56 protein-coding genes, 3 tRNA genes and 1 pseudogene (2 of these 60 running past the window's edge) are annotated in these 56,496 nt (G+C 57.2%); 18 read left to right on the top strand and 42 right to left on the bottom strand.

The features are described from left to right. From deoA to NHG65_RS02845, 13 genes are all read right to left on the bottom strand, one after another. A protein-coding gene (deoA, locus tag NHG65_RS02905) for a thymidine phosphorylase (RefSeq protein ID WP_099063152.1) crosses the window boundary here: on the bottom strand, positions 1-1,113 show its 5' portion. The gene continues 210 nt to the left of window position 1, outside the view; only the first 1,113 of its 1,323 coding nucleotides appear in the window; the start codon lies at positions 1,111-1,113; its stop codon lies off the left edge, out of view. 69 nt (positions 1,114-1,182) lie between these two features. Further along, positions 1,183-1,962, bottom strand: a complete 780-nt coding sequence (gene deoC / locus NHG65_RS02900) for a deoxyribose-phosphate aldolase (protein WP_099063153.1) — start codon at positions 1,960-1,962, stop codon at positions 1,183-1,185. A 373-nt stretch (positions 1,963-2,335) separates the two neighbouring features. Then, positions 2,336-3,613 carry a NupC/NupG family nucleoside CNT transporter gene (locus NHG65_RS02895; RefSeq protein ID WP_099063154.1) on the bottom strand — a complete coding sequence of 426 codons (1,278 nt, stop codon included), beginning with the start codon at positions 3,611-3,613 and terminating at the stop codon, positions 2,336-2,338. 190 nt (positions 3,614-3,803) lie between these two features. Further along, positions 3,804-4,586 carry a TatD family hydrolase gene (locus tag NHG65_RS02890; RefSeq protein WP_198404425.1) on the bottom strand — a complete coding sequence of 261 codons (783 nt, stop codon included), beginning with the start codon at positions 4,584-4,586 and terminating at the stop codon, positions 3,804-3,806. After that, positions 4,583-5,704, bottom strand: a complete 1,122-nt coding sequence (locus NHG65_RS02885; RefSeq protein WP_099063156.1) for a patatin-like phospholipase family protein — start codon at positions 5,702-5,704, stop codon at positions 4,583-4,585. The genes NHG65_RS02890 and NHG65_RS02885 overlap by 4 nt, the downstream gene beginning before the upstream one ends. Positions 5,705-5,714: 10 nt before the next feature. Then, positions 5,715-5,900, bottom strand: a complete 186-nt coding sequence (locus NHG65_RS02880) for a CsbD family protein (protein WP_499182929.1) — start codon at positions 5,898-5,900, stop codon at positions 5,715-5,717. A gap of 58 nt (positions 5,901-5,958) precedes the next feature. Beyond that, a complete protein-coding gene (locus NHG65_RS02875; protein WP_004955572.1) occupies positions 5,959-6,120 on the bottom strand; it encodes a DUF1328 domain-containing protein in 162 nt (53 codons plus the stop codon). A 157-nt stretch (positions 6,121-6,277) separates the two neighbouring features. After that, entirely contained in the window at positions 6,278-6,892 is a 615-nt protein-coding gene (gene osmY / locus NHG65_RS02870; RefSeq protein WP_099063158.1) for a molecular chaperone OsmY, read from the bottom strand. A 529-nt stretch (positions 6,893-7,421) separates the two neighbouring features. Next, positions 7,422-9,011, bottom strand: coding sequence for a peptide chain release factor 3 (prfC, locus tag NHG65_RS02865; RefSeq protein ID WP_099063159.1), 1,590 nt, complete (start codon positions 9,009-9,011; stop codon positions 7,422-7,424). Positions 9,012-9,168: 157 nt separating this feature from the next. Further along, entirely contained in the window at positions 9,169-10,434 is a 1,266-nt protein-coding gene (locus NHG65_RS02860; RefSeq protein WP_499182928.1) for a type II toxin-antitoxin system HipA family toxin, read from the bottom strand. 3 nt (positions 10,435-10,437) lie between these two features. Further along, positions 10,438-10,743: a helix-turn-helix domain-containing protein gene (locus NHG65_RS02855; RefSeq protein ID WP_261427631.1), complete on the bottom strand. Its 306-nt coding sequence runs from the start codon at positions 10,741-10,743 to the stop codon at positions 10,438-10,440. A 160-nt stretch (positions 10,744-10,903) separates the two neighbouring features. Further along, a complete protein-coding gene (gene rimI / locus NHG65_RS02850) occupies positions 10,904-11,347 on the bottom strand; it encodes a ribosomal protein S18-alanine N-acetyltransferase (protein WP_099063162.1) in 444 nt (147 codons plus the stop codon). Further along, positions 11,292-11,729, bottom strand: coding sequence for a DNA polymerase III subunit psi (locus NHG65_RS02845; RefSeq protein ID WP_085119608.1), 438 nt, complete (start codon positions 11,727-11,729; stop codon positions 11,292-11,294). The genes rimI and NHG65_RS02845 overlap by 56 nt, the downstream gene beginning before the upstream one ends. A gap of 156 nt (positions 11,730-11,885) precedes the next feature. Between NHG65_RS02845 and rsmC the strand changes: the two genes are divergently transcribed. Next, the gene (rsmC, locus tag NHG65_RS02840) at positions 11,886-12,929 is read left to right on the top strand and encodes a 16S rRNA (guanine(1207)-N(2))-methyltransferase RsmC (RefSeq protein ID WP_099063163.1); all 1,044 of its coding nucleotides are present in this window, start codon (positions 11,886-11,888) and stop codon (positions 12,927-12,929) included. Between the two features lie 62 nt (positions 12,930-12,991). Here rsmC and NHG65_RS02835 read toward each other — a convergent pair whose 3' ends face one another. After that, on the bottom strand, positions 12,992-13,984 hold the full coding sequence (locus NHG65_RS02835; RefSeq protein WP_499182927.1) for an aldo/keto reductase: 993 nt from the start codon (positions 13,982-13,984) through the stop codon (positions 12,992-12,994). A 130-nt stretch (positions 13,985-14,114) separates the two neighbouring features. On the opposite strand from NHG65_RS02835, the gene NHG65_RS02830 reads away from it, so the two are divergent. The 4 genes from NHG65_RS02830 to NHG65_RS02815 all read left to right on the top strand — a co-directional run bounded on the left by NHG65_RS02830 (position 14,115) and on the right by NHG65_RS02815 (position 15,470). Continuing rightward, positions 14,115-15,059, top strand: a complete 945-nt coding sequence (locus NHG65_RS02830) for a LysR family transcriptional regulator (RefSeq protein ID WP_499182926.1) — start codon at positions 14,115-14,117, stop codon at positions 15,057-15,059. A gap of 73 nt (positions 15,060-15,132) precedes the next feature. After that, positions 15,133-15,219 (top strand) — tRNA-Leu (locus tag NHG65_RS02825). A 34-nt stretch (positions 15,220-15,253) separates the two neighbouring features. Beyond that, positions 15,254-15,340 (top strand) — tRNA-Leu (locus NHG65_RS02820). Between the two features lie 43 nt (positions 15,341-15,383). Beyond that, positions 15,384-15,470: transfer RNA gene (locus NHG65_RS02815), tRNA-Leu, on the top strand. Between the two features lie 83 nt (positions 15,471-15,553). Here the strand turns inward: NHG65_RS02815 and NHG65_RS02810 are convergent. Beyond that, positions 15,554-15,838 (bottom strand): DUF1435 domain-containing protein, encoded by a 285-nt coding sequence (locus tag NHG65_RS02810; protein ID WP_037424165.1) that lies wholly within the window; start codon positions 15,836-15,838, stop codon positions 15,554-15,556. A 263-nt stretch (positions 15,839-16,101) separates the two neighbouring features. Here NHG65_RS02810 and NHG65_RS02805 point away from each other — a divergent pair, with 263 nt between their 5' ends. Beyond that, positions 16,102-17,175, top strand: coding sequence for a GGDEF domain-containing protein (locus tag NHG65_RS02805; protein ID WP_099063166.1), 1,074 nt, complete (start codon positions 16,102-16,104; stop codon positions 17,173-17,175). A gap of 17 nt (positions 17,176-17,192) precedes the next feature. Here the strand turns inward: NHG65_RS02805 and fucP are convergent, their stop codons facing one another. From fucP to NHG65_RS02770, 7 genes are read right to left on the bottom strand one after another with little or no spacing between them, the layout of a single operon-like run. Further along, positions 17,193-18,422 carry an L-fucose:H+ symporter permease gene (gene fucP / locus NHG65_RS02800; RefSeq protein WP_219015371.1) on the bottom strand — a complete coding sequence of 410 codons (1,230 nt, stop codon included), beginning with the start codon at positions 18,420-18,422 and terminating at the stop codon, positions 17,193-17,195. 33 nt (positions 18,423-18,455) lie between these two features. After that, positions 18,456-18,815 (bottom strand): L-rhamnose mutarotase, encoded by a 360-nt coding sequence (locus tag NHG65_RS02795; protein ID WP_099063168.1) that lies wholly within the window; start codon positions 18,813-18,815, stop codon positions 18,456-18,458. Continuing rightward, positions 18,812-19,588, bottom strand: a complete 777-nt coding sequence (locus NHG65_RS02790; RefSeq protein WP_099063169.1) for an L-fucose dehydrogenase — start codon at positions 19,586-19,588, stop codon at positions 18,812-18,814. The genes NHG65_RS02795 and NHG65_RS02790 overlap by 4 nt, the downstream gene beginning before the upstream one ends. Beyond that, positions 19,566-20,429 (bottom strand): amidohydrolase family protein, encoded by an 864-nt coding sequence (locus NHG65_RS02785; RefSeq protein WP_099063247.1) that lies wholly within the window; start codon positions 20,427-20,429, stop codon positions 19,566-19,568. Before NHG65_RS02785 ends, NHG65_RS02790 begins: the two co-directional genes overlap by 23 nt. A gap of 14 nt (positions 20,430-20,443) precedes the next feature. Next, a complete protein-coding gene (locus NHG65_RS02780; protein WP_099063170.1) occupies positions 20,444-21,721 on the bottom strand; it encodes an L-fuconate dehydratase in 1,278 nt (425 codons plus the stop codon). 14 nt (positions 21,722-21,735) lie between these two features. Beyond that, positions 21,736-22,581 (bottom strand): fumarylacetoacetate hydrolase family protein, encoded by an 846-nt coding sequence (locus NHG65_RS02775; RefSeq protein WP_207977931.1) that lies wholly within the window; start codon positions 22,579-22,581, stop codon positions 21,736-21,738. A 54-nt stretch (positions 22,582-22,635) separates the two neighbouring features. Then, entirely contained in the window at positions 22,636-23,376 is a 741-nt protein-coding gene (locus NHG65_RS02770; RefSeq protein ID WP_207977933.1) for an SDR family oxidoreductase, read from the bottom strand. 235 nt (positions 23,377-23,611) lie between these two features. Here NHG65_RS02770 and NHG65_RS02765 point away from each other — a divergent pair, with 235 nt between their 5' ends. After that, positions 23,612-24,370 (top strand): FadR/GntR family transcriptional regulator, encoded by a 759-nt coding sequence (locus tag NHG65_RS02765; protein WP_499182925.1) that lies wholly within the window; start codon positions 23,612-23,614, stop codon positions 24,368-24,370. Between the two features lie 161 nt (positions 24,371-24,531). Next, entirely contained in the window at positions 24,532-25,674 is a 1,143-nt protein-coding gene (gene ampH, locus NHG65_RS02760; RefSeq protein ID WP_207977935.1) for a D-alanyl-D-alanine-carboxypeptidase/endopeptidase AmpH, read from the top strand. A gap of 38 nt (positions 25,675-25,712) precedes the next feature. On the opposite strand, the gene hpaC is transcribed toward ampH, so the two are convergent. The 11 genes from hpaC to NHG65_RS02705 all read right to left on the bottom strand — a co-directional run bounded on the left by hpaC (position 25,713) and on the right by NHG65_RS02705 (position 36,143). Then, positions 25,713-26,228: a 4-hydroxyphenylacetate 3-monooxygenase, reductase component gene (hpaC, locus tag NHG65_RS02755; protein ID WP_085119599.1), complete on the bottom strand. Its 516-nt coding sequence runs from the start codon at positions 26,226-26,228 to the stop codon at positions 25,713-25,715. A 17-nt stretch (positions 26,229-26,245) separates the two neighbouring features. After that, complete coding sequence (gene hpaB / locus NHG65_RS02750) at positions 26,246-27,808, bottom strand: 4-hydroxyphenylacetate 3-monooxygenase, oxygenase component (protein WP_085119598.1); 1,563 nt, start codon at positions 27,806-27,808, stop codon at positions 26,246-26,248. Positions 27,809-27,987: 179 nt separating this feature from the next. Next, a complete protein-coding gene (hpaA, locus tag NHG65_RS02745; RefSeq protein WP_099063175.1) occupies positions 27,988-28,884 on the bottom strand; it encodes a 4-hydroxyphenylacetate catabolism regulatory protein HpaA in 897 nt (298 codons plus the stop codon). Positions 28,885-28,943: 59 nt separating this feature from the next. Further along, positions 28,944-30,314 (bottom strand): 4-hydroxyphenylacetate permease, encoded by a 1,371-nt coding sequence (gene hpaX / locus NHG65_RS02740; protein ID WP_099063176.1) that lies wholly within the window; start codon positions 30,312-30,314, stop codon positions 28,944-28,946. Between the two features lie 30 nt (positions 30,315-30,344). Continuing rightward, positions 30,345-31,139, bottom strand: coding sequence for a 4-hydroxy-2-oxoheptanedioate aldolase (hpaI, locus tag NHG65_RS02735; protein ID WP_275881019.1), 795 nt, complete (start codon positions 31,137-31,139; stop codon positions 30,345-30,347). A gap of 39 nt (positions 31,140-31,178) precedes the next feature. Continuing rightward, entirely contained in the window at positions 31,179-31,982 is an 804-nt protein-coding gene (gene hpaH / locus NHG65_RS02730; protein ID WP_085119594.1) for a 2-oxo-hept-4-ene-1,7-dioate hydratase, read from the bottom strand. Positions 31,983-31,992: 10 nt separating this feature from the next. Then, positions 31,993-32,379 carry a 5-carboxymethyl-2-hydroxymuconate Delta-isomerase gene (locus tag NHG65_RS02725; protein ID WP_129934160.1) on the bottom strand — a complete coding sequence of 129 codons (387 nt, stop codon included), beginning with the start codon at positions 32,377-32,379 and terminating at the stop codon, positions 31,993-31,995. A gap of 9 nt (positions 32,380-32,388) precedes the next feature. Then, positions 32,389-33,246 carry a 3,4-dihydroxyphenylacetate 2,3-dioxygenase gene (gene hpaD / locus NHG65_RS02720; protein WP_099063179.1) on the bottom strand — a complete coding sequence of 286 codons (858 nt, stop codon included), beginning with the start codon at positions 33,244-33,246 and terminating at the stop codon, positions 32,389-32,391. 52 nt (positions 33,247-33,298) lie between these two features. Continuing rightward, the gene (hpaE, locus tag NHG65_RS02715) at positions 33,299-34,753 is read right to left on the bottom strand and encodes a 5-carboxymethyl-2-hydroxymuconate semialdehyde dehydrogenase (RefSeq protein WP_207977939.1); all 1,455 of its coding nucleotides are present in this window, start codon (positions 34,751-34,753) and stop codon (positions 33,299-33,301) included. Continuing rightward, positions 34,750-35,514 (bottom strand): fumarylacetoacetate hydrolase family protein, encoded by a 765-nt coding sequence (locus tag NHG65_RS02710; RefSeq protein ID WP_099063181.1) that lies wholly within the window; start codon positions 35,512-35,514, stop codon positions 34,750-34,752. The genes hpaE and NHG65_RS02710 overlap by 4 nt, the downstream gene beginning before the upstream one ends. Next, a complete protein-coding gene (locus NHG65_RS02705; protein WP_099063182.1) occupies positions 35,511-36,143 on the bottom strand; it encodes a fumarylacetoacetate hydrolase family protein in 633 nt (210 codons plus the stop codon). The genes NHG65_RS02710 and NHG65_RS02705 overlap by 4 nt, the downstream gene beginning before the upstream one ends. Before the next feature lie 324 nt (positions 36,144-36,467). On the opposite strand from NHG65_RS02705, the gene hpaR reads away from it, so the two are divergent. Continuing rightward, entirely contained in the window at positions 36,468-36,920 is a 453-nt protein-coding gene (gene hpaR, locus NHG65_RS02700) for a homoprotocatechuate degradation operon regulator HpaR (RefSeq protein ID WP_207977943.1), read from the top strand. Between the two features lie 122 nt (positions 36,921-37,042). On the opposite strand, the gene NHG65_RS02695 is transcribed toward hpaR, so the two are convergent. From NHG65_RS02695 to NHG65_RS02675, 5 genes are read right to left on the bottom strand one after another with little or no spacing between them, the layout of a single operon-like run. Further along, positions 37,043-37,834: an SDR family oxidoreductase gene (locus tag NHG65_RS02695; RefSeq protein ID WP_261427637.1), complete on the bottom strand. Its 792-nt coding sequence runs from the start codon at positions 37,832-37,834 to the stop codon at positions 37,043-37,045. A gap of 4 nt (positions 37,835-37,838) precedes the next feature. Further along, positions 37,839-38,636, bottom strand: a complete 798-nt coding sequence (locus tag NHG65_RS02690; protein WP_499182924.1) for a molybdenum cofactor biosynthesis F family protein — start codon at positions 38,634-38,636, stop codon at positions 37,839-37,841. Between the two features lie 10 nt (positions 38,637-38,646). Then, complete coding sequence (locus tag NHG65_RS02685; protein WP_261427639.1) at positions 38,647-39,429, bottom strand: SDR family NAD(P)-dependent oxidoreductase; 783 nt, start codon at positions 39,427-39,429, stop codon at positions 38,647-38,649. Next, positions 39,422-40,009, bottom strand: a complete 588-nt coding sequence (locus NHG65_RS02680; protein ID WP_261416094.1) for a DUF3156 family protein — start codon at positions 40,007-40,009, stop codon at positions 39,422-39,424. The genes NHG65_RS02685 and NHG65_RS02680 overlap by 8 nt, the downstream gene beginning before the upstream one ends. Continuing rightward, on the bottom strand, positions 39,984-41,477 hold the full coding sequence (locus NHG65_RS02675) for an APC family permease (RefSeq protein WP_499182923.1): 1,494 nt from the start codon (positions 41,475-41,477) through the stop codon (positions 39,984-39,986). Before NHG65_RS02675 ends, NHG65_RS02680 begins: the two co-directional genes overlap by 26 nt. Before the next feature lie 700 nt (positions 41,478-42,177). Here NHG65_RS02675 and NHG65_RS02670 point away from each other — a divergent pair. The 4 genes from NHG65_RS02670 to NHG65_RS02655 all read left to right on the top strand — a co-directional run bounded on the left by NHG65_RS02670 (position 42,178) and on the right by NHG65_RS02655 (position 46,171). After that, complete coding sequence (locus NHG65_RS02670; RefSeq protein ID WP_112349064.1) at positions 42,178-42,828, top strand: helix-turn-helix transcriptional regulator; 651 nt, start codon at positions 42,178-42,180, stop codon at positions 42,826-42,828. Between the two features lie 140 nt (positions 42,829-42,968). Next, entirely contained in the window at positions 42,969-44,141 is a 1,173-nt protein-coding gene (locus NHG65_RS02665) for an MFS transporter (RefSeq protein ID WP_499182922.1), read from the top strand. A 13-nt stretch (positions 44,142-44,154) separates the two neighbouring features. Beyond that, positions 44,155-45,267, top strand: coding sequence for a class II histone deacetylase (locus NHG65_RS02660; protein ID WP_499182921.1), 1,113 nt, complete (start codon positions 44,155-44,157; stop codon positions 45,265-45,267). Between the two features lie 97 nt (positions 45,268-45,364). Beyond that, entirely contained in the window at positions 45,365-46,171 is an 807-nt protein-coding gene (locus NHG65_RS02655; protein WP_499182920.1) for an alpha/beta hydrolase, read from the top strand. A 41-nt stretch (positions 46,172-46,212) separates the two neighbouring features. Here NHG65_RS02655 and NHG65_RS02650 read toward each other — a convergent pair whose 3' ends face one another. The 3 genes from NHG65_RS02650 to NHG65_RS02640 all read right to left on the bottom strand — a co-directional run bounded on the left by NHG65_RS02650 (position 46,213) and on the right by NHG65_RS02640 (position 48,761). Then, positions 46,213-46,578, bottom strand: a complete 366-nt coding sequence (locus tag NHG65_RS02650) for a cupin domain-containing protein (RefSeq protein ID WP_099063191.1) — start codon at positions 46,576-46,578, stop codon at positions 46,213-46,215. A 21-nt stretch (positions 46,579-46,599) separates the two neighbouring features. Beyond that, positions 46,600-47,901 carry an NAD(P)/FAD-dependent oxidoreductase gene (locus NHG65_RS02645; RefSeq protein ID WP_207977957.1) on the bottom strand — a complete coding sequence of 434 codons (1,302 nt, stop codon included), beginning with the start codon at positions 47,899-47,901 and terminating at the stop codon, positions 46,600-46,602. Positions 47,902-48,002: 101 nt separating this feature from the next. Continuing rightward, on the bottom strand, positions 48,003-48,761 hold the full coding sequence (locus NHG65_RS02640; RefSeq protein WP_207977959.1) for a helix-turn-helix transcriptional regulator: 759 nt from the start codon (positions 48,759-48,761) through the stop codon (positions 48,003-48,005). A gap of 265 nt (positions 48,762-49,026) precedes the next feature. Here NHG65_RS02640 and NHG65_RS02635 point away from each other — a divergent pair, with 265 nt between their 5' ends. Further along, positions 49,027-50,154, top strand: coding sequence for an iron-containing alcohol dehydrogenase (locus NHG65_RS02635; protein WP_207977961.1), 1,128 nt, complete (start codon positions 49,027-49,029; stop codon positions 50,152-50,154). A gap of 134 nt (positions 50,155-50,288) precedes the next feature. Here NHG65_RS02635 and NHG65_RS02630 read toward each other — a convergent pair whose 3' ends face one another. Beyond that, the gene (locus tag NHG65_RS02630; RefSeq protein WP_099063195.1) at positions 50,289-51,218 is read right to left on the bottom strand and encodes a LysR family transcriptional regulator; all 930 of its coding nucleotides are present in this window, start codon (positions 51,216-51,218) and stop codon (positions 50,289-50,291) included. A gap of 260 nt (positions 51,219-51,478) precedes the next feature. On the opposite strand from NHG65_RS02630, the gene aptA reads away from it, so the two are divergent. From aptA to NHG65_RS02610, 4 genes and pseudogenes are all read left to right on the top strand, one after another. Beyond that, the gene (gene aptA / locus NHG65_RS02625) at positions 51,479-52,819 is read left to right on the top strand and encodes an omega-aminotransferase AptA (protein ID WP_207977964.1); all 1,341 of its coding nucleotides are present in this window, start codon (positions 51,479-51,481) and stop codon (positions 52,817-52,819) included. A gap of 14 nt (positions 52,820-52,833) precedes the next feature. Continuing rightward, positions 52,834-54,341, top strand: a pseudogene (locus tag NHG65_RS02620) (CoA-acylating methylmalonate-semialdehyde dehydrogenase). 3 nt (positions 54,342-54,344) lie between these two features. Further along, a complete protein-coding gene (locus NHG65_RS02615) occupies positions 54,345-55,709 on the top strand; it encodes an APC family permease (RefSeq protein ID WP_219015351.1) in 1,365 nt (454 codons plus the stop codon). 2 nt (positions 55,710-55,711) lie between these two features. Beyond that, positions 55,712-56,496 carry the 5' portion of a DmpA family aminopeptidase gene (locus tag NHG65_RS02610; RefSeq protein ID WP_499182919.1) on the top strand. Its footprint extends 325 nt past the window's final position, so the window shows 785 of its 1,110 coding nt (coding positions 1-785); the start codon lies at positions 55,712-55,714; the stop codon falls past the right edge of the window.

The following is a 56,496-nucleotide window of genomic DNA, read 5'->3' as shown; positions in this document are numbered from 1 at the left end:
GCGACGACCGCCGCCCAACGATACCACCGCCATGCCCAGCGCACGGGTATCCATGGCGCTGATGATACCCTGTTTTTCGGCGTAAACCGGTTTGCTCAGGGTTGCGGCAGGCAGGTAGCTGTCATAGCGCTCGACGAAATCGGTCGGGCCCTGTTGCGCCGCCACCATACGACCAAACACTTCCGCCGCTTTACCATTGTCCAGCACCGCCTGCAGTTTGGCACGCGCATCGGCGTCATCTTTCGCCAGGCCGCCGGAAAGCAGCATTTCCACGCACAGTGCCATCGTTACTTCCAACAGGCGCGGGTTACGGTATTCGCCAGTCAGGAAACGTACCGCTTCGCGAACTTCGACCGCGTTACCGGCGCTGGAAGCCAGCACCTGGTTCATGTCCGTCAGCAGCGCGGTGGTTTTGCAGCCTGCGCCGTTCGCCACACCAACAATCGCCTGCGCCAGATCGGCCGACAACGCGTAGGTTGGCATAAAGGCACCGGAACCGACTTTAACGTCCATCACCAAGGCATCCAGCCCTTCTGCCAGCTTCTTCGCCAGAATAGAGGCGGTGATCAGCGGGATAGAATCCACGGTGGCGGTGATATCGCGGGTAGCGTAGAAACGCTTGTCAGCCGGGGCCAGCGAACTGGTCTGGCCGATAATCGCCACGCCCACGTCCTGAATAATCTTACGGAAGGCATTGTCGTCCGGGAAAATATTAAAGCCCGGGATCGCCTCCAGCTTGTCCAGCGTACCGCCGGTATGCCCCAGGCCACGGCCGGAAATCATCGGCACATAGCCACCGCAAGCCGCCACCATCGGGCCGAGCATCAGCGAAGTCACATCGCCCACGCCGCCGGTAGAATGTTTGTCGACCAACGGTCCGTTCAGTGACAGGCTTTTCCAGTCCAGCACGGTACCGGAATCACGCATCGCCATGGTGAGCGCCACGCGCTCCGGCATGGTCATATCGTGGAAATAAATGGTCATCGCTAATGCCGCGATCTGACCTTCGGAAACCACATTGTCACGGATCCCATTGATGAAAAAGCGGATTTCCGCTTCACTCAACGGCTGACCGTCACGTTTTTTACGAATAATTTCTTGTGCCAGGAACAAGGCATCCCCCTGTTTTAGCTAATGTAGAGTACGGGCAGGCACCATTTCGCGCCTTACCGACGGAATAGATCAGTAACCGTTGCCGGACGTCTCGGCACTGTGGCCCAGCGTCGCCAACAGGCTGGCTAACAGACTGGAAGCCCCGAAGCGGAAATGACGTGCATCGGCCCAGCCCTCACCCAGAATACGATCGGCAAGTTGCAGGTAATGCAGTGCATCTTCTGCCGTACGCACACCGCCGGCCGGCTTAAAGCCCACCGTTTTGGCGACGCCCAGATCGCGGATCACCGACATCATCAACTCGGCGCTTTCCAGCGTCGCGTTGACCGGCACTTTACCGGTTGAGGTCTTGATAAAGTCTGCGCCGGCCTTGATGGCAATTTCCGACGCCTTGCGGATCAGATTGGCCTGCTTCAGCTCACCGCTTTCGATGATCACTTTCAGCAGCACGTTGGCGGCCAGACAGGCCTGCTTGCACTGTTTTACCAGTTCAAAACCGACCTGCTCATTACCGGCGATCAGCGCGCGGTAAGGGAATACCACGTCCACTTCATCGGCACCGTAAGCGATAGCTGCACGTGTTTCCGCCAGCGCAATCTCAATATCATCGTTGCCATGCGGGAAGTTGGTGACGGTCGCAATGCGGATGTCTGGCGTCCCCTGCTCACGCAGGGCCTTGCGCGCCGCCGGGATAAAGCGCGGATAAATGCAGATGGCCGCGGTATGTCCGGCCGGGCTGTTCGCCTGACGACACAGCGCGATCACTTTCTCATCGGTGTCATCATCGTTCAGCGTGGTTAAATCCATTAGGGTCAGCGCACGTTGCGCTGCTGCGGTTAATTCGGTCATAAAACTCTCCAACTGAGTACCTGGGTGTTGGCGAGCGGACTTGGTTCCTTGAAGATAGCGCTGGGGAACGGGTTCCCTCATCGGCAACTGAGATCCTTCTCACCGCACATGACGCTGCGCCTCGCGCAGGGTCAGTAATAGCTATTTGAACACGATCGCCTGAGGCAATTCGCGCTCGCAGTCACACTATATGAAATAACACTGTAACAGACCGGAATTATATGTGAAGAGCATCACAAAATAACGCGATATCGTTCACAAATTCGCTAAAGAAACGGGCAAAGACAGCGGGCACAGCATTCTGTGCCCGTGTTAGAAGTATAGGCGGTGTCCTGCAATAGAGCCTGTTGCCCTCTGCAGGACAGCCCCGGGCTTACAGCGCCAGGAAGAACCCGGCGATGGTCGCGCTCATCAGGTTGGAGAGCGTGCCCGCCGCTACGGCTTTCAGACCGAAACGTGCGATGTCGTGACGACGGTTCGGCGCCATGCTGCCCAGGCCGCCGAGCAGGATCGCCACCGATGACAGGTTGGCAAAGCCGCACAGGGCAAAGGAGATGATCGCCTTGGTATGCGCCGACAACACCTGCAACCCGTCTGCCGCAACCACGTCATCCGGACGCAGATAGGCACCGAAGTTCATGTAGGCAACAAATTCATTCACGATAATTTTCTGGCCGATAAACGAACCGGCGGTCATCGCTTCATGCCAAGGCACCCCGATCAGGAAGGCAATCGGTGAGAATACCCAGCCGAGTATCAATTCCAGTGACAGTTGCGGGAAGTCGAACCAGCCGCCGATACCCCCGAGGATACCGTTCAACAGGGCGATCAATGCGATAAACGCCAGCAACATCGCGCCCACGTTCAACGCCAACTGCATACCGGAAGCCGCGCCTGAAGCCGCCGCATCGATCACGTTAGCCGGGCGATCTTCTTCCGCGATCAGCTTCGTCGCATCGTCTTTATCGTGGGTTTTTTCAGTTTCCGGCACCATCAGCTTGGCAAACAGCAAGCCACCCGGCGCAGCCATGAATGAAGCGGCAATCAGGTATTCCAGCGGTACGCCCATCTGGGCATAGCCCGCCAGCACCGATCCGGCCACCGAGGCCAGGCCGCCACACATAACGGTGAACAGTTCAGACTGGGTCATGGTAGCGATATACGGACGCACCACCAGTGGGGCTTCGGTCTGGCCCACGAAGATATTGGCGGTAGCCGACAGGGATTCAGTACGCGAGGTGCCCAACAGCTTTTGCACACCGCCGCCCAGCACGCGGATCACCAGTTGCATGATGCCGAGGTAATAAAGCACGGCAATCAATGAGGAGAAGAACACGATCACCGGCAGGACGCGCAGCGCAAAAACGAAGCCGCCGCCGCCGAAAACTTCAAACATCTTGTCGGATACCAGACCGCCGAAGATAAATGAAATCCCCTGATTACCGTAGGCGATCACGTTCGCCACACCGGCCGACATGCCACCGAGAATGCTGCGGCCAACCGGGACATACAGCACCAGCGCGCCGATGGCTACCTGAAGAACGAATGCCCAGCCAACGGTGCGAAACCTGATCGCACGGCGGTTGCTGGAAAGCAGCACGGCAATGGCGATCAGCGCCGCCATGCCGACCAGGCTCATGATGAGTTGCATGCAAAGTATCCCTGTTGCGAAAAAGAAATGCAGCCCTATCCGGTTGTGCCGCGAGGGTTGCTTATGAGTGATTTCGGAGTGCGATTATACGGAGCGGGGCAGCACCCGCACCGATTTATGTCACAAATATATACAACAGGAAGCAAATGAAAATCTTATAACGTGACGCAAGTCACACTTATTGCGACATTTAACCTTCGAGGGTAAACAAGGCGTGAGTGTTGTGTTGCAGATGGGCGGCAATATCATCCGGGGATTCAGAGCGCAGTTGGCACAGCGTATGGAACACTTCAACGGCACGCTCGGGGCGGTTGGCTTGCCCCTGATAACCTGCCAGCGGCATGTCAGGCGCATCGGTTTCCAGTAGCAACGAAGTCAGTGGTAACTGGGCCATCACATTACGGGTTTTCTGCGCCCGCTCATAGCTGATGGTGCCACCGACGCCGATGTAATACCCCAGGCGAATAAACGCCTGCGCCTGGGAAAGGCTACCGGCAAAGCCGTGCACCACGCCACGGCGCGGCACCTCGGCACGGCGCAGCATCGCCGCCAACTGATCGTGGCTGCGACGGGAATGCAAAATCACCGGCAGGTCGTATTGTTTGGCCAGCTTCAGCTGGGCGTTTAACACCCGCTGCTGCCGCTCAAACTGCGGGTTTTCCATATACAGATCAAGGCCGATCTCCCCGACCGCTACCAGCTTCGGCGGTCGGCTGGCAAGAAACGCCGCCAACTGCTCCAGCTCAGGTTCATGGTGCCCGGCAATATACAGCGGGTGCAGCCCCAGAGCGGCAAACAGTGGCGGATATTCGCGCGCCAGCTTCAACACCCGCACAAAGCGATCGGCGGTCACCGTCGGCACGATAATCCGTCGCACACCCGCCTGTTCGGCCAACGCCAGACTTTCGCTCTCATGTCCGCTAAACGGTGGGAAATCAAAATGGCAGTGGGTGTCGGTGAAATCGTGCATCACAGCAGGCCACCCTCACCCGGCGGTATATCACCCGGCAAGATAATCTCCATCGCAGCCAGTTTGGCTTCCGTCTGGGTGGCAAGATCGCGCGGGTGACTGATATCGGTAATGATCGGTGAAGGCATGATGACGTTTTCCGGCTGGATCAAACGCCGTGATAGCGCCTTCTTCACCTTCATGCCGTCCAGTTTGTCCTGCTCTACCAGCCAGTGGCCGACGGTCGCCAGAAAGTAACGCCCACACTTACGGCCCAGGTGATAGTCCTGATTGAGCGACGTGACGCGACTCCCCAGAGCATTACTGGCCAACGGCTTCGGTGGGAAAATCTCGAAGATGCGCAGCTTGCCGGGCGGTTTCTCAATAAACTGCTGAATACGGTGATAGCTTTGCTCATGGTGTTGCAGGATGCGTACCATCTGCTGCAGGCTGCTTTCACTCAGCCAATGCTCCATACGCTTCATCCACTGCGGCGTGTAGTACATCTGCGACGGCACGGTACGGATCACCACTATGGTGTCCGCGCCACGGCGATAGGCCTCTTCAACCGGGATCGCATCGCTGATGCCGCCATCCTGATAACTGACACCGTCCAGTTCTACGCCCATACGGTAAAAACCGGGGATGGCACTGGAAGCCTTGAGAGCCGGCAACCAGCTTGCACGTTGCGCCGGCAGGTAGGTTGGTTCGAAGTCATCACTGCGGCAGGCACACATCAGGAATTCACGCCCATCAATCAGCTGTTTTTCCGCCACATCCATCGCCAACGGGACCTGTTGCGAAGTGGTATCAAGCAGCCAGTCGAGATCAATCAGATGCCCACCGCGCACAAAGCGCAACGGGTTAAAGAATTCAGCGGAGGTGGTGTAACGGGTGATCACCCGCCGCGCGTAGCCCATCTGGCCACAAATAAAAGCCGAGAGGTTCTGTGCGCCGGCAGAAGTGCCGATCATCAGATCAAAAGGGTTAAAGCGGGCACGCTGAAACTCGTCCAGCACGCCGGCGGTAAAAATGCCGCGCTGCCCGCCCCCTTCACATACCAGCGCCATTTTACCGGGCCGATAAGGTTTATACGCCAGCGGTTCGATATTGCCGAGCGTGATGGGTATTCTGTATCCCAACCCTGCATCCTCAGTGAGACGTTTTACCCGAGGATACCTTGTCTTGCTCTCTTCCGTAATCCTCTTGCAGTACACCAGAGAGGCAGTCATTACTTCCCATCAGCCAGATGCAGTCGCTGTCGGACCAGTCCGCCAATGCCTGACACACCCGGCCCTTCAGCTGTTTCCAGCGTCCGAAGATGATGTCGCTATTCATGACTGACCTCCCTGCTAAGAGAAAAGGAATTAAGCTTTGTTACACTTTGAGAGAAAAGCTAAGGGCGTCGGCGGCCGGTAAACAGGCTGACCAGGAACAGAATGATACCCACGACGAAGACGATTTTTGCTGCCCAGGCGGCGGTACCCGCCAGCGTCCCAAAACCTAACGCCGCAGCAATCAATGCGATGACTAAAAAGATAATGCCCCAACGAAACATAAGCTTCTCCTTACCATAGTGAAAAAACGCATCGCAATCCGTGCCCTTCTCGGGCGCTGCAAGATTGCAGGTCAGTTTCTTTTTTTGATGGTGCATCCCGGGTTAACCTTTCTGCTAACCCGGGATTTGGTGCTTGTTGTCACGCGTACTAAAAAATTTATGGCTTAACGACCAGGTCGTTCTTGACGCTTTTCACGCCATCGATAGCCTTGGCGATGCTCTCTGCACGCTCTGCCTGTGCCTGAGTTTTCACTTCACCGGAAAGCTGTACCACACCGTCGGTGGTTTCTACTTTCACGTTGCGTGAAGGCACGATGTCATCGGCCAGCAGTTTGGCTTTCAGCTCGCTGGTGGTTGCGGTATCACCGGCATAAGCCTTCACTGACTGTTTGCTTTCGTCTTTCACATGCAGCTTGTCGCTGACGGATTTGACGCCTTCTACTTTGCCGGCCACTTCAACCGCGTGCTCGGCCTGCGCCTGGCTACCGACAAAACCACTCAGGGTAACGGTGCCTTTTTCGGTTTTCACCGAGATATCGGTGCTGGAGATGGTTTTGTCATCGACCAGCGCACTTTTAACTTTAGCCGTTGTTGCGCTGTCATCCATGTAGCCGTCAACTTTTTTCATGGAGCTATCGATTTTGGCACCCGCGCTATCAGCGGCACTTGACGCTTTATTGAGCATAGTCTCTTCAGCCAGCGCGCTGCCACTAACCAGAACGGAACCCAAAACAACAGCCATCAGTGATTGTGCAAATTTAGTATTTTTCATCGATCTCTTCCTTTGGTTGTGGATCCAAAATGACTGCGGATCCTTCAGCCGCCATAACGCGGCCCACTCAGTAATACTTCACGATTTCTATACGTTCAAACAGTCACGTTAAACGATTGTTGTCACAGCAGGAGTATTGCAACGGCTGTGCCAATTTTAAAACACCCTTTAAAATCAATAACAAAACAAAAACAGCTTACTTTTCAGGCTAAAAACTGTCGCCTATTGACGACAATACCAATCAGTAAAATCAATGTTATCGCTATGTTATTGATTTACATGGCATCACACTGTCTCTGATTGGCAACAGTGCCGAATAACTCGCTACCGTTATGACAAAATGCAGTGAATTACGCTTACCGGATCGGTTATGCCCTGTTAAATATAGACCATGTGGCAGAAAACGCAGGTATAGCTGAGCAAATCCTGGCGGATGCAGAGGGGCTGAAAAGATGAAGGAGACTTATTAATTAGCAGAATGGGGGAAACAATATGACCGCAGGGCACCCTAAGGCGCCCTGCTGTTCTGTTAGTGCTCGCGTGTTTTGCGGAACACCACTTCAGGGTAGCGTTCCTGGGTGATGTTCAGGTTAACCATGGTTGGCGCGATGTAAGACAGGTTGTCACCGCCGTCCAACGCCAGGTTAAGCTCACACTTGCGCTTGAACTCTTCAAACTTCTTCACGTCGCTGCATTCAACCCAACGGGCAGTCGAAACGTTGACCGACTCGTACAAGGCTTCCACGTTGTATTCGCTTTTCAGACGCGCAACCACCACTTCGAACTGCAGCACACCGACCGCGCCGACGATCAAATCGTTGCTGGCGATCGGACGGAATACCTGCACCGCCCCTTCTTCGGACAGTTGCACCAGGCCTTTCAGCAGCTGTTTTTGCTTCAGCGGATCGCGCAGGCGAATACGACGGAACAGCTCCGGCGCGAAGTTCGGAATACCGGTGAACTTCATGTCTTCACCCTGGGTGAAGGTATCGCCGATCTGAATGGTGCCGTGGTTGTGCAGACCAATAATATCGCCCGGGTAAGCTTCTTCCACGTGCGAACGGTCACCCGCCATAAAGGTCAGGGCGTCGGAGATCACCACGTCTTTGCCGGTGCGAACCTGGCGCAGCTTCATGCCTTTCTCATAGCGGCCGGAGACCACACGCATAAAGGCCACGCGGTCACGGTGTTTAGGATCCATGTTGGCCTGGATCTTGAACACAAAGCCGGTGAACTTCTCTTCCGCCGCCACCACTTCACGGGTGCTGCTTTTACGCGGCATCGGTGCCGGTGCCCAGGCCACCAGGCCGTCGAGCATATGGTCCACACCGAAGTTACCCAAAGCGGTACCGAAGAATACCGGCGTCAAATCACCGCTCAGGAAAGCTTCATGATCGAACTCATGAGAGGCGCCCTGCACCAGCTCCAACTCTTCACGCAGCTGCGCGGCCAGATCTTCACCCACGGCGACGTCCAGCTCCGGGTTGTCCAACCCTTTGACAATACGCACTTCCTGAATGGTGTGGCCTTTACCGGTCTGATAAAGGTAGGTTTCATCCTTGTACAGATGATAAACCCCTTTAAACAGCTTGCCGCAGCCGATAGGCCAGGTGATCGGTGAGCAGGCGATTTTCAGCTCACGCTCAACTTCATCCATCACTTCCATCGGATCGCGAATATCGCGGTCCAGTTTGTTCATAAAGGTCAGGATCGGCGTATCGCGCAGACGGGTTACTTCCATCAGCTTGCGGGTACGATCCTCAACCCCTTTCGCGGCGTCGATCACCATCAAACAGCAGTCAACCGCGGTCAGGGTACGGTAAGTATCTTCGGAGAAGTCTTCGTGCCCCGGGGTGTCCAGCAGGTTAACCAGACATTCGCGATACGGGAACTGCATCACCGAGGTGGTGATCGAGATCCCACGCTGCTTTTCCATCTCCATCCAGTCGGATTTGGCATGCTGGTTTGAGCCACGGCCCTTTACCGTACCGGCGGTCTGGATAGCCTGTCCGAATAACAGCACCTTTTCGGTAATGGTCGTTTTACCGGCATCGGGGTGCGAGATGATGGCGAAAGTTCTTCTTTTCGAGACTTCGCGGGCAAATTCACTAGGAGACATGTTTTTCAGATTCTACAGTTAGTCCGCCCTGCGAAAGCATCAGAACGCGCCGCGCACGGCGCCAGGCAAAGCGGTAAATAAAAGATAATAGCCGGGCATTTTCGCTGATTTACCCACCGGTGACAATCAATGGATCTTGCGAAGCAAGATTAAACCGTCAATGCAGTCGGAAATCTGGAGACAACGCAGCCCAATGCTGACGCAATACCGTTTTATGCTCTTCCGCCATCGGTAAGTTTTCCAATAACGGTGGCCATAAGGTGCGTGCCTTGTCGATGGCATCCAGTAAATGCACCCGTATAGCCAGCCAAGGAATGCCGACACGCTCTGCCCAATGTTCGAAAGTTTGCATTGAAATCATTGACCAACGCTTCTCCCTTGCCATATTCAGCGCCACTTCTGACTCACGCGGAATATAAGCCAAAGTGGTTACGATGTCATAGGCAGGTGAGAGCCGAATATCGGTTTGGTTGGGATAAATCATTGACCAGTTTTTGACATGGGCATCGCCATTGGCCAGCAGAATATTGGCCAATAAGCGGCGAGCCATCTGTTGCACATCAACCAGGGGTTCACTGCCCCAGTCATAAAGATAAGCCGCTATTTGCTCATAGTTTTTGCCACGATATTTATCATGCGCATAGAGTTCAAACACTTGGGCAAAATCTTCCGTGTGTACTCGCCCGCGTTCGCTACGATCAAAACGCCGGATGGCGTAAGCATAAGCCTCATCTGCCAGGCGCATATCAGGTAAATTATCTAACTGATCCAACGCAACTAACTCAATATCAGGGATTTCCACACCGATGGCCTGCGCTAATCGCATAGCCGTATACTCATTTTCAGGCACGCTGCGATGAACTGTTGAAGGCGTTTTGATAATCCAACTATCAGAACCCACCTGAGAGGAAATATTGAAACGGCCGTCCTGACGTAAAGAGGAAAACTTCATCTGCACACCTGCCAGAGAAAATTTTTGAGCATCCAGCCCCACCTCGATTTGCACGGCCTCCAGTTTACCACGCGACGTTAACGCCCAAGCAGGGATCTCACTCGCCGCAAGCGCCCGTGCCTCAAGTGCACCCGGCAGGTTGGCCCCTGTCCATGCCATCAAAGGAAACTCTTCAGAAGCATGCGCTTTCAAAGCTTGAGCTAACCAGCTACGCAACGCCCCTTCAGGCAGCAAATTGGATAACACGGGGGGAAGGCGCTGTGATGACATCAAAACCTGATCCAGATACCCCGGGTGCGCCCGCTGCCTTAGGGTGAACACCGGGCGAGTGGACTCTGGCATAGCAAGATATTGCGGATCAAACGTCAGGATATTCTTGCCACCGCTATAATGCGCCAGCACACCAATACGCACATTGTGTAATAACAATGCTAATGCCTGTACCGATTCAACCTGCCGTTGTCCATCCATCAGCTAGTCCTCGAGGTCTTTCAGTTTTTTGTCGAAACTCTGCAATCCAACCGCTTCTGAAACTTTGTCCACATCCTTTTGTAGTAACAACTCCACGTCACACACATTTTTTTTCGGCACGATAAGGTATTCCAAATCCATCGCCGCCAGTATGCGTAGCAGCGTACTCATCCTCATATCACTCCCGGATTCGATACGCTGATATTGCTGCTGGGTCATGCCAATCTTCATCAAAAAGTCTTTTTGATTCCAGCCCAGTTCGGCGCGTTTTTCTTTCAAAAACTTTGATATTTCTGATGATTTACGCATCAGTCACCTCAAAACAACCTATTGATTGTCATCACATCGATAAACAATAAATTAGTTGTTAATCAGCATAAAAACAATCAATTTGTTGTATATACATATAAAAACAACCCTTTTGTTGTAAATTAACGCAGAAACAATAAAAGAGTTGTTTTCCCTGGGTTCAAGCCAGCGGCAGCGCCATGACTATCGCGTCTTCACGCCCATGGGCAGCAGGGTAGTAGTTACGACGGATGGTCACTTCATTAAAGCCGAGATCTTCGTACAGCGCGATGGCGGCACGGTTGGAGGCACGCACTTCCAGCCACAGCGTAAACACGCCACGGGGTTCCAGTTGTGCAATCAGCGCTTCCAGCAATTGACGGCCGAATCCCCGGCGTTGCCAGTCGGGATGAATGGCGATGTTGAACAGCGTGGCTTCATCCAGCACGATTTGGGTGATGGCAAAACCCGCCATCTGCCCGTCGGCTTCCAGTTTCAGGTTAAGGTAGCGATCGCCCTGATTACTGGTAAGGGTGGCTTGCGTCCAGGGAAAGGCGTGGCTGGCTTGCTCAATCTTGAAGGCTGTGGCCAGGTCGGCCGCGGTCAGGGTAGAAATAGTGTTCATGATGACAAATCTGCTGCCAGAGTGCGCGTTTGGCACTCGCATCGAGAGAAAGCTCGGCCAGTGCCGGGCTGTGTAGCTGCGCGCCGGCCACCGCAAGCGGCTCCGCAACGCCCAACCGCCAACTGTTGCATTCGGTATCCTCAGGCAACATCGCCACCTGGTCCGGCGTCAGGGCATAGGTTTGTGCCGGGGTCAGCCCCAGGCTGCGCAGCACGTCGCAAAACAGTGGATCGTTAGGTTCAGGCAACGCCTGCGCCACGATCAGCAAACGCACCTCGGGTGGCAGACTGACCGCCACTTCGCCCTGCAACACGCCCGGGCGGCGCAATGTCCACTGCGTAATACCCAGTTGTTGTAACAGCCAGTCGCGTTTTGATGCCATGCCGATTCCTGTCAGGATCTACCCGTTGTGGTGCGCCATGCCTGCCATGCGCCGCGCTATGCTAACAAACCCGCGCGGCCTGCGCCAACAAACCCGTCGAACATATCGCCACAAAGCTCTATAATCCCCGGTCTAATTTCTAGGAGCCAAAACCTGATGTCTGCATTAACCCCCGCCAGTGAAGTCATGCTGCGCCACAGTGATGAGTTTATCGAACGCCGCGTTCTGTTCGCCGGTGACCTGCAGGACGCCCTGCCGGCCCAATTTGAGGCCGCGGATGTGCGTGTCCATACCCAGCAATACCATCACTGGCAGTTACTGAACCGGGCGATGGGTGACAACGTGCAGTACGGCCTGACCGTAGATGCCGCGTTCGTCGCCGAGTGCGATACGCTGATCTACTACTGGCCGAAGAGCAAACAGGAAGCGCAATTCCAGCTGTGCAACATTCTGGCATTGCTGCCGGTAGGCACTGACGTGTTCGTGGTCGGTGAGAACCGCAGCGGCGTGCGCAGCGCAGATCAGATGGTGGAAGACTACGCCACACTGGTTAAAATCGACAGCGCCCGCCGCTGTGGCCTGTATCACGGTCGTCTGGATACCCAGACTGAATTCAACCTGGAAGACTGGTGGGAAAGCTATCAGTTGCACGATCTGGAAGTGAAAACCCTGCCGGGCGTGTTCAGCCGCGACGGGCTGGATGTTGGCAGCTCACTGCTGCTGTCGACCCTGGATAAACACATGAAAGGCAAAGTGCTGGACGTGGGTTGTGGTGCCGGCGTAATGGCCTCGGTGCTGTCCAAAATGTCACCAAAAATGAAGCTGACCCTCAGCGACGTCAACGCCGCAGCCATTGAATCCAGCCGCGCGACGCTGGCCGCCAACGGCATTGAAGGTGAAGTGATCGTCAGTAACGTCTATTCCGACATTACCGGCCGTTTCGATCTGATCATCTCCAACCCACCGTTCCATGATGGGCTGCAAACCAGCCTGACCGCAGCGGAAACCCTGATCCGCGGTGCGTTAAAACACCTGCCTATCGGCGGTCGTCTGCGCATCGTGGCTAACGCCTTCCTGCCGTACCCGGACATTCTGGATGCCACCTTCGGCAGCCATGAAGTGCTGGCACAAAACGGCCGCTTCAAGGTGTACCAGTCAACCGTTGCCCGTGCGCCACGCGATGGCAAAAAGAAGAAATAAGTTCCCCCCGACACGCGAGTATCGGGTATCCGGGCGCAGCGTTCACACGCCGCGCCTTTTTTTTAACCGTTGATATAGGTCATCGACTCTGCGCCGTAGCGTGCGCCTGCCGCCGCCTGCAACGGGAACACCGCCTCAATCGCCGCCAGCTCCGCCTTGTTCAGCGTCAATTCGGCCGCCGCAATGTTCTCTTCCAGATAACGACGGCGCTTGGTACCCGGGATCGGCACGATATGCTCGCCCTGCGCCAATACCCAGGCCAACGCCAGCTGTGACGGCGCCACACCTTTCTGTTTGGCCAGTTCGGTCACTTTCTCCACCAGCGCCAGATTGCGGGCAAAGTTTTCCCCTTGGAAGCGCGGATTGCTGCGGCGGAAGTCGTCGGCGTCCAAATCTTCCGGCCGCTGGATCGCCCCGGTCAGGAAACCTCTGCCCAGTGGACTGTAAGGAACAAAGCCAATGCCCAGCCGCTCACAGGCCGCCAATACCCCTTGCTCGGCATCACGCGTCCACAATGAATACTCGGTCTGCAAAGCGGTTATCGGATGTACCTTATGCGCACGCTCCAGCGTAGCGACCGAAGCCTCACTCAACCCGATGTAGCGGATTTTACCTTCGCTTATTAGATCCGCCATGGTGCCAACCACCTCTTCGACCGGCACCTCAGGATCCACGCGATGCTGGTAATAAAGATCGATCACCTCGACCCCGAGCCGCTGTAGGCTGCCCTCCACCGAACGACGGATATACTCCGGCCGACTGCTGACGCCCCGGGCGCTGGGATCGGTCGGATCGCGCAGGATGCCAAATTTGGTGGCCAGGAAGACCTGCTGCCGTTTGCCCTTGATCGCTTTGCCAATCAACTGTTCATTGGTGTGCGGGCCGTACATGTCGGCGGTGTCCAGCAGGGTCACCCCCAGTTCCAGCGCCCGATGCAGGGTGGCGATGGCCTCTTGTTCATCCTGCGCCGTCGAATAAAAATCACTCATCCCCATGCAGCCCAGACCTAGGGCGGAAACGATCGGGCCATTGGGACCTAATTGACGTTGTTGCATTGTGTTGCCCTCATGCGGTTGGTCTCAGCGGAGTGCTGGTGCAACAGAGTCTGGTTGTTTACCCTGAAAAGATAAATAATGCAGATTGCTCATCACTGTTCATAAATCGCTAACAATAGGGAGCGGCAAGATGGATCAGATCCAGGCCATGCGCATTTTCACCCGCATTGTCGAACTGGGCAGCTTCAGTCGGGCAGCCGAACGCTTGCAACTGCCACGTGCCACAGTCAGCAATGCGCTCAAGCGGCTCGAGCAGCGTCTCGGCGTCCGCCTGCTGATCCGCACCACCCGCCAGGTCCAGGTGACCAGCGAAGGTACGCTGTATTATCAGCGCTGCGTGCAGTTGCTGGGTGCGCTGGAAGAGGCGGACACGCTGTTCAGCCACCATAAACTGCAGCCCTCCGGCAAGGTGCGCATTGATATGCCCCATTCGCTGGCGCGTGAAATCGTGATCCCCGCCCTGGATGACTTTTACCAGCGCTATCCGGATCTGACTCTGGCATTGGGCGCCAACGATACCCACGTGGATTTGCTGCGTGAGGGAGTGGATTGCGTGCTGCGCGCCTGGGAAACCGAAGATGACAGCCTGGTGGCACGGCGCATCGCCATGCTGCCACAGCTGACCTGCGCTTCTCCCAGCTATCTGGCCACGTTTGGCGCCCCCCAGTCGATTGACCAATTGCAGCAGCATCAGGCGGTGGGCTATTTTTCCCTCACCAGTAATCGCAATTACCCGCTGGAGTTTTGCCGCAACGGCAAAGTGGAGTTGCGCGATTTACCCGCCAGGTTGAGCGTCAGCGGTGCCGACGCCTATACCAGTGGCTGTCGCGCCGGTATGGGGCTGATACAGGCGGCGCACTACTCGCTGGCGCCCTGGCTGCAGAAAGGGGAATTAGTCGAAGTGCTGGCAGACACCCCGCCGCCGCCAATGCCCATTTACATCATGTATCCCCCCGGTCGGTTCCTTGCGCCCCGGGTCAGGGTATTGATTGACTGGCTGATTTGGCTGTTTGAGCAGTACCAATCACCTAAAACGGACGTTTTTCCAGCAAACGCCCGCAAACAGGGGAAATAACTATTGACGTCCCCGCCAAAATCTCTAGAATTCGCCTCCGTGGTAACGTTACTCCGGTAATGTTTCTTGGAATGCGAAGGTGGCGGAATTGGTAGACGCGCTAGCTTCAGGTGTTAGTGTCCTTACGGACGTGAGGGTTCAAGTCCCTCTCTTCGCACCAAATAACCACATGATTTATATTGCACAGCATCAATGCGAAGGTGGCGGAATTGGTAGACGCGCTAGCTTCAGGTGTTAGTGTTCTTACGGACGTGAGGGTTCAAGTCCCTCTCTTCGCACCAAGCTGGTGATATAAATCGAAAGCAAAGTAAAGATATCGGCTGTGCGAAGGTGGCGGAATTGGTAGACGCGCTAGCTTCAGGTGTTAGTGTTCTTACGGACGTGAGGGTTCAAGTCCCTCTCTTCGCACCAATCGATAACTCTCTCCGGTAATATCCCCAAAGAAATCCCCAATAGAAACGATGAAGAACACGCGAAAGCGTGGTTTTGCGTTTTCAGCCCAGATTGAAGTTCAGACCGATCGCCGCCAATCCGCCAGCCAGTGCCATGCAGGAAGGCAACAACAGGTAGTGACGCCAACGACTGTTGAACAACATCACCAATGTGGCCAGCATAGCGATCACAATCAGCGTGCGCAGTTGCATCATATCCAGGTTGATCAATGCCAGTAACGGCATCAAGGCGCATGGCAGTAAAACGCCCCAGGCGCTGGCCAAACGGTTGCCGAGGCACCAACTGACGCCCCATAACCCACACGCGGTAATCATGGCCGCAATCATGATAACCCTACCCTTCAAGTGATAATGAGAACCAATATCATATACCACTTTTTTTCACTGCGCATCATTTTCGCCGCAACAACCAAACCCGGATGACACAGCGGTTGAAAAATGATAGTTTGCCATAAGAAAATTCTTAGTCTTATTCGCATGTTAATAATCACAATCTACAACCATACAATGCGGGTGTTTAATTCACACCGACAGAATTTTTCGCAACCTTAATTTTTCGACAGATCGATATTGTAAAGAGTGAACCCCGTATGAACGCGCGTTCTTATCAGGAACTGCTGAACAGCAAACACCGCTTATCATTATTTTTATTTTTATTGATGAACGCTGCCTCTTCCGTATTTACTTTATTAGTCCCATTTCAAAACAAACCCGCTTTTACCCTACCTTTAATAGGTATACCGCTATTTTGTCTGGCGGCACTGTTATTTACCCTGCGGTCTCCGCGGTTATACGTCAAAAAACTGAATCTATTTTCCTGCGTGCTCGGCCTGCTGTGGGCGGCGCATATTTACCTTAAAAGTCAGCACTGTGCGCCGAATAATCAAAGTTTTCTATTAATTAGTCTGTTCAGTATGTTCTTTATCAGTGCCATTGCCCTGACCGATAACTTTATCGCCTTTTGCCTGCATGCCGTTCCATCAGCATTAGTCATTCTATTACTGGACGGTATGCACAATACCATGCGCATCGTATTCACTACGGTATTACCGATTATCGCATTCTCCATCCATCACCTGATGCTCAAACGCAGCGAACTCTTTACTCAAACGCTGGTGGCGAATCTGTATAACGAACGGGACAGATTCAGCAATTTAAGCATGATCGATCCCTTAACCGGGCTTTATAACCGCCGGGGTCTGGAGAATAAAATCAATATGTTGCCGACGCCTCCGTCGGACTGTCATTTCGTGGTGTTGCTCGATATCGATCACTTCAAGGCTTATAACGATAACTATGGTCACACCATGGGTGACCAGGCGCTGGTGCAGGTGGCCATCGCTATCCGCGATTCGGTGCGTTCGCGCGATATCGTGGTGCGCTACGGCGGGGAAGAGTTCCTGGTGCTGCTGACCAATGTGAGTGAGGATTACGCCACCCAGGTGGCTGAAAGGGTGCGGCAGCGGGTGCAGGAATTAAAAATCCCCCATCGCTTTAATCAGTTTGAAACCACCACGGTGACGCTCAGTGCAGGGATTTCCGCGCTGAACAAGCTGGATGTCGCCTCGGCGATCCGGGCGGCCGACGCCGCGTTATATCAGGCGAAAAACAACGGGCGCAATAATATTCAGCTGGCACCCACCATTCAGCCCGCCGCTCTCTAAGCCGGCGGGCGGTGAGCTTAGCGACGGCGCTGCTGCAGACCGTAAACAAACACCACGGCGAAGCACAGTAGCGGCAGGAAATACGACAACGCGGTGCTGTAGCGATCCGCCAGTGCCCCCATAAAGTAAGGCATGATGGCACCGCCAACGATCGCCATGATCATAAAGGAACTGGCGCGCTTGGTGTGTTTACCCATGTTTTTCACCCCGAGGGCGAAAATGGTCGGGAACATGATCGACATAAAGAAGAATACGGCGATCAGCGCCACCACCGAGATCCCATCCATACTGAGCATGACCACACCGCACAGCACAATGTTAACCAGCGAGTAAATCATCAGCAGCGTGGCCGGCTTGACCCTGCCCATCAGCCAGGTGCTGAAGAAGCGCCCCACCATAAAGCAAATCATGGCGATGGAGAGCAAATAGGACGCGCTTTGGTTGGAAACATCGCTCCAGTGTTCGGTGGCGTAGTTAATAAAGAACGCACCGACCCCAACCTGTGCCGCCACGTAGAAGAACTGGGTAACCACCCCGCCAACAAAGTGCTTGTGCTGCCAAAGCCCCTGGGCGATTTCACCGTGCTCCGGTTGCTCTTCCTCGCGGATGTCCGGCAAGCGGGTGCGGCTGAATAAAAAGGCAATCAGCAGTACCAGCACGGCGATCGCCACATAGGTCATCTTCACCGCACTCTGGTCACCGCTGCTCGCCCCCTGGGTGGCAGAGAAAAACAGCGTACCGCCGATCATCGGGCCGATAAACTGCCCTAACCCATTAAACGACTGGGACAGGTTCAGCCGCCGTTCGGCCCCCTGTGCGTCTCCCAATACCGTGGCATAAGGGTTGGCTGCGGTTTCCAGGCAACCCAGCCCGCAGGCAATCACAAACAGCGCGAACAGGAACATGCCAAAACTGTTGGCGGAGGCCGCCGGTACAAACAGCAATGCCCCCAGCGCATACAGGCACAGCCCGATCAGAATGCCGGCCTTGTAGCCTTTCTTGTCCATAAAATAGCCGGCGGGCAGCGCCACCAGGAAGTAGGCACCGAAATACGCCGCCTGTAATAATCCCGATTGCGCTTTGGTAACGTGCAGGGTTTCCTGAAAGTGTTTATTTAATACGTCCAACAGGCCATACGACAGCCCCCACATAAAGAACAGGCTGGTGACCAGAATAAAAGCCCAGCGCAGATTGGCCGTCGCCTTGGCGCCCACCTGAGGGGGGGCAGCAGTTTTTTCAGCAAGCATTGATATATCCTCGGTAGGGTAACGATGTCAGTGTTATTGTTTTTGCAAAGAGAATATCCGCTCCATCTCCACCCATTTTTCGCCTTGCGGCGTCCAGGGGGTGGCCACCTGGTAGTGCCACATCAGGGCTTCCCAGCGCTGCACGTGGGGATTGCTCAAACCGGCGGCGTTAAACCGCTCGGCATCGAACCCGCTACTGACTTCAACGATCATGAACAGCCGGGTACCCAGCCGGTAAATCTCCATATCCTGAATGCCGTGCTCACGCAGGTGGGCGGCAATCTCCGGCCAGATACGCTGATGGTGAACCAGGTATTCCTCGATCAATGTCGGTGAGTCGATCAGATCGAGCGCCTGACAAAAGCGCTGCCCCGTTTCCGCCGCGCCACTCATGTGATCGCCCGGTCGAGATGCAGATAGCCACCGTCCACCGACACCCATTGCCCGGTGGTGTGTGACGAACGCGATGAGATCAGAAACACCACGGTGTTGGCGATTTCCTGCGGCGTGGTCATCCGCTGTTCGAAAGGAATGCGCGCGGTAATTTTCTCAAGCTGCTGCTCCGGCTGCTCGAAGGTATTGATCCAGCGCTGGTACTGCGGCGTGATCACTTCTGCCGGCACCACCGCATTTACCCGCACGCCTTGATGGCGCAGCGATACCGCCCACTCACGCGTCAAAGCCAGCACCGCGCCCTTGGCGGCGGTATAGCCACTGGTGCCGCCCTGCCCGCTGAGTGCGGTCTTGGAGGCAATATTGACGATGGCCCCCTTACTGATTTGCAACGCCGACTGGCACAGGTGCGCCATCAGGTAGTAATGAATCAGGTTTTTCTCCAGCGATCCGACAAAGGCTTCGCGTCCGGCTTCCAGCCCCACGCCGTCGTTAACCCCGGCGTTATTCACCAAGGCATCGATACGGCCGAAGGTTTCTTGTGTTTGTGCCACCGCCCGCCGGCAGTCCTGCTCTTCACACAAATCGGTGATGATCACCGTGCTTTGCGGCTGCAACCGGCGCAGCTGTGCCAAAAACTCAGCTTCCGGCACGGCATTAGTGACAATCACCGGGATCGCCCCCTCTTCCGCCAGCAGTTGGGAGACAGCCGCACCGATGCCGGAGCCACCACCGGTCACCATCACCACCTTATCTTTCAGATACAGATCCATAACCAGACTCCGTTAACCCATATATTCGGCAGGCCGTGCCGCCCCAAATCTCCGCCTGCTGCGAAGGACTCAGCGTGGCGATGGCCTGCTCACTCAGTTGATAAACCTGGCCGTAATCACCGGCCAGCAGGCACACCGGCCAGTCGGATCCGAACATCAGTCGCTGCGGACCGAACGCCTCCAGCGCCGCCTCAAAAAACGGCAGTAACTGCGAGGCTTGCCAATGCCCGTCGGGGGCTTCGGTGATTAACCCGGACAGCTTGCAGACCACGTGCGGCAAGGCTGCCAGCGCTTTGATTTGCTGCGCCCAGTGTTCTGCACCCCGGGCGATATCCGGTTTGCCGAAATGGTCCAGCACCAGCCAATAATCGTCATGTTCGGCGGCAAACTGCGCCGCCGCCGACAAATGGCGGTGAGTGACCAAAATGTCGTAAACGTACCCCTGTCGCTGCACAGCCTGCATACCACGCCGCACTTCCGGCCGTGTCAGCCAGGCTTCCGGCTGCGGTTCGTCCTGCACCAGATGACGCAGGCCGCGCAGCAAAGGTTGTTGCTGCAGTTGCTCCAGCTGTTGCGACAACCGGGGAGCGGTGATGTCCAGCCAGCCCACGACGCCGCATACGCCTTGGCTTTGCTGCGCCTGCGCCAGCAACGTCTGGGTTTCCTGCTCACACTGGCGGGCCTGCACCACCAGCGCACCGTCAAAACCGTGCTGTTGCAGCAGGGGTTCAAGCTGTTTCGGGCCAAAATCCTGTCGCAACACCGCCATCTGCTCGTTGATCCACGGATAACGTTGCGGATGGAAATGCCAGTAATGCTGATGAGCATCGATGCGCAGCATGGCCTGTTGCCCGTTCAATCGCGGAACCGGTATTGTTCGAGCGACGCCGCATGCATCTCAATCGAATAGCCAGGATTGAGCGGCGGCATGTAGGCCGCTCCCTTGACCTCACAAGGGTGGACAAAATGTTCATGCAGATGATCGACGTATTCGATCACCCGCCCGTCGTGGGTGCCGGCAATGCACAGGTAGTCGATCATCGACAGATGCTGAACGTATTCGCACAGTCCCACGCCCCCGGCATGCGGGCATACCGGCAGCTGGTATTTGGCCGCCATCAGCATCACCGCCAGCACCTCGTTGACGCCACCAAGACGGCAGGCATCGATCTGCACCACGTCAATCGCCTCGCGCATGATGAACTGCTTGAACATGATGCGGTTTTGGCACATCTCACCGGTGGCCACCTTGACCGGATGCACCCCCTCGCGGATGCGGCGGTGCCCTTCCACGTCATCCGGGCTGGTCGGTTCTTCGATAAACCAGGGTTTGGCGAATGCCAGATGCTTTACCCAGGGAATGGCGTCGTTGACTTCCCACACTTGGTTGGCGTCGATCATCAGTTGACGATCGGGGCCGATCACCTCGCGGGCAATGCGCACCCGACGGATATCATCTTCCAGATCGCGCCCGACCTTCAGCTTCAGGTAAGAGAAACCGGCATCGACCGCTTCCTGACACAGCCGGCGCAGCTTGTCGTCCGGATAGCCCAACCAGCCGGCGGAGGTGGTGTAGCAGGGGTAACCCTCCTGCAGCAGCCGCTCCAGGCGCTGTTCCTTGCCCTGCGCCCGTTGTCTGAGCAGGGTGAGCGCTTCCTGCGGGGTAATGCAGTCGGTGATGTAGCGAAAATCAATGCAACGCACCAGTTCCTCGGGGGTCATCTCGGCCACCAGTCGCCACACCGGCTTGCCCTCAGCTTTGGCCCACAGATCCCAAACCGCGTTGATCACCGCCCCGGTCGCCAGGTGGATCGCTCCCTTGTCCGGGCCGATCCAGCGCAACTGGCTGTCACTGGTAAAGCGCCGCCAGAAAGCGCCCATATCGGCGGCGATCTCTTCCAGCGACACCCCGACGATCTGATGCTCCAGCGCGCGGATCGCCGCGCAACAGATCTCATTGCCGCGGCCAATGGTAAAGGTCAGCCCGTGACCACTCAGATCGTCGCGATCGGTCTCCAGGATCACGTAGGCAGCGGAGTAATCCGGATCCGGATTCATCGCGTCGGATCCGTCCAGCGCCAGCGAGGTGGGGAAGCGGATATCTTCAACCCGCAGTGCGGTAATCTTCGTCATGGCAGTGCTCCCCATCAGGCTTGTACGGTTGTTTGACGCTGTTCACCCAAACCTTCAATCCCCAGACGCATCGTCTGCCCGGCTTTCAGGTAGAGAGGCGTTGGCTTCTGTCCCATGCCGACACCCGGTGGCGTGCCGGTAGAGATCACATCGCCCGGCTGCAGGCTCATAAAGCGGCTCAGATAGCTGATGATTTGAGGAATACGGAAAATCATGGTGCTGGTGTTGCCGTCCTGATAGCGCTTGCCGTCCACCTCCAGCCACAGATTCAGGCGATGGGGATCGGCAATTTCATCGGCGGTCACCAGCCAGGGCCCGGTGGGGCCAAAGGTGTCGCACCCCTTGCCCTTGTCCCAGGTGCCGCCGCGTTCGATTTGGAATTCACGCTCCGAGACGTCGTTAATCACGCAGTAACCGGCGACGTGCTGCATCGCGTCCTGCTCGCTGATATAGCGTCCGCCCTGACCAATGATCACGCCCAGCTCCACCTCCCAGTCGGTCTTGAGCGAGTCACGCGGGATTTGCACCTGATCGTCAGGCCCCACCACCGCGCTGGTCCACTTGCTGAACACCACCGGCTCAGAAGGGATCGCCGCGCCGGTTTCCGCCGCATGATCGGCATAATTCAGACCAATGCAGATAAATTTGCCGATGTGGCCCACGCATGGCCCCAAACGCGGCTGTCCGGCCACTGTCGGCAGTTGGTTGATGTCCAGCGCGCGCAATTTGTCCAAAGCGGCGGGCAACAGTGCCTCACCGCTCAGATCGGCGATAAGCTGTGAAAGGTCACGGATTTGCCCCTGACTGTCTAATATTCCCGGACGTTCCTGCCCCGGTGCGCCATAGCGTAAAAGTTTCATCCTGTCCTCACTGTAGAAAAATGTGTCGGGCGTCATCGCCTGAAGTTCCGGGCCTCAGTTGCTCCAGCCGCCGTCAATAATCTGTACCGTACCTGTGGTATAGGAACTGGCGTCAGACGCCAGATAGAGCGCCAACTGGGCAATCTCGCCGGTGGTGCCAATACGGCCAATCGGCTGGCGGGCCACAAACGCCTGATACACCTCTTCTTCGCTGAGGCCCTGCTCACGCGCCTGTTCGGCAATACGCTGGCGCAGCGACGGTGATTCCACCGTGCCGGGGCAAATGGCGTTACACCGGATGCCCTGGGTGACGTAATCCGCCGCCACTGAACGCGTCAGGCCGATCACCGCCGCCTTGCTGGCGCTGTAAGCGAAGCGGTTCGGCACCCCTTTCACGCTGGAAGCGACCGACGACATGTTGATAATCGAACCATTTTTGCGCGCCAGCATGCCGGGCAAGAAGGCACGGATCATGTGGAACATCGCCGTCACATTAAGATCGAGCGCAAACGCCCACTGCTCTTCGCTGCACTCGAGGATCGAGCCGCTGTGTACCACGCCGGCGCAGTTGAACAGCACGTCGATCGGCCCCAGAGTTTCCGCCGCCGCGGCGATCGCCGCAGTATCGGTCACGTTCAGCGTCATCGGTCGAATACCGGGCAGCCCCTGCAGTTGTTCGGTGTTGATATCGGTGGCGATCACCTCGGCGCCCGCATCGGCAAACAGCCTAGCAGTGCTGAAACCAATCCCCTGTCCAGCGGCGGTGATCAGCACGCGTTTTCCAGTTAAATTCATTTTCGCTCCCTTGGCCTAAAGGCCTAATGGTCAGGCCATTAAAGGCGTTTAAAGGTCGGACCTTTAACATGACAAAAGACGCTTTACGCGTTATGGTTTGGTGAGAATGTTATGAGACACACTTAAAACAGCATTTTGATTAACCAATTTTTTACACTTGAATAACGATCACTCAAGCGGCTTGAGCAATATTTGTGCGCAGCATCACTTAACTTCGAATAGCCTAAGGTAAAAAATGCCGATCACCAGACTGGAAAACCCCCGTATTTACAGGCAGATAGCTGATCAACTGAAACGGCTCATCGATAATAATGAATTTCCACCAGGCAGCCGCCTGCCGTCCGAGCGGGATCTGGCCCAGCAGTTACAGGTCAGCCGGGCCTCCGTGCGTGAGGCGCTGATCGCACTCGAAGTGATTGGTCTGGTGGATGTCAAAGTCGGCAATGGGGTGATCGTCCGGGCACAGACGCCGGTAATGATTTCGCAGGAACCGGTGATGGCACAGGCCGGACGCGGTCAGTGGGCAGAAATCGACGATGAGCTGAATATCGAGCTGGATTTTAATGCCGAGCTGCCGCCCTTCTCACTGCTGCAAACCCGTTTATTGATCGAACCGGAAACCGCCGCGCTGGCCGCCCGCCATGCTACTGACCAGGAGCTGACAGGCATCCGTGCCGCCTACGAACAAAACTGCCGTGATAACCGTGAAGGATCGGCCACCCACCCCGGTGACCGGTTGTTCCATATCCGCATCGCCCAGGCCAGCGGCAACCCGGCCTACGCCTTTATCATCGGTCACCTGCTCGGCCACCGCTATGGCAGCATGTTCCGCGTACTGCAGCGCAACTATACGCCGGACGATATGTCACACCGTTCCGAGCAGGAACATCAGGCCATTTTAGCGGCGATCGAAGCGCGTGACGTGCGCGGTGCGCGCAAGGCAATGAAGGCCCATCTGGATCAGGTGATCGCCATTTTCACCCGCGCACAGTAAGTCGATTCGGCATCATCAGGGCGGCAGAAAATTATTTATCAAACCGCTCTTTTTTCCACATGCAGCCAGGGCCGAGGCACATTACACTGACAACAGACGAAACCGGCTCATATCCCGGTTCAGGCCTTTTTCCTGTTGCCTTTTAAAATGGATAACAACCGTTGAAGAACTCTTTCTCCGCTTCATTGCTGGCGCTGAGCCTGTGTGCCGCCCCGCTGGCCGCGCTGGCCGCCGCACCGCAACTGGCCTCGCAAATTGTCGACCAGTATGCTGAACATATTTTCTACAACAGCGGTGCCACCGGGATGGCGCTGGTGGTGATCGACGGTAATCAGGTGGTTAACCGCAGTTTTGGCGACACCAAACCCGGCAATAATCTGCGCCCACGCCCGGATTCCCTGATCCGCATCGCCTCTATCACCAAGCTGATGACCAGCGAAGTGATGGTCAAGATGGCGGCAGAAGGCCGGGTCAAGCTCAACGATCCGCTGCGCAAATACGCCCCACAGGGCGCTTACGTCCCGGCTTATAACACTCGCCAACCGATCACGTTACTGAATCTGGCAACCCACACCAGCGCACTGCCGCGTGAACAACCGGGCAAGAAGCCGCCGAAAACACCGGTCTTTACCTGGCCGACCAAGGCACAGCGCTGGCAGTGGCTGGAACATGCCAACGTCGCGGTGCCACCGGGCGTACGTGCCTCTTATTCCAATCTGGCGTATGACCTGCTGGCCGACGCGTTATCCCGCGCGGCGGGCAAACCCTACAGCGCCCTGCTGAAAGAAAAGATCACCGCGCCGCTCGGCATGGTCGATACCACCCTGAGCCCAAGCGCCGAACAGTGTTCACGCCTGATGGTAGCCTCGGCCGGCCCCAGCGCCTGCCGTGATACCACTGCCGCGGCCGGCAGCGGCGGCGTTTACTCCACGCCGCGCGACATGCAGCGCTGGATGCAGCAGTTCCTGACCTCCAATGTTTCCGGCTCCCGTAAATCGACCGCCGCCAGCGAACAGACCATGTATTTCCAGCGTAACGATCTGGTGTCGCTAAAAGGCATGGACGTACCGGGTGAAGCCAGTGCGCTGGGACTGGGTTGGGTGTATATGGCACCGAACGGTGAGTTACCGGGGATTATTCAGAAAACCGGCGGGGGTGGCGGCTTTATTACCTATATGGCGATGATCCCGCAGAAAAACGTCGGGGTATTTGTGGTGGTGACCCGCTCGGAACTGAGCAAGTTCACCAACATGAGCGATCCGGTGAACCGGCTGGTAAGTGATTTGGCGGCGAATAAAAGTTAATGCCATGGGGCGCAGCAGTGAGCTGCGCCCCATGAATGTCAGGCCAGAGCCAGTCTTTCGTGCATCACCGGATGGAAGTTGCGCTTGAAGTAGATCAGCCCGTTGCCGGCCGCGCTTACCACGATCTGGCGGATCTGCACCAGATACACTTGATGGGTGCCGATGCTCTGGATCTGCTCGATCTCCCCTTCCAGGCTGGCCAGCGTGTTACGCAGCACCGGCTGTCCCAGCGTGCCGCTCTGCCAGTCATCCAGACGAAAACGTTCTTCCATGCTGACCTCGGTCATACCGGCAAAGTGGCGTGCCATCAGCTCCTGCTCATGGTTCAACACGTTGACGCACAGCCGCTGATTGGCCTGAAATACCGGGTTCATCGCGCTGTTGCGGTTTATGCACACCAGCAGCGTCGGTGGTGTATCGGTCACCGAGCACACCGCAGTGGCAGTGATACCACAACGCCCCGCCGGGCCGTCGGTTGTGACGATATTCACCGCTGCGGACAGGCTGGCCATAGCGTCGCGAAACAGCAGACGGTGTTCATTTTCCTGAGACATACAAACCTCCTTGCAGATCACTTAAGCAGTCTATCCAACTGATTAATGTCGTCATTGTTATGCAGATGCGGCACTTTCCAGCCGTGCTGGTCGTAGTCGGACAGGCATTTGTCGACCATCTCCATCATCTTGCCCATGGTGCCGGATCCCTGCGCCTGACGCAGGCACTGCAGGCGGATCTCATCCTGGCTGCCGGCATAGTTGATCTCATACAGTTCGTGACGACCACCGAACTCACTGCCGATCGCATCCCACATCAGCTTGAGGATCTTGATGCGCTCGACGTGATCCATACCGTCGGATCCGCGCACATAGCGGGACAGGTACTTGTCGATCTCCGGGTTATTCATGTCACGCACGCTGGACGGCAGGTAAATCAGGCCGCTGGTGACGTTCTTTTCGATGATGTTCTTCACCTTGGCGTAGGCCATTGGTGCCATCACGCGGTAAGTCTGTAGTGCAGCGGAATCCGGCAGATAAGCGCCATTTTCCCACTTGGTGGCTTCGGCACACATCGCATCGGTCAGCGACCAGAACAGATTGCGCCAGGCTACCACTTCGCCCAGATCGGCCTGCACGCCACGGAACTCCAGCACCCCGGTACAGGACAGGCTCTTTTGCAGCAGCGCAGTGATAAAGTCCATCTTCACCGCCAGGCGAACACAGGCTTGTAACGGGAACAGGCGAGCAAATCCCCCTTCGGTGCTCCAGCGACGACAACGGTCAAAATCACGGTAGATCAGCACGTTTTCCCATGGGATCAACACATGATCCATAATCAGGATCGCATCGTTCTCATCAAAACGGCTCGATAGCGGGTAATCGAACGGCGATCCAGTGGCACCGGCCACCAGTTCATAGGAGGCGCGGGAGATCAGTTTCACCCCTTCGGCATCCATAGGTGCGACAAACATCAGCGCGAAATCCGGGTTATCGCCCATCACCTGGGCCGAACCGAAGCCGATAAAGTTGTAGTGGGTCAGCGCCGAGTTGGTCGCTACCACCTTGGCACCGCTGACGATAATGCCGGCGTCGGTCTCTTTCTCCACCTGAATAAACACGTCTTTCACTTCGTTGACCGGCTTGTGGCGGTCAATCGGCGGGTTGACGATAGCGTGGTTAAAGTACAGCCCGGTTTCCTGAATGCGTTTGTACCAGTGGCGGGCGTTGTCGGCGAACTGGCCGTAAAACTCGGGATTAGCGCCCAGCGCGGAACCGAAGGCCGCTTTGTAGTCCGGGGTGCGCCCCATCCAGCCGTAGCTCTGACGCGACCAGTCGGCGATGGCGTCACGCTGCTGACGCAGCTCTTCCGGGCTGCGGGCATAACGGAAGAATTTGTGGGTGTAGCCGCCGTTGCCGGTATCGGTACCCCAGCACAGGCGGTCCTGGCTAACCGGGTCATGCAATGAGTCGTACAGTTGACCGACCGAGGCCGCCGCATTACGGAATGCCGGATGGGTAGTCACGTCTTTCACCCGCTCGCCATAGATATAAATTTCACGGCCGTCCTGCAAGCTCTTCAGGTATTCGTCACCGGTGAACGGGCGTTTGTTGTCAGCACGAAAGTCTTCAGGTTTCATTTTAGTCTTCCTCGTAATCGGTATTTTAGGGGCCGTGGGTTCGGCCACTTGTTAAAATAATGTTTTCTTTTGGTTGCTTAATTGAAGCCCCCAACGCCGGTTTCGAGAAGAGACTTTTGCGGCAATCGCCGGTACTTTTCAGGCAGGTTTGCCGCTTTAGCGGCAAACTGTGATCCAGCTTACGAAAGGGAATGTTGTGCAGCGCGGTAGGTCGAGGGGGAACAGCCTTCCAGCCGATTGAAAAAGCGAGCGAAATAGGCCGGATCCTTAAAACCCAGGCTATAAGCGGTTTCATGCACCGTGCAGGCACTGAACAGCAGCATGCGTTTGGCCTCACGCAGCAGGCGATCGAATATCAGTCGTTTGGGCGGCTGATTGGCGAAACGCCGGCACAGGTCGTTGAGTCTGGATTCGGTGACGCCCAGCGCCTGGGCATAGTCCGGTACCGGCAGGTGATCGCGGAAGCGTTCGTCCACCATCCGGTTGAAACGCTGGAACAATTTCAGCTCGCCGCGCACCCCACTGGTGGCGGAATCCTCCAGCGAGGCATTGCGCAACAGCAGGGTCAACACCGCCTGTGCCAGCAACGCCAGCGTCTGTTCGCGGCCGGCCAAACGCTGGCCGAACTCACGCCGGATCAACGCCCAGTAATGGCTGAGCGCCGTCAGTTCCTGCGGCGCGTCGGCCATCGACAGACAAATACCCGGCATATCCATTGCCAGATTGCTGCCGGGGTACAGCCGTTCCAGCAGGGGCCAGATCAACTCCTGACGCACCGTCAGCACGTGACCGTCGCTGTCCGGCTCGGTGAAGAAGGCATGCGGCACCGAGGGCGGTGTCAGGATAAACAGCGGTGCCTGCACCGAATAATGCTGATCGTCCAACTGCAGCTCAATCTTGCCGGTCTCCAGAAAATGCACCTGGAAGAAGCGGTCGTGCCAGTGCACCTGCATATCGCGGCCAAAAAAGGCCGCCAGCCCGGCAAAGGTTTCATAATGCACTTCATCCGTGGCGTAACGCGCATCGTACTCTTTGCAGATATCGATGTTGGCGATAAAACCGGTACTTTTCTGCATGTAATGACCTCATTCCCCCGGTAAGGGGCGCCGCATACCGCGCCCGCAAACTGTCCTCACTAAGGCGTGGCCCGTGGACGTGAACTTTGCATCGGGATACGCCAGACGATCAACGCGCCGATGATCAGCAGTGCCGAAACAAAGTACAGCCCGGAGTTAAAGCTACCGGTCAGATCCTTAAACCAGCCGATCAATAACGGGCTGACCGCCGATCCTATGTTGCCGGTGGCGTTGATCACCGCGATCCCGATCGCCCGCGCCTCCAGGCTGATCGACTGATCCGGCGTAGTCCAGAAGATCGCCATAGCCGTGAACGAGCCGACAGAAGCCATGACGATCCCCAGCAGTTGGATCATGCTGTGATCGGTGGCAGAAGCCAGCAACCAACCCGCGGCGGCAAACAGGTACGGCAACGCGGTATGGTGCTTGCGCTCCTGTAGTCGATCCGATCTTTTACTCCACCAAATCATCCCGGCAATGGTACAGATCTGCGGGATCGCCGCCAAAATACCGATCACAATGTTGCTGCTGCCCTGGTTGAAGCTCTGCAGGATCTGCGGCGTCCAGATGTTGATGGCGCTCAGGGTGTTGGTCAGGCAGAAATAGGCCAACGTGTACATCAGCACAATCGGGGTGAAGATTTCTCGCCACAGATTGCGCTGCTGCATAGCCCGATGGCTACCCGGCCCATTGGGCTGCACCAGTTGCAACTTGTCGGCGTCCATCATGGCTTTCAGACTGGTTTTTTCTTCGTCGGTCAGCCATTTGGCCTTGGCCGGAGTATCGTCCAGGTAGAACCACACCACCACACCCAACAGCACCGAAGGAATGCCCTCCACCAGGAACAGCCATTGCCAGCCCTTGAGGTTCATCAGCCCGTCCAGCGCCAGAATATAGCCTGACACCAGCGAGCCAATCGCCATGGTTACCGGCATGGCGATCATAAACAGCGCATTGGCCCGGGCGCGGTAAAACGCCGGGAACCAGTAGGTGAGATACACCAGAATCCCTGGCAGAAAACCGGCTTCGGTGATGCCGACGATCATCCGCAGCACATACAGGCTGGTCGGCCCGGTGGCGAACAGAGTGCAGGTCGAGGCGATGCCCCACAGCACCATAATGGTGGCGATCCAACGCCGTGCCCCGACGATCCCCAGCATGATATTGCTCGGGATACCGAAGATCACATAGGTGACGTAGAACAGGGTCGCCGCCAGACCGAACATGGTCGAGCTGAGGCCGAGATCCTTGCCCATGGTTAACCCGGCGAAACCGATATTGATGCGGTCGAGGAAAGAGAAAACAAACAGCACAAACAGGAAAATAATCAGTCGCCGAAATAACTTTTTAATCACCGATTGCTCGGTGGCGGTTAACGCTTTATGTTGCTGCGCCGGGTTAACCGGCGGCAGCGAATCGACGTTGCTCATGGTGTCTCCAGTAAGATTGCGTCCTGCAACCTAATAAACGCCCGGTGATTGCACGGGAGGCTGTTGCTGCTTAAAGCGACCGGCCAGGGATTCTGCCGCCCGCGCCAGCAGGGTGGTATCTACCCCGACCGCGACAAACAGCGCGCCGGACGCCAGGTAATGCTGCGCCAGCTCCGGGTTAGCGGTCAGAATGCCCGGTGCCTTGCCGGCAGCGCTGATGCGCGCAATGGCATCGTCGATGGTGCGTTGCACCTCCGGTTGCTGTGGATTGCCGGCATACCCCATATCGGCACTCAGATCTGCCGGACCGATAAACACCCCATCGACCCCTTCCACCTGCAGGATCTCATCCAGGTTTTTCACCGCCTCACGGGTTTCGATCTGCACCAATACGCACATCTGCGCGTCGGCCTGTTGCAAATAATCCGGCACCCGGTTCCAGCGTGAGGCACGCGCCAGCGCGCTGCCAACACCGCGTATGCCGTGCGGTGGATAACGGGTAGCGCGCACCGCATCACGTGCCTGTTCGGCGTTCTGGATCATCGGGATCAGCAGCGTCTGCACGCCGATATCCAGCAGTTGCTTGATCAACACCGCGTCATTCCATGCCGGGCGCACCACTGGCTGACTCGGGTAAGGCGCAATCGCCTGTAACTGCCCCAGCACCGTTTGCACGTTGTTGGGCGCGTGTTCGCCGTCGATCAACAACCAGTCAAAACCGGAACCGGCCAGCAGTTCGGCGCTGTAGCTGCTGCACAACCCCAGCCACAGGCCAATCTGCGGGCGTTTTTCCTGCAGCGCCTGCTTAAAAACGTTGGTTAACATTTTGTTCTCCATGGTGTTTTCCCCTCCCTGAGGGGGAAATCAAACAAACCGGCAGCTAATGCAGCCCATCGGGCCGTAATCGGCATGGAAGGTATCGCCGCGTCGTGCCGCTACCGGCCGGGTAAAGGAGCCGCCGAGGATCACCTGTCCGGCTTCCAGTTCCACGTCATAGGGGAACAGCTTGTTGGCCAGCCAGGCCACGCCGTTGGCCGGATGGTTCAACACCGCCGCTGCGACGCCGGACTCTTCGATCACCCCGTTGCGGTACAGCAGCGCACTGATCCAACGCAGATCCAACGCGTCCGGTTTGATTGGCCGGCCGCCCATCACCACACCGGCGTTAGCGGCGTTATCGGAAATGGTGTCGAACACTTTGCGCGGGCGCTGAGTTTCAGGGTCGACGTTATGGCTACGTGCATCGATGATCTCCAGCGCCGGAATGATGTAATCGGTGGCGTTGTAGACGTCAAACAGCGTGCAGTTCGGCCCACGCAATGGCTTGGCCAGCACAAACGCCAGCTCGACCTCAACGCGCGGCACGATAAAGCGATCGATCGGAATATCGCTTCCGTCGTTAAAAAACATGTCATCCAGCAACGCACCGAAATCCGGTTCAGTGATCTGCGAACTGACCTGCATGGCGCGCGACGTCAGGCCGATTTTATGGCCCTTCAAGGTGCGGCCTTCGGCGATTTTCAGCGCCACCCACTGCCGCTGAATGGCATAGGCGTCTTCGATGGAGATCTCGGGATGATCCAGCGACAGCGCGCGGATCTGCTCACGGTTCTGCTCCGCCTGATGCAAACGTTGCACGGCACGGCTAACCAGCTCTTTATCCAACATTGACGGCCCCTTACTCTTTACGGAATAGCGCGTGGACATTGTTTTGCTTGTAGTTCAGCACCGGATCCAGCTCTTCCATGGCGAACGACAGCGCCAGAAAGCGGTTAGCCATCAGCTCGGCGAAGTGCTCGGTGATCAGCGTGAACAGCATCGCCCCCACCTGTTCACGGCTTTCCAGGCTGCGGCCGTGGCCAATCTTCAGCGTCATATGCACGAAAGCATAATCCCGCCGGCCGTCGGCCATCTGCCAGGTATCCAGCCAGATAGCACGGCTGCGCACCCCGGCCAGTGGGAAAATCCCGGTGTCCGCCAGCGCCTGATTGACCTTGGCGAACAGCGCGGGTAAATCCGCCTCACGGCGGATGTTGTCGGTACATTCAGCGTAAAAATGGGGCATGGCGGCTCCTCAGGCTTCGGCCGGCAGCGGGAACACGGCGTTAACCTGCCCGGTGCCGGAACTGGCGAACAGCGGGGTAATGAACTCCACCTTGCCGTCATATTTGTCCCACCCCAGCAGGCCGAGCAGCATCACGGTGTCATGCATGTTGCCTTCGCCGTAACAGTAGTCGGCGTACTCCGGCAGCATTTCGCAAAACTCGCGGAAGCGCCCTTCCTCCCACAGCTTGACCACCCGTTCGTCCATCTGCTGGTCAAACTGGCGGGTATAGCTGTTCATGCCTTCTTCGGCACGCTGGTCGTCGATAAAGCGATGTGAAAGCGAACCGCTGGCCAATACCGCCACCGTGCCGTCGTATTTCTCAATCGCGGTTTTGATCGCTTCACCCAGCCGACGGCTGTCGGCAAAGTCATGTACGGTGCAAAACGCCGAAATCGAAATCACCTTGAAATGTTTGTCGCTGTTCATGTAGCGCATCGGCACCAGCGTGCCGTATTCCAGCTTCAGACTTGGGATCTCATGCGCCTTGGCACGCACCCCGAGTTTGCAGGCTTCCGCGGCGATCAACTGCCCCAGCGCCGGGTTGCCTTCGTATTCGTAGGTCATGTCGCGGATGAAGTGCGGCAGTTCATTACTGGTATACAGCCCTTCGAAATGCGGGCTGCAGTTGATGTGATAGGCACTGTTCACCAGCCAGTGGGTGTCGAATACGATAATGGTGTCGACGCCCATTTCGCGGCAGCGCGCGCTGATCTCTTTATGACCGTCGATCGCCGACTGACGGCAACCGTGGTTTTTTCCTGGCATTTCCGACAGATACATCGATGGAACATGCGTAATCTTGGCGGCCAAAGCTAACTTACCCATACAACCTCACATGAAACAAAAAATGATTCCGTGAAACAGTGCCGGGGCAGACTTAAACGCCCCAGCGTGGGATCGGGTGATCACCCATGGAAATACACACGTTCTTCATCTCGGCAAACACTTCGAAGCTGTATTCCCCGCCTTCACGGCCGGTACCGGAGGATTTCACGCCGCCAAACGGCTGGCGCAGATCGCGTACGTTTTGGGTGTTAACGAAAACCATGCCCGCTTCAATATTGCGGGCCAGACGCAGCACCTTGCTCACATCCTGCGTCCAGATATACGACGCCAGGCCGTATTCCACGTCGTTGGCCATGCGCAGGCCGTCTTCTTCTGATTTGAACGGCAGCAGGCAGGCCACCGGCCCGAAAATCTCCTCCTGCGCGATACGCATCCGGTTGTCGACATCCGCCAGCACCGTTGGGCGCAGGAAGTTGCCGTGGCTCAGACCGGCCGGTTTATCCGGGCCGCCGGCCAGCAGAGTTGCCCCTTCCTCGATGCCAAGGCGGATATAGCCGGAAACTTTTTCCCAGTGCTGCGGGCTGATCAACGCTCCGACCTGGGTATTGGGATCTTGCGGATCCCCCACTCGCAGGCGGTTGGCGCGCTCGGCGAAGCGTTTGACGAATTCCGGGTAGATGCTCTCCTGAATAAAGATGCGAGAACCGGCGGTGCAGCGTTCACCGTTGATCGAGAAAATGGTGAACAGCGCGGCGTCCAGCGCACGTTCAATGTCGGCATCCTCAAAAATCAGCACCGGCGATTTACCGCCCAGCTCCATGGAAAACTTCTTCAGCCCGGCGCTTTCAATAATCCGGCGACCGGTGGCGGTGCCGCCGGTAAAGGACACGGCGCGCACGTCTTTATGGCGCACCAGCGCATCCCCGGCGGTAGAGCCGTAACCCTGCACCACGTTGAGCACCCCGGTCGGAATACCGGCTTCCAGCGCCAGTTCGCCCAGACGATCGGCGGTCAGCGGTGACAGCTCGGACATTTTCAGCACCGCGGTGTTGCCCAATGCCAGGCAGGGCGCGGTTTTCCAGGTGGCGGTCATGAAAGGCACGTTCCACGGCGACACCAGCGCACAGACCCCGACCGGCTGGATCAGCGTGTAGTTGAGCATCTTGTCGTCCACCGGGTAGGTGCGGCCGTTCATCTGCTGGCAGATCTCGGCGAAGAACTCAAAGTTGTGCGAGGCGCGTGGGATCAGCACGTTTTTGGTTTGGTGGATCGGCAGACCGGTGTCGGCCGTTTCCATCTCGGCGATCTGCGGTACGTTCTCGTCGATCAGTTCACCCAGGCGACGCATCAGGCGCGCACGCTCTTTCATTGGCGTATTGGCCCATTTCGGGAAGGCGGCCTTGGCGGCGGCCACCGCCTGGTCGATCTCCAGCTGTCCGCCGGACGCCACTTCCGCCAGCACCTCGCCGTTGGCCGGGTTGGTGGTAGTGAAGTACTCTTTGCTGGCTACGTTTTTACCGTTAATCCAATGGTTGATGGTTTTCATCGCAGGCTTTCCTCGTAATCTTTTTCACTGATGATGTGGTTAACCAGACGGCCGATGCCCTCGATCTCCACCACCACTTCGTCACCCGGCTGCACGTCTGCCAAGCCTTTCGGGGTACCGGTGGCGATCATGTCACCCGGTTGCAGCGTCATAAATTCGCTCAGGTAGCTGATCAAATAGGGGATATCAAAAATCATGTCGCCAGTGCTGCCGCGCTGACGCAGTTCACCGTTGACGTAAGTGCTGAGTGCCAAACGGTGCGGGTCGGCAATATCATCGCGATCGACAATGTACGGGCCGATTGGCGTCAGGGTGTCGCGGCTTTTCACCCGCAGATTCGGGCGATAGTAATTTTCCAGATAGTCGCGGATGGCGTAGTCGTTACACAGGGTGTAACCCGCCACATAGTCCATGGCGTTTTCGCGGCTGACATTGCGCGCGGTTTTGCCGATCACCGCCACCAGCTCGGCTTCGTAGTGCATATACTCAACGTCGGCAGGGCGTACCGACACCTGGCGATGCCCGGTCAGGGTGTTCGGTGCCTTCAGGAACACCAGCGGTTCTTCCGGTGCCTTGAATTCCAGCTCGCTGGCGTGGTCGGCATAATTCAGGCCCAGGGCAAACACCGTGCCTTGCGCCGGTGGCAACCACTCGACGTCCAACTCATCGACAACGCTGCCGTCCGGCAGAGTGACACGCAGTTGATCGTCGACGTTGACGTTAACAATTTGGCCATGATGGCGAATACGGGCGTGTTTCATGATGCTTCTCCTGCCTGCGTCACGCGGTTGGTCAGGGTCGGCAGACCGGCGGCACGCACCGTCACTTCGTCCCCGGGTTTAATCTCCACCCGCTGGTGCGGCGTGCCGATCAGCACCGCGTCACCCGGCTGCAGGGTAATAAAGTCGCTGATGGCGGCGATCAGTTCCGGCACCGAACGCAGCAGATCGGCCGTTGACCAGCGATCTTGTTCCACGCCATTGATTTCGGTGATGATTTCCAGTTTTCCAGTGGTCGCCAACTGGCCGAGATCCCCCAGCGGACAGAAACCGTCGCGGCATTTCGCTTTGATCGCCGGGCGGTAAAAGCTGCTTTCCGGCAGGCTGATGTCATTGGCCAGCGCATAACCGGCCAGATAGTCGGCCACCCGTTCGGCCGGCACCTTGCGCGCGGTATTACCAATCACCACCGCCAGCGTCGCGCCGCTCTGCACTTGCTCACCGGCAGGAAACGGGATCGCCCCGCCGTTGGCGAGGTAGGTATTACGCGGTTTGATAAACCACACCGGGGTCTTGGGTGGGGTTTTATAAGGTGGCTGATGGAACGCCTGATCCCAGGCATCCATCTGGCTGCGGTGATTCAACGCGACGGAAAATACAGTGCCTTTCATGCAAACTCCTTTCAATGACAGAACATGACAACCGGCATTCATTAATATGTTAATGATTACTTTTATACGCTGTTCAGCTTTTACGCAACGCGGGTGGGTTGATTTGTGATCGTGATAACAAAATATTCACAAGTCGCGAACATTAGCGTGATTATTCAACGTATTAATCAATTTCAGGCGATTTTTCCACCCGTAGCTACATTTTCGCTTTATCCGTCGGGGTAAACTTGGCTACTATTAAGTTATTAATAAATTCAGGCCGTCCATTGCATCCCTGCGTTCGGCACCGGAATAACGAACACCTTGATAGCTAAGGCCAAATCTATGCATGAATCTTTAACCATTGCCCTGCTGCAGGCGCGTGAAACCGCCATGGGGTTTTTCCGCCCGTTTCTGAAAAGTCATAACCTGACGGAACAGCAATGGCGCATCATTCGCGTACTGGCCAACAGCCGTTCAATTGAGTTCCACGAATTGGCGGCGGAAACCTGCATTCTGCGCCCCAGCCTGACCGGCATTTTGTCGCGCATGGAGCGCGATAAACTGATCTTCCGCCTGAAGCCGGTTAACGATCAGCGCAAGCTGTACGTTTCGCTGACCCAGCAAGGCCAGGAGCTGTATGAAGTGGCACGCCATCAGGTGGAGCAGGGCTACGGTGAGATTGAAGCCGCGTTTTCGCAGCAGAAGATGGAACAACTGATGACGCTGCTGGACGAACTGATCCGGCTTGGCGACAAACTGCCCGCCAACGTGACCGCCCATCCTGCAAAGAAATGATCCTTCCGATTATCATCCTCTAATTAATTGGCGTTGCGGCCAGGCGGCCAGGGCGTGAGTCCCCAGTCACTTACTTAAGTAAGTGACTGGGGTGAGCGCATGCAGCCAACAACGCTGCAACGTCAAGAAAGAAGAGGATGAGCCTCGGGGAGTAACGCGCCGCCGTCCACCACCAGCGTTTGGCCGGTGATATAGGCCGCCGCCGGTGAGGCGAGAAACACCATCGCCGCCGCAATGTCTTCCGGCTCTCCCAGCCGCCCGAGCGGTACCGCTGCGGCAATCGCCTGATTGACCGCAGCGCCCCCCAGATTGGCCATCGCCGGTGTGCGGATCATCCCCGGCTCCACGCCGTTGACCCGTATCCCCGCCCCCGCCAACTCCAGCGCCGCCGCGCGAATAAAACCGTTCACCCCGGCTTTCGAGGCGGCATAGTGTGCCAGCCCCGGATAAGCCACCCGCGGCCCGGTGACCGACGAGGTCACCAGAATACTGCCACCGCCCTGACGCTGCATCCACGGCAACGCCGCCTGAGCCAGAAAAAACGGAGCCATCAAATTGACGCTCAGCGTGCGTTGCAACAGCACCGCGTCAATCTCGGCGAAGGGAGTTAGCGGGAAGTAGGCCGCGTTGTGGACGACCACGTCCAGCCGCTGATACCGCTGGCCTACCTCTGCCACCCGTTCGGCAATCTGCCCCGGATCGGCCAGATCACAGGCCATTGCCTGCACCCGCCAACCTTGTTGTTGCAGTATTTCCGCCTCATCCTGCGCCTTCTGCAGTTGCAGATCCGCCAGTACCACCGTGGCCCCCAGCCGGGCAAAGGCGCTGACAATCGCCAGCCCAATACCCTGCGCTCCGCCGGTCACCAGCACCACCTGGCCGCTAAAGGCATCGGCCGCATAAGGTGTCTTCATCGGCCTATCCCCGTGGATGACGCGTGGTATTCAGCACCTGGGCGTGGGCACCCACGGCAAAATTGCTCAGCGCATTGAAGTCACTGCCCTGATAACCGAGGATCTTGCCGTCGGTGCGCATGCCCTGCAGATCGATCATCACCACGCCCAGCGTCGGCACAATCTTCTCACGCCAGACGAACAGGTAGAGCTGTTCGGCCACCTTCACGTAGTGGCAGCGATCGACATCCGCCAGCCCTTTCTCCACCCCGTCCAGGCACTGCCAGGCATAGAAATTGTCGTTCAGGTAAATGTGCTCATAGCGTTCGGTCGGGCTGTAGGTATACATATTGCGCATGCCGATTAACTCATCGGTGAACTGTGGCGGCGCAACGGTGGCATCATCCAGCGTGCCAAAGTGGAACTCCGCCTTGACCGCCGTCAGCGGCAACCCCTGCTCAACCCGGCTGAAGGCATCCAGTCGTGTCTGCTGCTCATCCGGCAACTGGCCGTAGACTGCGGTGAAATTGCCCTGATTGCGATCGCACACCAGCGTAATACTGGCGTTGTCCTGCGCAGGATCGAGAAAATCGATAAACAGAATGCCGGGGCGAATGCTGGTGGCACGATAAGCAATGCCCCGGTACTCACCCCAGCTCAGCGTCTGCTGATCGACGAAATGACAGCTCAGCGTTTCCCCGTCGGCAAAGCGCAATGCCAGCGTAGTGCCGCTAAGGCCGTGCTGTGGTTCCAGCGTATTGCTGTGCGGGGCAAAGCCTTCCGCCAGCGCGCCCACCTGAATAAATACCGCTTCTGAACTCATTTGATGCTCCTTAAAGGGAAGTGAAAGCCAATGTCGGCACGTCGACGATGGTTGAACCGCCGTCGGCCACCAGCGCCGCGCCGGTAATGATCGATGCCTCTGCCGAACAGAGAAAACGGCAGATGCCGGCGATTTCTTCAGCGCTGGCCGGACGACGCAACGGCACGTCGCGGCAGACCATCTGATAAGCCTGCGCCAGCGAAATCTGATGGGCGTCCATCAGCAACTGCATCTCTTCATCCGCCATCGGCGTGGTGACCCAGCCAGGGCACACCGCGTTGGCGCGCACCCCCTGCGGACCGTAATCACGAGCGATGGAACGCATCAGCCCGATCAACGCATGCTTGGCGGTGACGTAACCGCAAACTTCCGGCCCGGCGGCCAACGAGGCGATAGAAGCGACAAACAGCAGGTTACCGCCGGTTTTCATCAGCTCCGGCAAACAGGCGCGAGCACTGGCAAATGCGCTGTTGAGATTGCTGTCCATCGCCTGCTGCCATTGTTGGTCGGTCATGTCGGTAATGCGTTTGAATCCCATACCGCCGGCGCTACCGATCAGGCAGTCGATACGCCCGGCCTGTTGCAAAATGGCCGGCATCAGCAGGGTTTGCCAACATTCACCACTGGCGGCGTCGCCGACCAACGCCTGCGCGCCGATCTCATCCGCCAGTGCGGTCAGTGGTTCAGGACGACGACCGATGATAAATACCCGATCGCCCTGGGCCGCCAGTAACCGGGCACAGGCGGCGCCCACGCCGGTGCCACCGCCGGTAATCACTACCACTCTATTCATCGATTCTCTCCATCAATTGGCCGATCATCAGCAGGCTGCTGAGCAGCAATCGCCGTTGCTCCGGCTCCAACCGCAGATAGCGACGACCGGCAGGCAAACGGCTGACCACTTCCGAAGCGGCAAAATGTTCGATCTCCAGTCGCCAGTGTCCGGCAACCAGCGTCAGTTGAATGCGGCGGAAATCCAGCTGTGCCAGCGTTTGGCCAACTTGTGGATAGCGCTGAAAGGCAGCAATCACCCGCTGCGCCGCTGCGTCATTGCGGGCGGCGCGATACACCACCCCATTGCGCCGCAGCCATCCCCCGGCGGTGATGCACAGCGTCAGCGGCTCTTTCAGCGTGCAGTTCCCCTGCAGTTGAAAGCGGTGGCTGACGATATGTGCCATAAACAACGCACTGGCCTGTTCACTGATGTCGATCACCGGCCCTTGCGCTAACGTCAGCCGCAGCAGGCACGGCGCCAGACGCTCGCAGGCGTAGGGTTGCAGGTTGTTCGCCAGGCGGCTGAGGGTGACGCCCGGCTGATAACCCGCCGGTGCGCGCTGCCAGAAACGGTTAAGTGAGGGAAGTAAGCCGATCAAACTGCGCCTCCTCGCCTTCTGCTTTGGCAAAGGCGGTTTCCAGCACCTGCTCGACCGGCACCGGTTTGAACGGGTTGACCTTCTGCACGCACAGGGTCCAGAACAGCGCGTAAGCTGCTGTCAGGCCAATCATGATGCTGAAAGGGATATACACCGCGCGCGGGTTCATGCCCGGCGGAGTGATATAGATAATCGCCAGCACGATGCCAACGCTGGAGACGATTTGCGGCAGCGGGAACCACGGCGACTTGTAAGCACGCGGCAGATCCGGGCGGCGAACACGCAGGATCACCACCGAGCAGGTCACCAGCAGGTAGGCAACGCCCCAGGCGCACACCGCCGCCAGCACCAGCGGAATGATGCGGTCGAGATTGCCCTGGATGGCAAACGCGTGCACACAGGGGATCAGTACCGCCACCAAAATCCCCACCACCGGAGTTTTAAAACGCGGGTGCAGGTAAGCGAAGATGCGTGGCAGCGCGCCGTCCAGCGCCATGCCATAAAGAATACGTGGCACCGCGGCCATCAGCGTGTTGATGGTCGCCGCCCCGGCCAACAGCAGGCCAATGCCCAACCAATATTTGCCGAACTCGCCCATCACCTGGCCGGCAAAGGCCGGAATGGCCATCGGCGTGTCCAGCAGATGAACGCCGTTGGCGGCATCCACCAGCACGTTTTCCACCTGGTGGCTGAGCGCCGCGCCGTATAAGGCCATGCACATCGCCACGCCGCACAGCCCCAGCGACATGGCACGCGGAATGACGCTGGCGGAGCGTTTGATCTCCGGCGCCATCGGCGTGACCAGTTCGCAGCCGACGAACATGAACATCGCCATGCCGATCAGGCTGAACACCGCGAACGGATCGTTCAGGCTCAGAGTGCGACCGAACCAGCCTTCCAGCGGCACGGCATGCGGTGAAAGCAACCCGGCAATGCCAAAGATCACCAACGTGCTCCACATGGCGAAGGTCAGCACAATTTCCGCTTTACCGAACGCCTCAATGCCAAAAGCGTTGAGTATGCCGAACACGATCACCAGCCCAACCCCGACCATCCAGGAGGCATTGTGGGTTTCCATCAGGGTGTTGAGGTGCTCGAAATTCACCAGCGCCATGATGCCGGAGAGTATGGTTTCGGCGGTACCGGCAAAGATATGCACAATCAGGTAGGCCGACAGCGCGCCGGTAATGGCAAAAAAGCGCCCCATGCCGCAGGCGATGTAGTCATAGACCGAGCCTGAGGTCGGCAGGATCGCCGCCGCTTCCGAGAAGGTCGTGAGCTGCGCCTGCATCATGATAAAGGCGATCAGCATCGCCAGCGCGAAGGTGTCGCCGCCGATGCCAAAACCGCTGGTGACGGTGAGGATCACCGGGCTGGCCATAATCACCCCGACCGAGCTGGCCAGCGTGGTGGGGAATCCGACCTTGCCCCGCTCAAGATGGGCGTGAAGCCGCGACGACAGGTTCATGGTTATTTCCTCTTATAGTTTTATCGTTTTGCCCTGATGTTGCATTTGCAGGTTTGGCGTCGCCAGTGGCGGCAATATCACTATAGAGAGGAAAAGAAAATGCTGACTATCGTCCTTAAGAACGAGAAGATTTGATCGCAAAGCTGCTATTTAGCCCTAGATACCCGGGCCTAGCGCACCGAGGGGCACTCCGGCGGCTGCGCCGCTACGACCCCTTCGGCACGCTCTCCCTAATAACTGGCTTTTTAAGGAATCTAAGGCCGAGCCATAGCTTTTTCGTCTTACCTTTTTAGTCCGGTCAGCCGTTATGGTTTTAGCCGGGGTGAAAGGATTTCCAGAGAGGATCAAGCGCTGCGGTGTTTGTCTATCGTTCTTAAGAACGAGCTGTCGAAGACGGCCCTGCGGGGTTACAAAAGGGCGATTCGTGGCGGGGACGTCACTCTAAATAGGAAATCGCTGTAAATTCAGCGGGAAGGACATACCACATTCGTTAATATATTAATGAAATATTGACACCAAAAGACCGCTGGAGCCATCAACAACCGATCGCCGCCTTGTTATTTATGTATTTTATTGCAATCCGGCTCACGTTGTTAATATGTTTTAATTGTGTTGCAAAATTGCTACCGCTATGCTTGTATCGTTCATATATTGACCGCAATAGTTCTCCAGACAGAATGATAAGGGGAGGAAATGAATCATGCACACCACTGCACCATCCGATGCCTTTATCACGAGCTGTCTGAACACCATTGCTCATCTTATCCCGGTGTCCGCCGGGGTATTTTATTTGGTTAATCCGGATCTGCGGCCAGACCATTATATTTTGCATGGCATTTCCGATAACACCCATCAGCAGTATTTGAATCATTTCCAGCAGATTGATCCGCTTAAACCGGCCAACTTCCACCAGCAGGATATTAATATGGTCGGCATGAGCCCGGCGGCGATCGCCAATAACCGGCATTATTATCATGACTTTATGCTGCCCAATCACATGCGCGATATGACGGAGATATTTATCCGCCAGCGTAAACGCATTGTCGCCGGAGTGTCATTGATTCGCGATACGCCGTTTACCGAGCTGGAGCGCGGTCGCCTGCGGGCGGTGATGCCGCTGATCGAGCTGGCGACCCGCGATCTGCTACCTGGTGGTGAAGCCCAATTGCTGACCGCCAAGGAGCAAGAGATCGTTAATATGGTGCGCGAAGGGGCCAGTAATAAACGCATCGCGCTGAAGTTGGGTATTTCCCTTTCGACGGTGAAAACCCACATGCGCAATATATTTGCCAAAACCGAAGTCGTAAATCGCACCGAATTGGTCGCCAACAGCTTTATTGCACACGGATGATAAATTAAGCCATAGCAATGGCTTATGACCGATAAATTAAACGCGTTAATTATTCGTCATCAATGGCGCGGTTTCCGCCTGCCTAAAACATGGCATCGCGGGTATATCTGACTCAGGCTTACCCTGTGGAGATCATTATTATGTCCAGTGATTCTGTTTCTGTGCCCACCGTCGGGACGGCGCTTCCCTGCCCGCCACGGCTGTTGACCGCCATTATTCTCTTTGCCGCCATTGCGCCGGGCATCCTGATGACCGCACCGGCCATAGCCGCGCAGTTGGCCAGCCAATGGCTGCTGACTCCGGCGCAAATCGGCCATCTGTTTTCTACCGAGCTGGGGGCAATGAGCCTGGCCACGCTGCCCGCCTGGTGGTGGATTAGCCGCGTTAACTGGCGCCGGGTGGCAGCACTGGCAGCGGCCGTGTTTATCGCCGGTAACCTGGCCTCGGCGTGGGTCAGCGATTTCAGCCTGCTGCTGTGGCTGCGTTTTGTCGCCTCGCTGGCGGGCGGCACCTTGATGATCCTGTGTATCACCTGCGCGGCGGGCACCGCCAACCCCAGCCGGGTTTACGCCCTGTGGGTACTGGGCCAACTGGTGTTGGGCGCGGTCGGGCTGCTGGTGCTGCCGCCGCTGTTCGCCCATTTTGGGTTGATGGCGGTCTATCTGATCCTGGCGGCTATCATGCTGTGCTGCCTGCCGCTGATCGGCGCCTTCCCCAGCGGGTTTCACCCGGTGCAATCCGCCGCTCATTCCGCCACCGCCCCCCGGCTGCGCAAAATCATCGCCGTATTGGCGGTACTGACCTTTTACATCAGCCTGAGCGCAGTCTGGACCTTTATCGGCAGCATCGCCGCCGCGGCCGGTCTTTCACCGGTACACAGCGGTCAGGTACTGGCCACCGCCACGCTGTTCGGCATCGTCGGTGCCGGCGCTGCCGCTTTGATCAGTGCCGGTCGTGGCGGCAACCGGCTGATTTGGCTGGGTTACGGTTTGCTGCTCGCCGGTATCGCGCTGCTGATCCGCGAGCCCCTGTTGCTGCGTTTCGCGCTGGCGGCGGTGTTATTCAAATTTACCTGGACCTTTGTGCTGCCGTTTATTTTGGCCCGCGTCGCCGGGCTGGATAACAACGGCAAGCTGATGAACAACATCAATCTGGTGATTGGCGGCGGTATGGCGATTGGCCCGACGCTGGCCGGCTACCTGATTGAATCTTCAGGCGGTTTTGACGCGCTGCTGGTTGGCGCATTGGGCTGCTCACTGCTGTCGTTACTGTTGATTTTGTTGGCTTCACCGCGCGCTCGCCGCGCCGTTTAACAGGAGTAAAAAGGTGAAAAGAAAAACCGGTTTCTTGTTTGATGAACGCTGTTTCTGGCACAGCACCGGCCTGCACGCCACCACGCTGCCGGTTGGCGGCTGGGTGCAACCGCCTTCGGGGGCCGGCCATGCGGAGTCGCCGGAAACCAAACGGCGGATGAAGAACCTGATGGATGTGTCCGGCCTGTCGCGTCAGCTCACACTGCTGAGCGCCGAACTGGCGACGGATGAAGACCTGCTGCGCATTCACCCGGCCGATTATTTACAACGTTTCAAACAGCTGAGCGACAACGGTGGCGGCATGCTGGGGGAAGAAGCTCCGCTGGGACCGGGCAGCTATGAGATTGCCAAACTGTCCGCCGGGTTAGCCTGCGCGGCGGTCGAGGCCGTGCTGCTGGGTGAGCTGGATAACGCCTATGCGCTGTCACGCCCGCCGGGTCACCACTGCCTGCCGGACCAGTCGATGGGCTTTTGTTTTTTGGCCAATATCCCGATCGCCATCGAGCGCGCTAAACAAAAATACGGTTTGGGCAAGGTGGCGATACTCGACTGGGACGTGCATCACGGCAATGGTACCCAGCATATCTACTGGCAGCGTGACGACGTGTTGACGCTGTCGTTGCATCAGGACGGCTGCTTCCCCGTCGGGTACTCCGGTGAACAAGACTGCGGGGCCGGGCCGGGCGAAGGCTATAACATCAATATTCCGCTGCTGGCCGGGGCCGGTGACGACGGCTATCTGTATGCCATGCAGCAAATCGTCATTCCGGCACTGGAGCAATTCCAGCCGGAGTTGATCATTGTCGCCTGCGGCTACGACGCCAACGCCCTGGATCCGCTGGCACGCATGCAGTTGCACAGCGACAGTTTCCGCAACATGACGGCTTTGCTGCAGGACGCAGCCGATCGTCTGTGTGGAGGAAAATTGGTGATGGTGCATGAGGGCGGTTATGCCGAATCCTACGTGCCGTTCTGCGGCCTGGCGGTGATGGAACAACTCAGTGGCATCCGCACCGAAGTCCAGGATCCGCTGCTGGAATTCATCCAGCAGCAGCAACCGCGCGAAGCCTTCAACCAGTTCCAACGCCAGGCCATCGATAGGCTGGCGCAGCAGTTCATTCGCTAATCACTCCGGGGCGCAGCACTCAGCGCCCCTGACCATTCCCCGCTTTACCACTACGCTGAATAAGACCTCCGTAATCCCTACCGATGAGAAAAATAATATGTCTGAACAGAAGATTAGCTTTATCAAAGGCAGTCAGGGCGACATTGCGGTCCACGATTGGGGCCATGAGCGGCCACGCTTTCTGGCGCTGCTGGTGCACGGTTATGGCGAGCATCTCGGTCGCTATCAGTACGTGGCGCGAACGTTAGAAGCACAGGGCGCACGGGTGTTCGGCCCTGACCATCTCGGCCATGGGTTGTCACAGGGTGAACGCGTATTGATTGAGGATTATGATGCCGTGGTCGACGACATTCACTGCGTAGTCGAGCATTTTAAGGTATTACACCCTGGCATCCCGCTGGTGGTCATCGGCCATTCGATGGGCGGCATGATCGCCACCCGTTACGTTCAGCGTTATGGCGATGACGTGCGCGCGCTGGTGCTCTCCGGCCCGTTGATCGGCGAAAGAACCCAGATCTCCGATCTGCTTGGCCTGCCGAAGATCTCTGATGAGCCGCTCGATACCGCCACTCTGTCGCGCGATCCGGCAGTCGGCGTGGCTTATCAGGCCGATCCGCTGGTGTGGCATGGGCCCTTCAAACGCCCGACGTTGCACGCCATGCAGCAGATGCTGGCCAAAATCAACGACGGGCCGGGCTTCGGCGCACTGCCCACGCTGTGGATACACGGTGACGACGACCGGCTGGTGCTGATGGCACAATCGCAAACCACCATTAACCTGCTGAAGGGCAGTGATTTTGAGGTCATGATTAACCCCGGCGGACGGCATGAAAGTTTTAACGAAACCAACAAGGATCAGATATTGCGGCGGATCGGCGACTTTATTAAGCGGGTGCTGGGATAGCGGATTGCCCCTCTCCCGCTGGAGAGGGGCTGGCGCCGAGATCAACCTTCGACAATCGCCAGATAGTGTTTCACAAAGCGATCGGAGGTGATCTCCCAGCGCACCGGCGTGCCTTTCTCGACAAACCACGAATCCCCGGCCTGATACTGTACGGATTGACCGGTGTTCTCATCGGTCAGCGTTGCCGTGCCTTCCCACACCGTGGCGTGTTCAGCAAACGGATACTCCATCACAAAGGTGCCACGGGTACAGCTAAAGATGCCGCAGCTCAGATTGTCGGTCGGCTCACCGAAAATGCCCGCCACGCCGACGGTTGGCTCACCGGCGATCACTCTGGCGCCCAGATTACTGACGCTGCCAATCTCCAGCAGTTCAGGCAGCGGTTGTTTAAGCAGTAATGGTTTCATTTTTCTCTCCTGTGATAAGAATTAACGGCGGCCTTTCCAGTAGCCGGATGTCTGGTGCCACACCTTGCCGGCGGTGGTCATCACCCGCCGCAGTTTGTCCTTGCCGAAGATATTGACGTGCGGGATCGAACTCATCAGGCTGTAACGATCGGATCCTTCACTCATGCCCTCCGCCAGCACCTTGCAAACGATATGGCTCGGCGTTACGCCAAAGCCGGAATAGCCCTGCACGTAGAACACGTTATCGTGCTGCGGCAAGGTACCAATCTGCGGGAACAGGTTGGCGCTGCAGCACAGCGGCCCGCCCCAGGCCAGGTCGATCTTGACGTTATGCAGGTACGGAAACACCTTCAACATCAGATGACGGTTCCAGGCTTTGAGATCTGCCGGAATGTATTCGATCAAGCGAGTGGCGCTGCCGAACAGCAGGCGGTTTTCGTTGGTCACCCGGTAATAGTCGATCACCGGGCGGATGTCGCTGTAGGCACCGCGGATCGGGCTGATCTGGCGGATCAGTTCGTCAGACAGCGGTTCGGTCGCCAGCTGGAAAGCGTAGGTATTGATGGTTTTGTTGTAGATGAACGGCTCCATGCCGTTGAGAAAACCGTTGCACGCCCACAGCATTTTGTTGGCACGTACCGACCCCATGGCAGTACGCACCTTTATGCGCGGGCCATACTCCACGTCGAGCACGCTGCTGTTTTCGAAGATCTTCACGCCGTAGCCGCTCAACGCCTGGGCCTCGCCCAGCAACAGGTTGAGCGAATGCACGTGGCCGCCGCCCATGTGTTTCAATGCACAGGTGTAGGCGTCCGATCCCACCACCTGCTTCACCTCGGATCCGGTATAGAGTTCGATCTCTTCGTCCGGCGAGACCGCCTTGAACTCCTTCAGCCAGCTGCGCAGGGTTTTCTCCTGCCGCGCGTTGCTGCCCAGGTAGCCATAGCCAAAGCAGAAATCGGCATCAATTTGGTATTTTTTGATGCGCTCGCGAATAATCCCGGCGCCGAGATTACTGATTTTAAAGATGGTTTCCAGCCCGGCCGGGCCAACGTGGCGTTTGATCTTTTCCAAATCGTGGCCGATACCGGCCATCACCTGCCCGCCGTTACGCCCGGTACCGCCGTAACCCAAATGACGGCCTTCCAGAATGGCGATATTGGTGATGCCCTGCTCCGCCAGCTCCAGCGCGGTATTGATGCCGGAGAAGCCGCCGCCGATGATCACCACGTCAACATCCAGATCCTCTTCCAGCGTCGGGAAGCGCAGATCGTACTTTTTGGTTGCCGCGTAATAGGTTAAGGATTCGATATTATTATTCACTGCCGCACTCCCGATGACCCTGGCTCTGTCAGCGGATTATCGGCAAGCGGCCCGACGGCCACCATGTCCCCTTAGGGACATTCGCAACAAATAATTAACACTCAGGCGCTGCGACGCAGCGGCGTGGCCAGCAGCAGGCTGAACAATTCGGCCTGTGAGCCGATATCCAGCTTGCTGTAGATGTTTTTGCGGTGGTTTTTCACCGTACCCAGGCTGATAAACAGCCGGTCGGCGATCTGTTGCGAACCGCAGCCATCGAGGATCAGATCCACAATCTCTCGCTCCCGAGGAGTCAGCAAATAACGCGCCTGCACGGCACTGTCCGTTACCCGGTCTGGCGTGGCGGGCGCAACCCTCACTTCGCCATGCAGGCGAGCGACGCTTTTCAGCAGCGTCAGCGCGTCTCGCAGGTCTGCCAGCTGTGGGGAACGCACCCCCACCGACTGGCGCGCCGAGCCAAAAAACACCCCCAACCCGCGTTCCGGCGTCAGCGGCAGCAGCACGCCGGCTTCGTCATGCCAGCCGGTCATGCGATAAAAATTACGATAATACTCAGTGTGATAAAAGCCGCTGGGGGCCAGTTGACGCAGGGTCAAGACCTCGCTACCCCCACCGCCGTTCAGCGCCTGATAAAACGGATCCTGCAGATAAGCGCCCTGCTGGTAGAGCTGATTTACCGCGTCACTGTTTTCTTTCTCGGTTTTGATCAGGCAGCGTGGTGGCTGACCACGGTCGAAGGCATAAACAATGGCGTTATCAAAGGCGAAGTAACCTTCCAGCCAGGCCAGCAGGCTGGGATAGAAACGCGGGGTCGCCACTGTGTCGATCACCGCTGATAATCTTTCGACCTGAATATTCATCTCCGCCTCGCCATCATTAATAAATTAACAATCACCTTATTCCGGCTGTGCCGTGGCCTGCTTGTTATAGAAAACACTCAATAGCGCCAAATGCAACAGCACAATTGTTTACATGTTAAACAAATCACACCTTCGCCCGATTATCGCCGTCAGGCTCAGAGATGCTGGGTTAATATATTAACGGATGCTTTTAAGGCAGCGAAAAGCAGTGGTTCAGCCGCAGAGGCTGGCTTATGCTGTGGTTTTCGCGCGCCAAGGAGAGACCATGACCCCCAGCCTGACGATCGCCAACCGCCATACCTGGTTCGGCCACGGCAGTATCAGCCAACTGATCCCGCTACTGACCGCCGAACCACAGCCGACGCTGTTGTTTAGCTGCCGCTCATTCCTCAATGGTGCGGTATATTCCTCTCTGGCCGACGCGCTGACACCGCTGCTGATCGGCACGGAGATCGTCAGCCACGAGGCTTCGCCGCAGGAGATCGACGCCTGGGTGGCACGCTGGCGCGGTAAAGCCCAGCGGGTGGTGGCCATCGGCGGTGGCAGCGTGCTGGATGCCGCCAAAGCGTTTGCCGCCTTGGTGGAGCATCCGCTGCCGACCCTGCGCTATATGGAAAAGGTCGGTGATACGAAAATCAGCGGTGCCACCCTGCCGCTGATCGCCATTCCGACCACCGCCGGTACCGGCAGCGAAGTGACCCAGAACGCGGTGATCACCGACACCCACTTCAGTAAGGTGAAAGCCTCGCTGCGCCATAACAACTTTGTGCCGCATACCGCCATTCTGGATCCTCAACTGCTGGAAGGCGCGCCGGACAAGGTACTGGCCTATTGTGCCATCGATGCCTTTACCCATTTGTTCGAAGCCTACTTGTCCAAAACCGCCAACGCCATGACCCGCGAGATGTCGCTGACCGGTATCCGCCACTTCCTGCTCGCCTGGCCGACGCTCAACCGCAGCGCCCAGGCCCGCGAGAATATTATGCAGGCCTCGTACCTTGGCGGGCTGACGCTAAGCGCTGCTGGACTGGGGGTGATCCACGGCATTGCCGGTGAGATTGGCGCATTGCGTGACTATCACCACGGCCAGGTTTGCGGCCGCCTGCTGTTGCCGTTCCTCGAAATGCTGGCACAAAGCGAACAACCGCAGCAACGGGCGCTGATGGCCGAACTCGCCGCGCGTCTGTTCCCCGAGCAACAGGACAGCCCGGAGCGCTATCTGATCGACTTCATTACCCGCAACGCCATCGCCAGCTTCTGGCAGGACGACCTGCCGATTTCTGCCGACGAACTGGCGGTGACGCTGGCAAAATCCAACAGCAAGAACTCATTGATCGACTACAGCACGCCGAAGCGGCAGCTAATGATCGAAGGCGCTTTCCGCGTCGAATGATTATATAATTAGATCAACGTAATAGCGGGAGATGGGAAATGGGTATCGTCAGTTGGATTTTTACCGGCATCGCCATTGGTATCCTGGTCGGCGTGCTGATCAAGATTTTTGGCAAGAAAAAAGACCAGTAAACATCACGCTGTTCCATGAGTCGTCAGCAGGCATTCGTGGAACAGCTTCACCACCCGCTGTGGGCTGGGTGAGCGCCGCAGTACGCTGGAATACTCGCAGTGATAGCGGAACAGCGCCGGCTTGATCGCCCGCATCATATTCTGTGCGACAAAAAACGCCGCATAGTGGTCGGGAAGAAAACCCACGTACTTGCCGGAGAGGATTAAGGTGGCGATAGACTCCTGAGCAAAACCCGTCGCCTTGCGCTGCAAATGCTGCTGTAAACTCAGCTCCATATTCGGCGAGTGATAGCCTAATCCAGCAAAAGCATAATTGTGCAGGAGATCCCAATTCAGCTCGTCGTGATTAGCGGAAAATAATTCATGTTGCGCGCCGCAATATAAGAACATCCTCTCATTAAATAATGAACTATAAGATAAACTTTCCGCACTGCGGTGCATGGGAATAATGCCAATCTGAAATTGGCCGTCAATAACGCCACGTTCAATGGTATTTATTGGCTCCACATACATTTGCAAAGACACCTCCGGTGCCTGCTCACTAAATAAAGCAATCGCCCGGCCGATGTGTGCCTGTGGGTTGCTGACGGTATGGTCAAATATCGCCACGTGCAGTTGCCCGCCCAGGCGCTGGTGCACGTCATCTACTCCACGGCGAAATGCCTCGGTGGCCGCCAGCAGCTTGGTGGTTTCCTGGTAAATCAACAGCCCTTCGTCAGTGACCGCAAACCCCTCACGCCCGCGGTGGCAAAGCGTCAGCCCCAAGCGTTGCTCCAGATCCTTGATATGTTTGCTGATGGTCGACAGGCTGATATTCAGCTCCAGCTCGGCCGCGCTCATGCCGCCGCAGTCGACCACCGCCTTAAATACCCGCAACAATCGCAGGTCCATATCCGACAACTGTCCCAAAATTGCGCGCTTTTTTACTTGCATAAAACCTTAAGTAAGTTTCGATATTTGATTATTCACATTAGTGAAGAAGCGGCACATAGTCAATTTCAGGCAACAATTCATTAACACGCTTATTTATACCCTATAGCTTTTAAGTTACGGCTAGGCGACCAGCTCGCTCATCCCCAGGCGCTTACTCAAGTAAGTAACTGGGGTGAGCGAGTGCAGATAACAACGCTGTAACTTAAAAGATGACGGGTATATTTAATTAACCGTACCTATTCTCCCCCCCGGAGGGAAAAATGGCTGAATTAAATCACCCTAAAAATAAACCCGAACGTGAATGGTTAGAAGCCCATTGGATGCCGTTTACCGGTAATCGTAATTTTAAAGCCAACCCGAGAATGATAAGCCACGCTGAAGGCGTTTATTATACCAGCCAGGATGGACGCAAAATTTTTGACGGTTTATCCGGGTTATGGTGCTGCGGCTTGGGCCATGGCCGCACGGAAATAGCGGAAGCGGCTTATCGGCAACTTTCTCAATTGGATTATTCCCCGGCGTTTCAGTTTGGCCATGCATTGTCTTTTGAGCTGGCGAATAAAATTAAGGCCATGACCCCGGCCGGGTTGGACTATGTATTTTTCACCGGCTCCGGCTCCGAAGCAGCGGACACCTCATTAAAAATGGCGCGTGCCTACTGGCGAGCCAAAGGCCAGGCGGGCAAAACCTGCTTTATCGGGCGCGAAAAGGGCTACCACGGGGTTAACTTTGGCGGCATTGCAGTGGGTGGCATCGCCGGAAACCGGAAAGCCTTTGGCACCAGTGCCGAAGCTGACCATCTGCCCCATACCCTGCTGGCGGGTAACGCCTTTTCACGCGGTATGCCGGAACAGGGTGCGGAACTGGCGGAGGAGCTGAACCGGATCATCACCCTGCGTGATGCCTCGACCATTGCCGCCGTGATTATCGAACCCTTCTCCGGTTCCGCCGGAGTGATCGTACCGCCGGTCGGCTATCTGCAACGCATCCGCGAGATCTGCACTCAACACAATATCCTGCTGATTTTTGATGAAGTGATCACCGCCTTCGGCCGCTGCGGTGCCCTGACCGGTGCCGAAGCCTTCGGCGTCACGCCCGACATCATGAATATCGCAAAACAGGTGACCAATGGCGCACAACCCATGGGTGCGGTGGTGGTGCGGCCAGAGATTTACCAGGCCTTTATGGCCACCGATGAACCGGATTATTTGCTCGAATTCCCGCACGGCTACACCTATTCCGCCCACCCGGTCAGTTGTGCGGTCGGGCTGGCAACGCTGGATATCATTGAGCGCGAGCAGATGATCGAACGGGTGCAGGCACTGGCCCCCTATTTCGAGCAGGCGGTGCACGGTTTGCAGGGCTGCCGTCACGTGACCGACATTCGCAACTTTGGTCTGGCGGCCGGTATCACGCTGGCGGCGCGACCGGGGGAAGCGGCGCGCAGGCCGTATGAAGTGGCGATGCGCTGCTGGGAAAAAGGATTTTATGTCCGCTACGGCGGCGACACCCTGCAACTGGCACCACCGTTTATCAGCAGCGAGGCGCAGATCGATTCGTTGATCAACGCCCTGGGCGACGCCATCAACGCAACCGAATAACAGGAGCGAATACCATGCCCATTGCACATTGGATCAACGGTCAGTCCGCCACCGGCGGCAGCCGCAGCCAGCCGGTATTCGATCCGGCGACCGGGTTGTCACAACAGGAAGTGTTGCTGGCCGACCCTGCCACGGTAGCAAGCGCCATCGACGCTGCCGAGCAGGCCTATCCGGCCTGGCGCGATACCCCGCCGCTGAAGCGGGCCAGGATCATGATTCGTCTTAAAGCCCTGCTGGAGCAGCACGCTGATCACATCTGTCAGTTGATTACCGCCGAGCACGGCAAGGTCCTCAGCGATGCCATGGGCGAATTGCAGCGCGGTATCGAAAATATTGAGTACGCCAGCTATGCGCCGGAACTGCTGAAAGGCGAACACAGCAAGGACGCCGGACCGGGTATCGACAGCTGGAGTGAGTTCCAGCCGCTAGGGGTGGTGGCCGGTATCACGCCGTTTAACTTCCCGGCGATGGTGCCGTTGTGGATGTGGCCGATGGCGGTCGTTTGCGGCAATACCTTTGTGCTGAAACCCTCCGAACGCGTCCCCTCCTCAACCCTGTATATTGCCCAGTTGGCGTCAGAGGCCGGGCTGCCGGCCGGGGTGCTGAACCTGGTTAACGGTGACCGCGAGACGGTGGAAACCCTGTTGCACGATCCACGCGTTAAAGCCGTGAGCTTTGTCGGCTCAACGCCGGTGGCAGAGCATATCTATCACACCGGCTGCGGCCAGAACAAACGGGTGCAGGCCTTGGGCGGGGCAAAAAACCACGCGGTGGTGCTGCCGGACGCCGACATCGCCGGTAGCGTCAGCGCGCTGATGGGGCCGCCTTCGGTTCCTGCGGGCAGCGCTGTATGGCAATCCCGCTGGTGGTGGCCGTGGGCGATGACACTGCCGACGCGCTGATCGCCGGGCTGCGGCAGCAAATGGCCAACATGCGGGTGGGTGCCGGTAGCGACAACCGCAACGACATGGGGCCGCTGGTCACTCACGATCATTATCAGAAGGTGAAAGGCTATATCGATCAGGGCGTTGACGAAGGTGCCAGCCTGGTGGTCGACGGCCGAGAGTTGGCGGTACGGGATGACAACGGACAAATCAGCCAGGGGTACTTCCTCGGCCCGACGCTGTTTGACCACGTACAACCCGGCATGCGGATTTATCAGGAAGAGATCTTCGGCCCAGTGCTGGGCGTGGTGCGGGTCGCTTCGCTGAAGGAGGCGATGGCAATGATTGATGCCCATGAATACGGCAACGGCACCTGTCTGTTCACCCGCGACGGCGAGGCCGCACGCTACTTTTCCAGCCATATTCAGGTCGGCATGGTGGGGATTAACGTCGCCCTGCCGGTCCCGGTGGCCTACCACTCCTTTGGCGGCTGGAAACGCTCGCTGTTTGGCGACCTGCACGCCTACGGCCCGGATGCCGTCCGGTTTTACACCAAACGCAAAACCATCACCCAGCGCTGGCCCTCATCCAGCGATGCCCAATATGCCAGCTTCAGTTTCCCATCCGGGCAGGGTTAAGCCATGACAGAACATAAATTCAAAGGCAATCTCAGCGTCCTCGACGTGGTGATGATTACCGCCTCCGGCGTCACGCCAGCCAGTTCGATCTTCGTCATTGCCCCGCTGGCCATCGCCAGCGCCGGCAGTGGCGCCTTTATCTCGTTTCTGATCGCCGCCTTTATCGCCGCCACCATCGCTTTATGCTACGCCGAATTGGGGGCCGCGCACCCCAGCGCCGGGGGCGAATACAGCATCATCAAACGGCTGTTCGGCACCCTGTGCGGGTTGCAGACCTACCTGTTTATCCTCAGCGCCGCGCTGTTTGTGCCGGCAGTTTTAGCCACCGGTGCGGTGCCCTACTTAAATACTGCCCTGGGCACTCAGTTCGACGCCTCCACCGCCGGTATGGTCACCATTTTGATCGGCGGTGCCTGCGCTATCTTCAACATCAAGGCCAACGCGCTGTTGACCGGCACCTTCCTGGTGGTGGAGGTCGCGGTGTTGGGCCTCATCGCCTGGCTGGGGTTCAGCAACCCGCACCAGAGTGCGGAGATACTCACCTCACCGGTGATGCTCAACCCCGAAGGGCTGCTGGCCCCGGTCTCCGTCCCTTTGATTGTCGCCATGGTCGGCGTGGCGCTGTTTTCCTATAACGGCTATGGCGCGGCAGTGTATATGGCGGAAGACATGCGTGAGCAAGGTAAACCTATGGCCACTGCCATCATGCTGACGCTGGTGATTGTGGTGCTGGTCGAGCTGTTGCCCTTCACCGCGCTGCTGATCGGTGCGCCGTCTTTGGTTGAAATGGCCAAACAGGCCGACCCGGTCGGTTACGTGGTCAGCCAACTGGGCGGGCCGACGCTGGCACGGGTGGTCAGCGGTGCGATTTACCTGTCGGTATTCAACGCCATTATCGCCATCGTGGCGCAGTTCAGCCGGATGATGTTCTCCAGCGGACGTGACGGTTTCTGGCTGCCACAGGTGAACCGCGCGCTGAAAAAAATCCACCCGCGCTTCGGCACACCGTGGATCGCCACCCTGCTGTTCGGCATTCCTTCGGCGCTGCTGGCCTTCTGCTCCAACCTTGGCGACCTGACCTCCTTTACCGTGATCCTGCTGCTGCTGGTGTACATCATCATGGCCATCGCCGCGCTGATCAGTCGCCGCCGTGTGCACTTCCACCATCCGTATCTGATGCCGCTGTGGCCGTTGCCGGTGGCGATCGCACTGATCGGCTGTCTGTACGTGTTGTGGACAATTTTGATCGCCAGCAGCCTGAAAGACTTTATTATCATTGCCGGCATCTTCTGTTTTGGTCTGGTGCTGAGCTACCTGCGCAACCGGCAGGCCATCCCGCTCGTTGAACCCTCAATTGAAGGAGAATAACCATGTCGCAGCGCGCTCAGGATTTGGGCATTAAAATCGGCCACGGCATTGCCGGCCCGCTGAACGCCATCACCGACGTGCCCGGCGTCCGGGTGGGTCATGCCAGTATCCACACCGATCTGGCCGATGGCCGCAGCGTACGTACCGGCGTCACGGTGATCGAACCGCGTGCCGGTCAGGCCCGGCAGTCTCCCTGTTTTGCCGGGGTGCACGTGCTTAACGGCAACGGCGACGCCACCGGGTTGGAGTGGATCCGCGAAGCCGGCCTGCTCACCAGCCCCATTGCCTTTACCAACACCCACAGCGTCGGCGTGGTGCGCGACGCTTTGATCGCCCTGGAACGCGAAGCGCTGCCCGCCGACGATAAGACGCTGTACTGGAACATGCCGGTGGTGATGGAAACCTTCGACGGCCTGCTCAACGATATCAACGGCTTTCACGTCAAGCCAGAGCATGTACGACAGGCGTTGCAGGCGGCGCATAACGGCTTGCCACAGGAAGGCGCGGTCGGCGGGGGCAGCGGCATGATCTGCCATGAATTCAAGGGGGGCAGCGGCACCGCTTCCCGCCGCCTGCCAGCCGATCGCGGCGGTTGGACGGTCGGCGCCATCGTGCAGGCCAACCACGGCAAACGTGCCTCGCTGCTGGTCGGTGGCTACCCGGTGGGCCGTCATTTGGGGCATATTCATTCGCCATTCACCCCGCAACTGCCGCATCCGGGCATGGGGTCGATTGTCGTCACTCTGGCCACCGACGCGCCGCTATTGCCGCACCAATGCACCCGCCT

The sequence above is a fragment of the Serratia myotis genome (assembly GCF_027474885.1).
Lineage (GTDB): Bacteria > Pseudomonadota > Gammaproteobacteria > Enterobacterales > Enterobacteriaceae > Serratia > Serratia proteamaculans.
This window is presented reverse-complemented; position numbering and strand designations above follow the sequence as displayed.

Bases quoted from the DNA above. Each gene is read 5' to 3' on its own strand.
- deoC (WP_099063153.1), bottom strand. From the start codon at position 1,962: ATGACCGAATTAACCGCAGCAGCGCAACGTGCGCTGACCCTAATGGAT.
- NHG65_RS02895 (WP_099063154.1), bottom strand. From the start codon at position 3,613: ATGCAACTCATCATGAGCCTGGTCGGCATGGCGGCGCTGATCGCCATT.
- NHG65_RS02880 (WP_499182929.1), bottom strand. From the start codon at position 5,900: ATGAATAGCGACATCATCTTCGGACGCTGGAAACAGCTGAAGGGCCGG.
- NHG65_RS02875 (WP_004955572.1), bottom strand. From the start codon at position 6,120: ATGTTTCGTTGGGGCATTATCTTTTTAGTCATCGCATTGATTGCTGCG.
- osmY (WP_099063158.1), bottom strand. From the start codon at position 6,892: ATGAAAAATACTAAATTTGCACAATCACTGATGGCTGTTGTTTTGGGT.
- prfC (WP_099063159.1), bottom strand. From the start codon at position 9,011: ATGTCTCCTAGTGAATTTGCCCGCGAAGTCTCGAAAAGAAGAACTTTC.
- NHG65_RS02860 (WP_499182928.1), bottom strand. From the start codon at position 10,434: ATGGATGGACAACGGCAGGTTGAATCGGTACAGGCATTAGCATTGTTA.
- NHG65_RS02855 (WP_261427631.1), bottom strand. From the start codon at position 10,743: ATGCGTAAATCATCAGAAATATCAAAGTTTTTGAAAGAAAAACGCGCC.
- rimI (WP_099063162.1), bottom strand. From the start codon at position 11,347: ATGAACACTATTTCTACCCTGACCGCGGCCGACCTGGCCACAGCCTTC.
- NHG65_RS02845 (WP_085119608.1), bottom strand. From the start codon at position 11,729: ATGGCATCAAAACGCGACTGGCTGTTACAACAACTGGGTATTACGCAG.
- rsmC (WP_099063163.1), top strand. From the start codon at position 11,886: ATGTCTGCATTAACCCCCGCCAGTGAAGTCATGCTGCGCCACAGTGAT.
- NHG65_RS02835 (WP_499182927.1), bottom strand. From the start codon at position 13,984: ATGCAACAACGTCAATTAGGTCCCAATGGCCCGATCGTTTCCGCCCTA.
- NHG65_RS02830 (WP_499182926.1), top strand. From the start codon at position 14,115: ATGGATCAGATCCAGGCCATGCGCATTTTCACCCGCATTGTCGAACTG.
- NHG65_RS02810 (WP_037424165.1), bottom strand. From the start codon at position 15,838: ATGATTGCGGCCATGATTACCGCGTGTGGGTTATGGGGCGTCAGTTGG.
- NHG65_RS02805 (WP_099063166.1), top strand. From the start codon at position 16,102: ATGAACGCGCGTTCTTATCAGGAACTGCTGAACAGCAAACACCGCTTA.
- fucP (WP_219015371.1), bottom strand. From the start codon at position 18,422: ATGCTTGCTGAAAAAACTGCTGCCCCCCCTCAGGTGGGCGCCAAGGCG.
- NHG65_RS02795 (WP_099063168.1), bottom strand. From the start codon at position 18,815: ATGAGTGGCGCGGCGGAAACGGGGCAGCGCTTTTGTCAGGCGCTCGAT.
- NHG65_RS02790 (WP_099063169.1), bottom strand. From the start codon at position 19,588: ATGGATCTGTATCTGAAAGATAAGGTGGTGATGGTGACCGGTGGTGGC.
- NHG65_RS02785 (WP_099063247.1), bottom strand. From the start codon at position 20,429: ATGCTGCGCATCGATGCTCATCAGCATTACTGGCATTTCCATCCGCAA.
- NHG65_RS02780 (WP_099063170.1), bottom strand. From the start codon at position 21,721: ATGACGAAGATTACCGCACTGCGGGTTGAAGATATCCGCTTCCCCACC.
- NHG65_RS02775 (WP_207977931.1), bottom strand. From the start codon at position 22,581: ATGAAACTTTTACGCTATGGCGCACCGGGGCAGGAACGTCCGGGAATA.
- NHG65_RS02770 (WP_207977933.1), bottom strand. From the start codon at position 23,376: ATGAATTTAACTGGAAAACGCGTGCTGATCACCGCCGCTGGACAGGGG.
- NHG65_RS02765 (WP_499182925.1), top strand. From the start codon at position 23,612: ATGCCGATCACCAGACTGGAAAACCCCCGTATTTACAGGCAGATAGCT.
- hpaC (WP_085119599.1), bottom strand. From the start codon at position 26,228: ATGTCTCAGGAAAATGAACACCGTCTGCTGTTTCGCGACGCTATGGCC.
- hpaB (WP_085119598.1), bottom strand. From the start codon at position 27,808: ATGAAACCTGAAGACTTTCGTGCTGACAACAAACGCCCGTTCACCGGT.
- hpaA (WP_099063175.1), bottom strand. From the start codon at position 28,884: ATGCAGAAAAGTACCGGTTTTATCGCCAACATCGATATCTGCAAAGAG.
- hpaX (WP_099063176.1), bottom strand. From the start codon at position 30,314: ATGAGCAACGTCGATTCGCTGCCGCCGGTTAACCCGGCGCAGCAACAT.
- hpaI (WP_275881019.1), bottom strand. From the start codon at position 31,139: ATGTTAACCAACGTTTTTAAGCAGGCGCTGCAGGAAAAACGCCCGCAG.
- hpaH (WP_085119594.1), bottom strand. From the start codon at position 31,982: ATGTTGGATAAAGAGCTGGTTAGCCGTGCCGTGCAACGTTTGCATCAG.
- NHG65_RS02725 (WP_129934160.1), bottom strand. From the start codon at position 32,379: ATGCCCCATTTTTACGCTGAATGTACCGACAACATCCGCCGTGAGGCG.
- hpaD (WP_099063179.1), bottom strand. From the start codon at position 33,246: ATGGGTAAGTTAGCTTTGGCCGCCAAGATTACGCATGTTCCATCGATG.
- hpaE (WP_207977939.1), bottom strand. From the start codon at position 34,753: ATGAAAACCATCAACCATTGGATTAACGGTAAAAACGTAGCCAGCAAA.
- NHG65_RS02710 (WP_099063181.1), bottom strand. From the start codon at position 35,514: ATGAAACACGCCCGTATTCGCCATCATGGCCAAATTGTTAACGTCAAC.
- NHG65_RS02705 (WP_099063182.1), bottom strand. From the start codon at position 36,143: ATGAAAGGCACTGTATTTTCCGTCGCGTTGAATCACCGCAGCCAGATG.
- hpaR (WP_207977943.1), top strand. From the start codon at position 36,468: ATGCATGAATCTTTAACCATTGCCCTGCTGCAGGCGCGTGAAACCGCC.
- NHG65_RS02695 (WP_261427637.1), bottom strand. From the start codon at position 37,834: ATGAAGACACCTTATGCGGCCGATGCCTTTAGCGGCCAGGTGGTGCTG.
- NHG65_RS02690 (WP_499182924.1), bottom strand. From the start codon at position 38,636: ATGAGTTCAGAAGCGGTATTTATTCAGGTGGGCGCGCTGGCGGAAGGC.
- NHG65_RS02685 (WP_261427639.1), bottom strand. From the start codon at position 39,429: ATGAATAGAGTGGTAGTGATTACCGGCGGTGGCACCGGCGTGGGCGCC.
- NHG65_RS02675 (WP_499182923.1), bottom strand. From the start codon at position 41,477: ATGAACCTGTCGTCGCGGCTTCACGCCCATCTTGAGCGGGGCAAGGTC.
- NHG65_RS02670 (WP_112349064.1), top strand. From the start codon at position 42,178: ATGCACACCACTGCACCATCCGATGCCTTTATCACGAGCTGTCTGAAC.
- NHG65_RS02665 (WP_499182922.1), top strand. From the start codon at position 42,969: ATGTCCAGTGATTCTGTTTCTGTGCCCACCGTCGGGACGGCGCTTCCC.
- NHG65_RS02655 (WP_499182920.1), top strand. From the start codon at position 45,365: ATGTCTGAACAGAAGATTAGCTTTATCAAAGGCAGTCAGGGCGACATT.
- NHG65_RS02650 (WP_099063191.1), bottom strand. From the start codon at position 46,578: ATGAAACCATTACTGCTTAAACAACCGCTGCCTGAACTGCTGGAGATT.
- NHG65_RS02640 (WP_207977959.1), bottom strand. From the start codon at position 48,761: ATGAATATTCAGGTCGAAAGATTATCAGCGGTGATCGACACAGTGGCG.
- NHG65_RS02635 (WP_207977961.1), top strand. From the start codon at position 49,027: ATGACCCCCAGCCTGACGATCGCCAACCGCCATACCTGGTTCGGCCAC.
- NHG65_RS02630 (WP_099063195.1), bottom strand. From the start codon at position 51,218: ATGCAAGTAAAAAAGCGCGCAATTTTGGGACAGTTGTCGGATATGGAC.
- aptA (WP_207977964.1), top strand. From the start codon at position 51,479: ATGGCTGAATTAAATCACCCTAAAAATAAACCCGAACGTGAATGGTTA.
- NHG65_RS02615 (WP_219015351.1), top strand. From the start codon at position 54,345: ATGACAGAACATAAATTCAAAGGCAATCTCAGCGTCCTCGACGTGGTG.